This is a genomic window from Streptomyces sp. NPDC052236 (assembly GCF_044548015.1).
In the GTDB taxonomy this organism is placed as follows: domain Bacteria; phylum Actinomycetota; class Actinomycetes; order Streptomycetales; family Streptomycetaceae; genus Streptomyces.
The window spans coordinates 167,183-221,861 of the sequence record NZ_JBIUBL010000002.1; the positions used below are offsets into that span (position 1 = coordinate 167,183).

56 protein-coding genes and 1 pseudogene (2 of these 57 cut by a window edge) are annotated in these 54,679 nt (G+C 70.5%); 24 read left to right on the plus strand and 33 right to left on the minus strand.

The features are described 5' to 3' along the window. Together ACIHCQ_RS04685 and ACIHCQ_RS04690 are read left to right on the plus strand one after the other, a co-directional pair. On the plus strand, window positions 1-462 hold the 3' portion of the coding sequence (locus ACIHCQ_RS04685) for an adenosine deaminase (protein WP_399657941.1). 693 nt of this gene lie to the left of the window's left edge; 462 of the gene's 1,155 nt are visible here — the last part of the coding sequence; its start codon lies off the left edge, out of view; the stop codon is at window positions 460-462. Between the two features lie 132 nt (window positions 463-594). Beyond that, on the plus strand, window positions 595-891 hold the full coding sequence (locus ACIHCQ_RS04690) for a hypothetical protein (protein WP_399657943.1): 297 nt from the start codon (window positions 595-597) through the stop codon (window positions 889-891). A 115-nt stretch (window positions 892-1,006) separates the two neighbouring features. Here the strand turns inward: ACIHCQ_RS04690 and ACIHCQ_RS04695 are convergent, their stop codons facing one another. The 5 genes from ACIHCQ_RS04695 to afsQ1 form a co-directional block, all read right to left on the minus strand. Beyond that, window positions 1,007-1,207 (minus strand): PspC domain-containing protein, encoded by a 201-nt coding sequence (locus ACIHCQ_RS04695; RefSeq protein ID WP_399657946.1) that lies wholly within the window; start codon window positions 1,205-1,207, stop codon window positions 1,007-1,009. A gap of 93 nt (window positions 1,208-1,300) precedes the next feature. Further along, the gene (locus ACIHCQ_RS04700; protein WP_399657948.1) at window positions 1,301-1,876 is read right to left on the minus strand and encodes a VanZ family protein; all 576 of its coding nucleotides are present in this window, start codon (window positions 1,874-1,876) and stop codon (window positions 1,301-1,303) included. Between the two features lie 126 nt (window positions 1,877-2,002). Then, window positions 2,003-2,629: a hypothetical protein gene (locus ACIHCQ_RS04705; RefSeq protein ID WP_399657950.1), complete on the minus strand. Its 627-nt coding sequence runs from the start codon at window positions 2,627-2,629 to the stop codon at window positions 2,003-2,005. Then, window positions 2,626-4,215: an ATP-binding protein gene (locus ACIHCQ_RS04710; protein ID WP_399657952.1), complete on the minus strand. Its 1,590-nt coding sequence runs from the start codon at window positions 4,213-4,215 to the stop codon at window positions 2,626-2,628. Before ACIHCQ_RS04710 ends, ACIHCQ_RS04705 begins: the two co-directional genes overlap by 4 nt. A 40-nt stretch (window positions 4,216-4,255) precedes the next feature. Next, entirely contained in the window at window positions 4,256-4,933 is a 678-nt protein-coding gene (gene afsQ1, locus ACIHCQ_RS04715) for a two-component system response regulator AfsQ1 (RefSeq protein ID WP_175257369.1), read from the minus strand. A gap of 271 nt (window positions 4,934-5,204) precedes the next feature. Between afsQ1 and ACIHCQ_RS04720 the strand changes: the two genes are divergently transcribed. Continuing rightward, window positions 5,205-5,966, plus strand: coding sequence for a SigE family RNA polymerase sigma factor (locus ACIHCQ_RS04720; protein WP_399657955.1), 762 nt, complete (start codon window positions 5,205-5,207; stop codon window positions 5,964-5,966). A gap of 649 nt (window positions 5,967-6,615) precedes the next feature. On the opposite strand, the gene ACIHCQ_RS04725 is transcribed toward ACIHCQ_RS04720, so the two are convergent. Then, window positions 6,616-7,254, minus strand: coding sequence for a uridine kinase (locus ACIHCQ_RS04725; protein WP_399657957.1), 639 nt, complete (start codon window positions 7,252-7,254; stop codon window positions 6,616-6,618). Between the two features lie 131 nt (window positions 7,255-7,385). On the opposite strand from ACIHCQ_RS04725, the gene ACIHCQ_RS04730 reads away from it, so the two are divergent. Beyond that, window positions 7,386-7,793, plus strand: a complete 408-nt coding sequence (locus ACIHCQ_RS04730) for a hypothetical protein (RefSeq protein WP_399657959.1) — start codon at window positions 7,386-7,388, stop codon at window positions 7,791-7,793. A gap of 66 nt (window positions 7,794-7,859) precedes the next feature. Here the strand turns inward: ACIHCQ_RS04730 and ACIHCQ_RS04735 are convergent, their stop codons facing one another. The 3 genes from ACIHCQ_RS04735 to deoC are packed head-to-tail and all read right to left on the minus strand — an operon-like array spanning window position 7,860 to window position 11,212. Continuing rightward, a complete protein-coding gene (locus ACIHCQ_RS04735; protein WP_399657961.1) occupies window positions 7,860-8,780 on the minus strand; it encodes an aldehyde dehydrogenase family protein in 921 nt (306 codons plus the stop codon). After that, the gene (locus ACIHCQ_RS04740) at window positions 8,773-10,233 is read right to left on the minus strand and encodes an aldehyde dehydrogenase family protein (protein ID WP_399657963.1); all 1,461 of its coding nucleotides are present in this window, start codon (window positions 10,231-10,233) and stop codon (window positions 8,773-8,775) included. Before ACIHCQ_RS04740 ends, ACIHCQ_RS04735 begins: the two co-directional genes overlap by 8 nt. Window positions 10,234-10,240: 7 nt before the next feature. Further along, entirely contained in the window at window positions 10,241-11,212 is a 972-nt protein-coding gene (deoC, locus tag ACIHCQ_RS04745; RefSeq protein ID WP_399658646.1) for a deoxyribose-phosphate aldolase, read from the minus strand. 111 nt (window positions 11,213-11,323) lie between these two features. Between deoC and ACIHCQ_RS04750 the strand changes: the two genes are divergently transcribed. Next, a complete protein-coding gene (locus tag ACIHCQ_RS04750) occupies window positions 11,324-12,055 on the plus strand; it encodes a PH domain-containing protein (RefSeq protein ID WP_399657965.1) in 732 nt (243 codons plus the stop codon). 309 nt (window positions 12,056-12,364) lie between these two features. Next, window positions 12,365-12,529, plus strand: a complete 165-nt coding sequence (locus ACIHCQ_RS04755; RefSeq protein WP_399657967.1) for a hypothetical protein — start codon at window positions 12,365-12,367, stop codon at window positions 12,527-12,529. A gap of 286 nt (window positions 12,530-12,815) precedes the next feature. On the opposite strand, the gene ACIHCQ_RS04760 is transcribed toward ACIHCQ_RS04755, so the two are convergent. After that, the gene (locus ACIHCQ_RS04760) at window positions 12,816-12,941 is read right to left on the minus strand and encodes a hypothetical protein (RefSeq protein WP_399657969.1); all 126 of its coding nucleotides are present in this window, start codon (window positions 12,939-12,941) and stop codon (window positions 12,816-12,818) included. Between the two features lie 97 nt (window positions 12,942-13,038). Continuing rightward, window positions 13,039-14,397, minus strand: coding sequence for an alkaline phosphatase PhoX (locus ACIHCQ_RS04765; RefSeq protein WP_399657971.1), 1,359 nt, complete (start codon window positions 14,395-14,397; stop codon window positions 13,039-13,041). Between the two features lie 202 nt (window positions 14,398-14,599). Between ACIHCQ_RS04765 and ACIHCQ_RS04770 the strand changes: the two genes are divergently transcribed. Continuing rightward, window positions 14,600-14,878, plus strand: a complete 279-nt coding sequence (locus ACIHCQ_RS04770) for a hypothetical protein (RefSeq protein ID WP_399657973.1) — start codon at window positions 14,600-14,602, stop codon at window positions 14,876-14,878. A 19-nt stretch (window positions 14,879-14,897) separates the two neighbouring features. Here the strand turns inward: ACIHCQ_RS04770 and ACIHCQ_RS04775 are convergent, their stop codons facing one another. The 4 genes from ACIHCQ_RS04775 to ACIHCQ_RS04790 form a co-directional block, all read right to left on the minus strand. Continuing rightward, window positions 14,898-16,094: a hypothetical protein gene (locus ACIHCQ_RS04775; RefSeq protein ID WP_399657975.1), complete on the minus strand. Its 1,197-nt coding sequence runs from the start codon at window positions 16,092-16,094 to the stop codon at window positions 14,898-14,900. 100 nt (window positions 16,095-16,194) lie between these two features. Then, a complete protein-coding gene (locus tag ACIHCQ_RS04780; RefSeq protein WP_399657977.1) occupies window positions 16,195-17,868 on the minus strand; it encodes a phospho-sugar mutase in 1,674 nt (557 codons plus the stop codon). 380 nt (window positions 17,869-18,248) lie between these two features. Next, window positions 18,249-19,079 (minus strand): purine-nucleoside phosphorylase, encoded by an 831-nt coding sequence (locus ACIHCQ_RS04785; protein ID WP_399657979.1) that lies wholly within the window; start codon window positions 19,077-19,079, stop codon window positions 18,249-18,251. A gap of 112 nt (window positions 19,080-19,191) precedes the next feature. After that, a complete protein-coding gene (locus ACIHCQ_RS04790) occupies window positions 19,192-19,629 on the minus strand; it encodes a gamma-glutamylcyclotransferase (RefSeq protein ID WP_399657981.1) in 438 nt (145 codons plus the stop codon). Window positions 19,630-19,888: 259 nt separating this feature from the next. Here ACIHCQ_RS04790 and ACIHCQ_RS04795 point away from each other — a divergent pair, with 259 nt between their 5' ends. Together ACIHCQ_RS04795 and ACIHCQ_RS04800 are read left to right on the plus strand one after the other, a co-directional pair. Beyond that, window positions 19,889-21,328: an NAD(P)H-quinone dehydrogenase gene (locus ACIHCQ_RS04795; protein WP_399657983.1), complete on the plus strand. Its 1,440-nt coding sequence runs from the start codon at window positions 19,889-19,891 to the stop codon at window positions 21,326-21,328. A gap of 153 nt (window positions 21,329-21,481) precedes the next feature. Beyond that, window positions 21,482-22,486, plus strand: a complete 1,005-nt coding sequence (locus ACIHCQ_RS04800) for a DeoR/GlpR family DNA-binding transcription regulator (RefSeq protein ID WP_399657985.1) — start codon at window positions 21,482-21,484, stop codon at window positions 22,484-22,486. A gap of 89 nt (window positions 22,487-22,575) precedes the next feature. Here ACIHCQ_RS04800 and ACIHCQ_RS04805 read toward each other — a convergent pair whose 3' ends face one another. After that, on the minus strand, window positions 22,576-24,327 hold the full coding sequence (locus tag ACIHCQ_RS04805; RefSeq protein ID WP_399657986.1) for an acetyl/propionyl/methylcrotonyl-CoA carboxylase subunit alpha: 1,752 nt from the start codon (window positions 24,325-24,327) through the stop codon (window positions 22,576-22,578). Window positions 24,328-24,664: 337 nt separating this feature from the next. On the opposite strand from ACIHCQ_RS04805, the gene ACIHCQ_RS04810 reads away from it, so the two are divergent. Beyond that, complete coding sequence (locus ACIHCQ_RS04810; RefSeq protein ID WP_399657989.1) at window positions 24,665-25,126, plus strand: hypothetical protein; 462 nt, start codon at window positions 24,665-24,667, stop codon at window positions 25,124-25,126. A gap of 19 nt (window positions 25,127-25,145) precedes the next feature. Here ACIHCQ_RS04810 and ACIHCQ_RS04815 read toward each other — a convergent pair whose 3' ends face one another. From ACIHCQ_RS04815 to ACIHCQ_RS04830, 4 genes are all read right to left on the minus strand, one after another. Continuing rightward, window positions 25,146-25,766, minus strand: a complete 621-nt coding sequence (locus tag ACIHCQ_RS04815; protein ID WP_399657991.1) for a Maf family protein — start codon at window positions 25,764-25,766, stop codon at window positions 25,146-25,148. A 61-nt stretch (window positions 25,767-25,827) separates the two neighbouring features. Further along, window positions 25,828-25,956 (minus strand): morphogenic membrane protein MmpB, encoded by a 129-nt coding sequence (mmpB, locus tag ACIHCQ_RS04820; RefSeq protein ID WP_399657993.1) that lies wholly within the window; start codon window positions 25,954-25,956, stop codon window positions 25,828-25,830. A gap of 147 nt (window positions 25,957-26,103) precedes the next feature. Then, window positions 26,104-26,313, minus strand: coding sequence for an acyl-CoA carboxylase epsilon subunit (locus ACIHCQ_RS04825; RefSeq protein ID WP_399657995.1), 210 nt, complete (start codon window positions 26,311-26,313; stop codon window positions 26,104-26,106). 23 nt (window positions 26,314-26,336) lie between these two features. After that, window positions 26,337-27,917, minus strand: coding sequence for an acyl-CoA carboxylase subunit beta (locus ACIHCQ_RS04830; protein ID WP_399657997.1), 1,581 nt, complete (start codon window positions 27,915-27,917; stop codon window positions 26,337-26,339). A 113-nt stretch (window positions 27,918-28,030) separates the two neighbouring features. Between ACIHCQ_RS04830 and ACIHCQ_RS04835 the strand changes: the two genes are divergently transcribed. The 5 genes from ACIHCQ_RS04835 (at window position 28,031) to hutH (ending at window position 34,014) form a co-directional block, all read left to right on the plus strand. Further along, complete coding sequence (locus ACIHCQ_RS04835) at window positions 28,031-28,900, plus strand: biotin--[acetyl-CoA-carboxylase] ligase (RefSeq protein ID WP_399657999.1); 870 nt, start codon at window positions 28,031-28,033, stop codon at window positions 28,898-28,900. Between the two features lie 139 nt (window positions 28,901-29,039). Next, window positions 29,040-30,281 (plus strand): adenylate/guanylate cyclase domain-containing protein, encoded by a 1,242-nt coding sequence (locus ACIHCQ_RS04840; protein ID WP_399658001.1) that lies wholly within the window; start codon window positions 29,040-29,042, stop codon window positions 30,279-30,281. 79 nt (window positions 30,282-30,360) lie between these two features. Beyond that, window positions 30,361-31,149, plus strand: coding sequence for an enoyl-CoA hydratase/isomerase family protein (locus ACIHCQ_RS04845; RefSeq protein WP_399658003.1), 789 nt, complete (start codon window positions 30,361-30,363; stop codon window positions 31,147-31,149). A gap of 64 nt (window positions 31,150-31,213) precedes the next feature. After that, window positions 31,214-32,383, plus strand: coding sequence for a diguanylate cyclase domain-containing protein (locus tag ACIHCQ_RS04850; RefSeq protein WP_399658005.1), 1,170 nt, complete (start codon window positions 31,214-31,216; stop codon window positions 32,381-32,383). An 89-nt stretch (window positions 32,384-32,472) separates the two neighbouring features. Further along, a complete protein-coding gene (gene hutH / locus ACIHCQ_RS04855; RefSeq protein ID WP_399658647.1) occupies window positions 32,473-34,014 on the plus strand; it encodes a histidine ammonia-lyase in 1,542 nt (513 codons plus the stop codon). A gap of 37 nt (window positions 34,015-34,051) precedes the next feature. Here the strand turns inward: hutH and ACIHCQ_RS04860 are convergent, their stop codons facing one another. Beyond that, window positions 34,052-34,327 (minus strand): hypothetical protein, encoded by a 276-nt coding sequence (locus ACIHCQ_RS04860; RefSeq protein WP_399658007.1) that lies wholly within the window; start codon window positions 34,325-34,327, stop codon window positions 34,052-34,054. A 108-nt stretch (window positions 34,328-34,435) separates the two neighbouring features. On the opposite strand from ACIHCQ_RS04860, the gene ACIHCQ_RS04865 reads away from it, so the two are divergent. Further along, window positions 34,436-34,834 (plus strand): hypothetical protein, encoded by a 399-nt coding sequence (locus ACIHCQ_RS04865; RefSeq protein ID WP_399658009.1) that lies wholly within the window; start codon window positions 34,436-34,438, stop codon window positions 34,832-34,834. A 143-nt stretch (window positions 34,835-34,977) separates the two neighbouring features. Continuing rightward, complete coding sequence (locus ACIHCQ_RS04870) at window positions 34,978-36,255, plus strand: Ig-like domain-containing protein (RefSeq protein ID WP_399658011.1); 1,278 nt, start codon at window positions 34,978-34,980, stop codon at window positions 36,253-36,255. A gap of 58 nt (window positions 36,256-36,313) precedes the next feature. Here the strand turns inward: ACIHCQ_RS04870 and ACIHCQ_RS04875 are convergent, their stop codons facing one another. Beyond that, entirely contained in the window at window positions 36,314-37,213 is a 900-nt protein-coding gene (locus tag ACIHCQ_RS04875) for a helix-turn-helix domain-containing protein (protein WP_399658013.1), read from the minus strand. Window positions 37,214-37,340: 127 nt separating this feature from the next. Between ACIHCQ_RS04875 and ACIHCQ_RS04880 the strand changes: the two genes are divergently transcribed. Next, the gene (locus ACIHCQ_RS04880; RefSeq protein WP_399658015.1) at window positions 37,341-38,420 is read left to right on the plus strand and encodes an NAD(P)-dependent alcohol dehydrogenase; all 1,080 of its coding nucleotides are present in this window, start codon (window positions 37,341-37,343) and stop codon (window positions 38,418-38,420) included. 86 nt (window positions 38,421-38,506) lie between these two features. On the opposite strand, the gene ACIHCQ_RS04885 is transcribed toward ACIHCQ_RS04880, so the two are convergent. The 3 genes from ACIHCQ_RS04885 to abc-f form a co-directional block, all read right to left on the minus strand. After that, window positions 38,507-38,875 (minus strand): VOC family protein, encoded by a 369-nt coding sequence (locus tag ACIHCQ_RS04885; protein WP_399658017.1) that lies wholly within the window; start codon window positions 38,873-38,875, stop codon window positions 38,507-38,509. 69 nt (window positions 38,876-38,944) lie between these two features. Next, window positions 38,945-40,525 carry a hypothetical protein gene (locus tag ACIHCQ_RS04890; protein ID WP_399658648.1) on the minus strand — a complete coding sequence of 527 codons (1,581 nt, stop codon included), beginning with the start codon at window positions 40,523-40,525 and terminating at the stop codon, window positions 38,945-38,947. A gap of 61 nt (window positions 40,526-40,586) precedes the next feature. Further along, the gene (abc-f, locus tag ACIHCQ_RS04895) at window positions 40,587-42,230 is read right to left on the minus strand and encodes a ribosomal protection-like ABC-F family protein (RefSeq protein WP_399658019.1); all 1,644 of its coding nucleotides are present in this window, start codon (window positions 42,228-42,230) and stop codon (window positions 40,587-40,589) included. A 105-nt stretch (window positions 42,231-42,335) separates the two neighbouring features. Between abc-f and ACIHCQ_RS04900 the strand changes: the two genes are divergently transcribed. Together ACIHCQ_RS04900 and ACIHCQ_RS04905 are read left to right on the plus strand one after the other, a co-directional pair. Then, entirely contained in the window at window positions 42,336-42,485 is a 150-nt protein-coding gene (locus ACIHCQ_RS04900; protein ID WP_399658021.1) for a pyridoxamine 5'-phosphate oxidase family protein, read from the plus strand. A 124-nt stretch (window positions 42,486-42,609) separates the two neighbouring features. Further along, the gene (locus tag ACIHCQ_RS04905) at window positions 42,610-43,038 is read left to right on the plus strand and encodes a helix-turn-helix domain-containing protein (protein WP_399658023.1); all 429 of its coding nucleotides are present in this window, start codon (window positions 42,610-42,612) and stop codon (window positions 43,036-43,038) included. A 21-nt stretch (window positions 43,039-43,059) separates the two neighbouring features. On the opposite strand, the gene ACIHCQ_RS04910 is transcribed toward ACIHCQ_RS04905, so the two are convergent. The 5 genes from ACIHCQ_RS04910 to ACIHCQ_RS04930 form a co-directional block, all read right to left on the minus strand. Continuing rightward, a complete protein-coding gene (locus ACIHCQ_RS04910; RefSeq protein WP_399658650.1) occupies window positions 43,060-43,662 on the minus strand; it encodes a ClpP family protease in 603 nt (200 codons plus the stop codon). 1 nt (window position 43,663) lies between these two features. Then, window positions 43,664-44,305, minus strand: a complete 642-nt coding sequence (locus ACIHCQ_RS04915; RefSeq protein ID WP_399658025.1) for a ClpP family protease — start codon at window positions 44,303-44,305, stop codon at window positions 43,664-43,666. A gap of 74 nt (window positions 44,306-44,379) precedes the next feature. Continuing rightward, window positions 44,380-44,667, minus strand: a complete 288-nt coding sequence (locus ACIHCQ_RS04920; RefSeq protein ID WP_399658027.1) for a hypothetical protein — start codon at window positions 44,665-44,667, stop codon at window positions 44,380-44,382. Between the two features lie 9 nt (window positions 44,668-44,676). After that, entirely contained in the window at window positions 44,677-47,403 is a 2,727-nt protein-coding gene (locus ACIHCQ_RS04925) for an AAA family ATPase (RefSeq protein WP_399658029.1), read from the minus strand. A gap of 172 nt (window positions 47,404-47,575) precedes the next feature. Continuing rightward, window positions 47,576-48,502: an alpha/beta hydrolase gene (locus ACIHCQ_RS04930; RefSeq protein ID WP_399658031.1), complete on the minus strand. Its 927-nt coding sequence runs from the start codon at window positions 48,500-48,502 to the stop codon at window positions 47,576-47,578. A 287-nt stretch (window positions 48,503-48,789) separates the two neighbouring features. Between ACIHCQ_RS04930 and ACIHCQ_RS04935 the strand changes: the two genes are divergently transcribed. Beyond that, a complete protein-coding gene (locus ACIHCQ_RS04935; protein ID WP_399658033.1) occupies window positions 48,790-49,143 on the plus strand; it encodes a zinc ribbon domain-containing protein YjdM in 354 nt (117 codons plus the stop codon). Between the two features lie 23 nt (window positions 49,144-49,166). Here ACIHCQ_RS04935 and ACIHCQ_RS04940 read toward each other — a convergent pair whose 3' ends face one another. After that, window positions 49,167-49,814 carry a DUF1707 domain-containing protein gene (locus ACIHCQ_RS04940; RefSeq protein WP_399658035.1) on the minus strand — a complete coding sequence of 216 codons (648 nt, stop codon included), beginning with the start codon at window positions 49,812-49,814 and terminating at the stop codon, window positions 49,167-49,169. Window positions 49,815-50,039: 225 nt separating this feature from the next. Next, entirely contained in the window at window positions 50,040-50,981 is a 942-nt protein-coding gene (locus ACIHCQ_RS04945; protein WP_399658037.1) for a DUF397 domain-containing protein, read from the minus strand. Window positions 50,982-51,131: 150 nt separating this feature from the next. Between ACIHCQ_RS04945 and ACIHCQ_RS04950 the strand changes: the two genes are divergently transcribed. From ACIHCQ_RS04950 to ACIHCQ_RS04960, 3 genes and pseudogenes are all read left to right on the plus strand, one after another. Next, window positions 51,132-53,132 (plus strand): ATP-binding protein, encoded by a 2,001-nt coding sequence (locus ACIHCQ_RS04950; RefSeq protein ID WP_399658039.1) that lies wholly within the window; start codon window positions 51,132-51,134, stop codon window positions 53,130-53,132. A 261-nt stretch (window positions 53,133-53,393) separates the two neighbouring features. Then, window positions 53,394-53,795: pseudogene (locus ACIHCQ_RS04955) on the plus strand (XRE family transcriptional regulator); the annotation flags it as partial. A 5-nt stretch (window positions 53,796-53,800) separates the two neighbouring features. After that, on the plus strand, window positions 53,801-54,271 hold the full coding sequence (locus ACIHCQ_RS04960) for an NUDIX domain-containing protein (RefSeq protein ID WP_399658041.1): 471 nt from the start codon (window positions 53,801-53,803) through the stop codon (window positions 54,269-54,271). Window positions 54,272-54,450: 179 nt separating this feature from the next. Here ACIHCQ_RS04960 and ACIHCQ_RS04965 read toward each other — a convergent pair whose 3' ends face one another. After that, window positions 54,451-54,679, minus strand: partial view of a hypothetical protein gene (locus tag ACIHCQ_RS04965; protein ID WP_399658044.1) — the final stretch only. It continues 365 nt past the right edge of the window; only the last 229 of its 594 coding nucleotides appear in the window; its start codon lies off the right edge, out of view; its stop codon occupies window positions 54,451-54,453.

Genomic DNA, 54,679 nt, shown 5'->3' on the forward strand with positions numbered 1-54,679 from the left:
GACCGGCTCGGCCACGGCGTGCGCATCATCGACGACATCACCGTCGCCGAGGACGGCAGCGTGACGCTGGGACGGCTCGCCGCGTACGTACGGGACAAGCGCATCCCGCTGGAGCTCTGCCCGACGTCCAATCTGCAGACCGGCGCGGCCGCCTCGTACGCCGAGCACCCCATCGGGCTGCTGCGCAGACTCCACTTCAGGGCCACGGTCAACACCGACAACCGGCTGATGAGCGGTACGAGCATGAGCCGCGAGTTCGAGCTCCTGACCGAGACATTCGGATACACGCTCGACGATATCCAGTGGTTCACCGTCAATGCGATGAAGTCGGCGTTCATTCCTTTCGATGAACGTCTGGCGATGATCAATGACGTGATCAAGCCCGGATACGCCGAGCTGAAGTCCGAATGGCTTTTCCGGCAGACCGCCACGACCAGCGATCCTTCCGCCCGGCAGAGCTGAGCCGGGGCAGCGGGATACACCGGAGCGGCCGGGAACGTCAACTTCCGGCCGCTTCGCCGTGTTTGCGGCCCCCAGGTGGGCGTGGCTAGCTTGCAGAGCCGCTCATATCCCCGTCCCAAGGACTCAACACTGATGAAGCAGTCTGCTGCCAAGACGCTCGGTGTCACCGCTCTCGGCGCCGCTTTCGCCGCCGCCGCGGCGGGCACGGCCGCCGCCGCCCCCTCCGTGCTGCCCGCTCCCGCCTCCGCCACGCAGCTCGACGTCGTCAGCAGCGGTGTATCCACGCTGCCGGCGACCGTCGAGCAGGTCTCGTCCCAGGCCACGTCGCAGGTGCTGCCCGCGGGCGAAAGCAGCCCGGTGAACAAGCTGGTCGGCGGCCTCCCGCTCGGGAGCCTGCCGGTCGGCGCGGGCCTCCCCGGCCTCGGCTGAGGAAGGTCCCGTACGGGACCGTAGGGTCCCGTACGCACGGGACAGGAACGAGAAGTGGGGCGCACTCCCGGATCCGGGTGTGCGCCCCACCTTTTTGTGCCCTCGCTGAGAGCGGCTACCACCTTGTCGTGGCCGTCTTCTCCGCCGGCAGGAATATCCACAGCCCGAGGTAGAGCAGGAACTGCGGTCCGGGCAGCAGACATGAGAGAACGAAGATCACACGCATCGTGTTCGCCGAGGTGCCGAAGCGCCGTGCCAGCGCTGCGCACACCCCACCGATCATGCGTCCCTGCTGGGGGCGGACAAGTGCGGCCATGGTGGGCTCCTTCGCGAGAACCTTCCGGGGAGCGACTTCGGCGTGCTCCCGATGTCTCCATGATGGCTCCAGGAGGTGGGGCAAAGCATCGCTCTATGGGGCGATACCGACCCTGGAAATCGTCGGGGTCGCCCCCTGAGACGCCTCCTCCCGGAGCATGGCACCGTGCTGCCGCCGGGCCCCGCCCGAGCGCGCGGTCAGCTGCTGCCGCCTGCGGCGCAGCCGCGCCCGGCCCGCGGGCACGAACGCCAGATGGGCCAGGGCCACCCCGGCCGTGTTCAGCAGCAGCGAATCCACGTCGACGACCTGTCCGGGCACCCCGGTCTGCAGGAGTTCGATGGCCAGCGACAGCATGGCCCCGGCCGCGACCGTACGGGCCAGTGACGCCAGCGGGGAGACAGTGAGCCGGCCGCCCGCCATCGGCAGCAGTATCCCCAGCGGGGACAGCAGCAGCAGACCCTCGCCGATCCGGCGCGCCGCCTCCACCGGGCCGAGCGCGAGATCCGCCTTGATCCCGGCGAGGGGCTCCAGATTCGCGGCGGTCACCCACAGCACGTCGATCGGGCGCAGCGTCAGCCATCCGACGAGCAGCAGGTGAGCGAGGAGGAGAGTGATCCCCGCCGCGCGGAAGCGGATGACGGCACTGCCGTCCAGACCTTGACGCTGCACGCCCCACAAGACGCACGCCGCGAGGGGATCGGTTCCCTGGCGCTTGACAGCGGATGCCCGGATCCGGAGGCGCGCCCCCGATCCGGCCCACGAACCGGCGAACCCGGGATCGGCGCAGCCGCAGGCTCAGGGCGACGCAGAGGGCACAGGACCGAGCGTCGGCACGGTCTCCTCCGGCCGCTCCTTGGTCGCGGTGGAGCACTGGTACCGCCTGGGCGGGTACTCCCCGGGCCCGCCCAGCAGCACCGGACCGTCCGTCGTGGCGGCCCTGCTCTCCGCGAAGGTGCAGACGAGCTGCGCGAGCCCCGGGCCCGGCAGATCCTCCGGCTGGCTGCTCAGGCGCAGCGTGCCCGCCGGATCGCCCGCCCGCGCTCCGCTCAGGGACAGCGACTCGCGTACGTACGTGGTGAAGCCCGCCGCCTGCTCCTGCGCGGAGGGCGCCCGCTGGAGCTCCTCCAGGAGCGCCTGCGCGACCAGCACGTGGTCGCCGGCCCGGGCTTCCGGCACCTCGGCCGTACGGTCCACGGACGCCAGCTGCGAGGCGCAGACCAGGTAGACGCGGACGGGGATGCCCTGCAGCTGCGCCCGGGGGGTGATGTCGTCCCCCGACACCTCGCAGGCGGCCCGTGAGGGCGCGGGCCCGGCGTCGACCGGTATCCGGGTCGTCCTGATCCCGCAGCCGGCGAGCGCGACCACGCTGATGAGCACGGCGAGAGCGGCTGCCGTCCGCCGGATACGGCCCTTCGGCGTCACTGCGCGCCTTCCTTTTCCGGGCCGCGGCCGATGCCGCTGTCGCGGGTGCCGCGGTCCTGTTCCACGGCCTGCTCCGCGTTCTCGTCGTTCTCGTCCATATCGTCCGGCTCTGTGTCCCCGCCGCGCGGCAGCCGCAGTACGAACACCGCGCCGTCACCGTCCGCCGAGTTCGCCGCGGTGATGTCGCCGCCGTGGATATGGGCGTTCTCCATCGCGATGGACAGGCCGAGACCGCTGCCCTCGGAGCGCGGTCGCGAGGCGCTCGCCTTGTAGAAGCGGTCGAAGACATGCGGCAGCACGTCCTCGGGGATGCCGGGCCCGTGGTCCCGTACCTCGATCATCAGCTCGTGGTCGACCGGCCGCACCGACACCCGTACCGGCGAACCGCCGTGCTTGAGCGCGTTGCCGATCAGATTGGCGAGGATCACATCCAGCCGGCGCGGATCGAGATGCGCCATGATGCCGCGCTCGGCGTCCAGATCCACCGCGTCCAGCCAGGCGCGCGCGTCGATGCAGGCGGTGACCTGGTCGGCGACGTCCACCGTGTCCAGTACGAGCCGGGCCGTGCCCGCGTCGAAGCGGGTGACCTCCATCAGGTTCTCCACCAGATCGCCCAGCCGCCGCGTCTCGCTCACCACCAGGTTCACGGCGGGCGCGATCATCGGGTCGAGGTTGGCGACCTCGTCCTCCAGTACCTCGGTGACGGCGGTGAGCGCGGTCAGCGGCGTACGCAGCTCGTGGGACATGTCCGCGACGAAGCGACGGCTGGACTCATCCCGCGCGCTCATGTCCGCGACCTTCTTCTCCAGCGACTCCGCGGTCTTGTTGAACGTCCTCGCCAGCTCGGCGAGCTCGTCCGTGCCGGAGACCCGCAGCCGGGTGTCGAGCTTGCCCTCCCCGAGCCGCCGCGCCGCCTCGCCCAGCCGGTGCACCGGCTTGAGGACGGTCGTGGCGGCGGCCTGCGCGAGCAGCGCGGAGCCTATGAGCGCGAGCGCGGTGGCGATCGCCAGCGACCAGCCGAGCGAGTTGAGGTCCTGGCGCTCCTGGTCCAGCGACTTGAACAGATAGCCGGTCGGCCCGCCGTTGACGATCTTGCTGCCGCCGACGAGATACGGCTTTCCGCCGCGCACGGTGCGCTGCCAGTAGAGGTGGTACGGAACGGAGTTGCCCGCCCCGACGTCCTGACGCTCGTTCACCGCTTCCTGCAGACTCGTCGGCACATCGGCGAGCGTGAAGCTGTCCGCGTCCGATGTGGTGACGATCGGCTTGCCCGCGTCGCGCTCGCCGACGAGCAGTACGTCGTAACCGGCGCTGCCGCCCGCCATCTCCTCGGCGGTCTCCTGCAGTTCGCCCTGCGTGGGCCGCAACGGCAGGGCCGCCGCCCGGTTCTGCATCCCCTGCCGGAAGTCCCCGAGCGCCGCGTCCTGCGTACGGGTCAGCACGGCCTCACGGTTGAGCCAGTACGCGATGCCCGACGCGGAGACAGCGGCGGTCAGCGCGACGAGGGCGAAGACCACGACAAGGCGGAGCCTGAGGCTCGTCAGGCGAAGTCCGGCGACTATCGCGCGCTTTGCGGCACTGCTCACCTAGGGGTTCCGTCCGTGAGCGCTAGGGGACTCACTGTGGTCACTGTGGAACGTCCAGCCGGTAGCCGACGCCACGCACTGTACGGATCAGGGTCGGCGAGGACGGCACGTCCTCCACCTTCGCCCGCAGCCGCTGTACGCACGCGTCCACCAGACGCGAGTCGCCGAGGTAGTCGTGCTCCCACACCAGCCGGAGCAACTGCTGCCGCGACAGGGCCTGCCCGGGTCTGCGGCTCAGCTCCAGCAGCAGCCGCAGCTCGGTCGGCGTGAGCTGGAGATCCTCGCCGTTCTTGGTGACCGTCATCGCGGAACGGTCGATCACCAGCGAGCCGAAGGTCGCCGAGTCGGTGGACTCGCGCTCACCGCGCCGCAGCACCGCGCGGATCCGGGCGTCCAGCACCCGACCCTGTACGGGCTTGACGACATAGTCGTCCGCGCCCGATTCGAGACCCACGACCACATCGATGTCATCGCTGCGCGCGGTCAGCAGGATGATCGGCAGCTGGTCGGTGCGCCTGATCCGCCGGCACACCTCAAAACCGTCGATCCCAGGCAGCATTACATCCAGCACGATCAGATCCGGCCGCTGCTCGCGCAGCAGTTTCAGGCCGTCCTCTCCCGTCGCCGCGGTGGCCACTCGGTGGCCCTGGCGTGACAGCGAGAGTTCGAGGGCCGTGCGGATGGCGTCGTCGTCCTCGATCAGCAACAGGAAAGGCACGGACGTCATTCTGGCCCATGGGCGAGCCGGAGTTCGACCGTTGGAGCGCTCCCACACGACTCCTCCGCCAGTGAGACGCTTTTCGAGCTCTTTTGACTGCTCACCCGACTGCCCGCTCCGACCCCTTTTGTGGGCCCGTTTCCGGGGCTTCGGGAACCCCGGCAGGCCCCTGTGACAGGGCTGTGACAGTCGACGGACACCGTCATGAAACTGCCCGGGCAGTCTCGTGGCACACAGACCGAAACACACTCCACTCGACGGGGGGCGCGAGATGAACGCACTGCACAGCACCACCTCAAGCGCAGTTGTCACGCGTCTCCACGACGTGGTGAGGACCACCGAGAAGTCCGGCGCCGTGAACGGGCGGGGGTGCGTTCGCGGCGCCGGGCGTCAGCACAAGCCGTCGTCTTCGGACCAGGGGCGTACGCAGCCCTACATGACGGTGGTTGACGCGCCTGTGAGGGGCAGCGGGGCGGCGTACGGGGAGGCAACAGGGGGACGGAGCAGCCTGTCGGAGGCGGAGTTCACCGCCTACGTACAGGAGCGCCGCGCCTCCCTGTACGCAACCGCCTACCACCTGACCGGCGACCGGTTCGAGGCGGAGGACCTGCTGCAGAGCGCCCTCTTCTCGACGTACCGGGCCTGGGACAGGATCAGCGACAAGGCGGCGGTCGGGGGCTACCTGCGCCGCACGATGACCAATCTGCACATCAGCGCCTGGCGCCGGCGCAAGCTCAACGAGTACCCGACGGAGGAGCTGCCGGAGACGGCGAGCGACACCGACGCGATGCGGGGTACGGAGCTGCGCGCGGTGCTCTGGCAGGCGCTGGCCAGGCTTCCCGAACTCCAGCGGACGATGCTGGTCCTTCGTTACTACGAGGGCCACACCGACCCGGAGATCGCGGAGATCCTGGACATCAGTGTCGGCACGGTGAAGTCGAGCATCTGGCGGTCGCTCCGTCGGCTGCGTGAGGACGAGGTCCTCAGCTTCGGCCGTGACGAGGAGGAGTCCTTCGGCGAGCTGGTGGCCTGAGGGCAACGGGGGGAACGGGGGAACGGGGCCGCTGTTTCGGGGGAGACGGCGGTAATCGGGGGACCACGGGGGACGCCGGGGTGAACGGGGATACGGGGGAAACGGCGCGGGATCGGACAGGCCGGGGGGTCTTGTCCGGTCCCGCGCTTCTTTGTGCCTAAGCCGGCACCCGCTCTCGCAGAGGTGGTTGCTCACCATGGCGGTTCACAACTGCTCGGCATACATGCCGCTTTAGTGACTTTTAGTGCGTCCGGGTGAAACGTTCCGGTGATCGGTGCGTCCGTCCGGCGGGCGTGTGTAGCGTGTGCTGTGCGATCTGGGACGCCGGGTGTGGCGCCAGCGTGCGGGGCCCCCGCTCCACCAGTGAGATGGTTCGGGGCCTCCCCGCCGTCTCTGGCCACACCCACATGGCCAGGTCGTCAGGGAATCCGCTCACCTGGAACGGACCGCATACACGATATGCGTCGCCGCCCAGGACGAGAAAGCGGACGACCAGCCTGCCCAAGACCGTTCGGGGCAGCGCCGCCGAGAGGACACGCTCCTGCTCGGTGACAAGGAACGGTTCCTCAATGGCCGCTGAGGTCAGAGCTGGGGCTTCGCCCCGCAGCCCGCAGGGTGCTCGGGGACCGAGGCAAGGGGCGGCGGGGCGTTACGCCAAGGTCCGTGCCGGGGGCATTGCGTCGCAGTGGCCCGCCGCTGCGGACAGGCGGCCCAGCGCCTCCGCCTTGTCGCACGGGTGCGCGCCCAGCGCGGTCTGTCTGGCCACGATCCCGCGTTCCGCGCGCATCAGCCGCCAGCCCCTGCGCAGCAGGAAGCCCACCGACTTCCGGCCCTCCCGCAGGTCCCGCACCAGCCGACGCCGGAAGGTCGTTGACGGACGGCCGCGCAGGCACAGCGCGTCCGCCAGTACGCCGAGCTCCTGGCAGCGCCGCACCACGTCCGCGGCGAAGATGCCCTCCGCCACGAACAGCGGCGTATGACCGACCTCGAAAGCCTCCCGGTCGACTCGCGCGCTCGTGGCGATGTCGTACACGGGGACGGTCGTACGTCCCGTACGGCACAGCTCCACGATCGCCTCCACCGCCGCGTCCGCGTCCCAGGACAGCGGGGAGTCCCAGTCGATGTCCGTACTGGCCGTGACCAGCGGAAGTGTCGGGTCGTCGCCCTCTTTGTAGAAGTCGTCCAGGCGCAGCACCGGCAGACCGGTGCGGGCGGCGAGGGAGGACTTTCCGGAGCCGGAGGGGCCCGCGAGCAGCACGACGCGGGTCGGGAGGTGTTGGGAACTCACGGGAGACAAGTGTGCGGCATTGACTCGTGCAGGGAACCCCCGGGGTGGACGCGGGGTGGACTGTTGGTATCCAGATCACACTTCGATTACCCTGCGTGCTCTATTGATTACTTGTCCAGGTGGGGAAATTCATGGCTCGTCACGCAATTTCCAACAACCAGCGGCGCGGCCTGCTGCGCCTCGGTCTCACCGTCGTCGCGGCGGGCGCCGCACTCGGCGCGGGCGGCACGGCGGCGCAGGCGGCACCGGCATCAGCGGCGCCGGCGGCGCCGCTGATGCCGGTGGACAGTCTGGGGGACAACCTGAATGTGATGGCCGCGTTCGAGCACGCCCTGCCGGGTGCGCTGGGCCCCGTCAAGGACCTCCAGCTCGACCCCTTGGCGAATACCGGCGTCGACCCGCTGGACAACGTCGTGGGTACGCAGATCGCGGACTTCAAGCCGCTCAGCAGTGCGATTGCCACGGACCCGCTGACCAAGGGCGGGGCGCTGCGGGACCTTCCGCTGGCGGGTGAGCTGACCGGGCTGCTGCCCGGGTGAGCCCCCTGCCGCCGGACGGGGCGGCAGGGGGCTCGGCAGGGGGCGGTGCGGAGGCGTGGAGGAAGGTCAGTACGCCGAGCCGGACGCGCCGAGCGAGCCCGTCGGGTGCCAGACCGTCTTCGTCTCCAGGAAGGCCGTCAGCCGCCGCGTACCCGGGTCGGCCGAGAAATCCACAGGCTGTGGACGAAGGACGCGCTTGAGGTTGTCGGCCGCCGCGACCTCCAGCTCCTTGGCGAGTACGTCGTCGGCGCCGGTGAGGTCGATCGCGTTGACGTCCTGGTGCGCGGCGAGCGGAGTCGCGAGCTCGGCGGTCCGGCCCGAGAGGATGTTCACCACGCCACCGGGGAGGTCCGACGTGGCCAGCACCTCGCCCAGCGAGAGGGCGGGCAGCGGGGCCTTCTCGCTCGCGATGACGATCGCCGTGTTGCCCGTCGCGATCACCGGAGCGAGCACCGAGACCAGGCCCAGGAAGGACGACTCCTGGGGCGCGACGACGGTCACCACGCCCGTCGGCTCCGGCGTGGAGAGGTTGAGGAACGGGCCCGCGACCGGGTTCGCCCCGCCCACGATCTGGCCGATCTTGTCGGTCCAGCCCGCGTACCAGACCCAGCGGTCGATCGCCGCGTCCACGACGGCCGCGGCCTTCGACTTCGACAGGCCCTCCGCGTCCGCCACTTCCCGTACGAACTGGTCTTTGCGGCCCTCCAGCATCTCGGCGATGCGGTAGAGGACCTGGCCGCGGTTGTACGCGGTCGCGCCCGACCAGCCGCCGAACGCCTTGCGGGCGGCGACGACCGCGTCACGCGCGTCCTTGCGTGACGACAGCGGGGCGTTGGCCAGCCACTTTCCCTTGCCCGCCGCGTCAGCGGCTGATGTTGCCGTCGTCACTTCGTACACCCGGCCGCTCTCGGAGCGGGGGAACTTGCCCCCGACGTACAGCTTGTAGGTCTTGAAGACGCTCAGTCGCTCAGTGGTGCGCTCAGACATCGAGGTAAGCCTCCAGGCCGTGGCGACCGCCCTCGCGGCCGAAGCCCGACTCCTTGTAGCCGCCGAAGGGCGAGGTCGGGTCGAACTTGTTGAAGGTGTTGGCCCACACCACACCCGCGCGGAGCTTGTTGGCCACCGCCAGGATGCGGGAGCCCTTCTCCGTCCAGATGCCGGCGGAGAGGCCGTACTGGCTGTTGTTGGCCTTGGCGACCGCCTCGTCCGGCGTACGGAACGACAGCACGGACAGCACCGGGCCGAAGATCTCGTCGCGCGCGATGGTGTGCGCCTGGGTGACGTTCGTGAAGAGCGTCGGCGCGAACCAGTAGCCGGAGCTCGGCAGCTCGCACGGCGGCGACCAGCGCTCGGCGCCCTCCGCCTCGCCCGTGTCGGTCAGCTCCTTGATCCGGGCCAGTTGCTCGGCGGAGTTGATCGCGCCCAGGTCGGTGTTCTTGTCCAGCGGGTCGCCGATGCGGAGCGTGGACAGCCGCCGCTTCAGCGAGTCGAGCAGCTCTTCCTGGATCGACTCCTGGACCAGCAGGCGCGAGCCCGCGCAGCAGACCTGACCCTGGTTGAAGAAGATGCCGCCGACGATGCCCTCGACGGCCTGGTCGATGGGGGCGTCGTCGAAGACGATGTTCGCGCCCTTGCCGCCCAGCTCCAGGGTGACCTTCTTGCCGGTGCCCGCGATCTGGCGGGCGATGGCCTTGCCGACGGCGGTCGAGCCGGTGAAGGCGACCTTGTTGACGTCGGGGTGCGCGACGAGGGCGGCGCCCGCGTCCCCGTAACCCGGCAGGATGTTGACGACGCCGCGGGGCAGGCCCGCCTGGCGGCAGATGTCCGCGAAGAACAGGGCGGACAGCGGGGTCGTCTCGGCGGGCTTGAGGACCACCGTATTGCCCGTCGCGAGCGCCGGGGCGATCTTCCACGCCAGCATGAGGAGCGGGAAGTTCCAGGGGATGACCTGGCCCGCGACGCCGAGCGAGCGCGGGTTCGGGCCGTATCCGGCGTGGTCGAGCTTGTCGGCCCAGCCCGCGTAGTAGAAGAAGTGCGCGGCGACCAGCGGGAGGTCCGCGTCGCGGGTCTCCTTGATCGGCTTGCCGTTGTCGAGCGTCTCCAGGACGGCCAGTTCGCGCGAGCGCTCCTGGATGATCCGCGCGATACGGAACAGATACTTCGCGCGCTCCGAACCGGGCAGCGCCGACCACTTCTCGTACGCCTTGCGGGCCGCCTTCACGGCGCGGTCCACGTCCTCGGCGCCGGCCTGGGCGACCTCGGAGAGGACCTCCTCGGTGGACGGCGAGACGGTCTTGAAGACCTTGCCGCCCGCGGCGTCGGCGAACTCGCCGTCGATGAAGAGGCCGTACGAGGGGGCGATGTCGACGATCGACCGCGACTCGGGCGCGGGCGCGTAGGCGAAGGGGCTGCTGGTGCCGCTGGTTGGTGTGTGGGTCATGGCTTTCTCAGTCCACCGTCACGTAGTCGGGCCCGGAGTAGCGGCCGGTGGCCAGTTTCTGGCGCTGCATGAGCAGGTCGTTGAGCAGGCTGGACGCCCCGAAGCGGAACCAGTGGCTGTCCAGCCAGTCCGCGCCGGCCGTCTCGTTGACCAGCACCAGGAACTTGATCGCGTCCTTGCTGGTACGGATGCCGCCCGCGGGCTTCACTCCGACCTGTATCCCAGTCTGCGCCCGGAAATCGCGCACGGCCTCCAGCATGAGGAGGGTGTTGGCGGGGGTGGCGTTGACCGCCACCTTGCCGGTCGAGGTCTTGATGAAGTCCGCGCCCGCGATCATGCCGAGCCAGGAGGCGCGGCGGATGTTGTCGTACGTGGAGAGCTCGCCGGTCTCGAAGATGACCTTCAGGCGGGCGGCCCCCGCGGCCTCCTTCACGGCGCGGATCTCCTCGTACACCTTGAGGTAACGGCCGGAGAGGAAGGCACCGCGGTCGATCACCATGTCGATCTCGTCGGCTCCGGCGGCGACGGCGTCGCGGGTGTCCGCGAGCTTCACGCCGAGCGCGGCACGGCCGGCCGGGAAGGCGGTGGCGACGGAGGCGACCTTGACGCCGGAGCCCTGGAGGGCCTCCTTGGCGGTGGCGGCCATGTCGGGGTAGACGCAGAGCGCGGCGGTGGAGGGGGCCGTACGGTCGGTCGGATCGGGGCGCACGGCCTTGGCGGCGAGGGACCGGACCTTGCCCGGGGTGTCCGCGCCTTCCAGTGTCGTCAGGTCGATCATGGAGATGGCCAGATCGATGGCGTACGCCTTGGCAGTGGTCTTGATCGAACGCGTACCGAGCCCGGCGGCGCGGGCCTCCAGGCCGACGGGGTCGACGCCCGGGAGTCCGTGGAGGTAGCGGCGCAGCGTGCTGTCGGACGCGGCTACGTCGGCGAAGGCGGGTGAGGCTTTGGCGGGGATGGTGGGAGTGGTGGTCGGCATGGTCACCAGATGAGCATATCTACGCGCGTAGCAGCCTGTACAGGGGGCTACGCGTACGCCTGTGGGGACGGGCGGGGCGGGAGGCCGGAGCCGTACGGCAGAATCGGACACATGACGAGCCCCAACCCGAGCCCGGAGCCTGAGCGTCCGGAGACCGGCCCGGAACCTGAGCCTTCTGGCGCTCAGGCTTCTGGATCTCAGCCTTCTGCGCCTACCACCGAGCCTGCCACCGAGCCTGCCTACGCCGACCGGATTTTCCGGTCGCCCGCGGGCATGGTCGGCGGCGGACTGCTGCTCGCGCTGGCCGTCTGGATCGCCGGGGACGCGATCGTCCGGGGCGAGGGCCGTACGCCGTGGCTCGCCCTGGCCGGGGCGCTGCTGGCGGTGCCGCTGGTGGTCGCGTTCTCGCTGCGGCCCGCTGTCTTCGCCAACGACGACCGGCTGCGGATCAGGAACCCGTTCCGGACGATCACGCTGCCGTGGGGGTCCGTGGCGGATCTGCGGGCCGGGTACTCCTGCGAGGTCTTCACGCAGACGGGCGCGAAGTACCAGCTCTGGGCCGTCCCGGTCTCACTGCGCCAGCGCAAGAAGGCCTCGCGCCGCCAGATTCAGAAGGCGAGCGACGACCCGCACGGCAGGACCTCGGTGTCGGCCGACGTCTCGGACGCGCGGGCGCGCACGGCTTCGGCGGACCGGACGATCGCGGACCTTCGGGAACTGGCGGAGACCAAGGCGTCGAGCCCGGGGGCGCAGGGGGAGCCGGAGATCCGGTGGGCATACGAGATCGTGGCACCGGCCGCGGCGGGGGCGGCGCTGCTCGTCGTACTGCTGGCGATCGGCTGAGATTCGCCCGGCGGGGCGTCGGGGGTCTTCTCGATCGCGGTCCGGGGAGGCCGCAAGCGAGCTGGTGGCCAAGCGGCGGTCGCCGTCCAGCGCGGCGGCATCGGCAAGAGTGGTCTGGTAGCAAGAGCGGTCCGGTAGTACGAGAGGGCCCGCGGATCATCCAGCGTCTTCGCTCGGCCACGCACCGCTCCGACAACCGCAGCGCCGCAGCCCCGAATTTCGCCCGAGGCCAATGGACCGCACGGCCGGCCCCCGGAGGCCAGTCGCCGACAATTCCGGGGCGCCGGCCTCTGCCGCGAGCCTGTACGCGTGGGCGTAGTAGCGCTGAGCCAACCCTTGATCGCCCTCGTCCTGAGCCATCCATCCGGCAAGGTGCACAAGCTGCGAGGCCGCGCCGAACAGAACCCGGCCGGTCTGGTCCGTACATCCGTACAGGTGCCGTCCAACCAGCGGCCGACGTCCTCGGTCGGATAACGCTCGGCCAGATACCGGGCATGAACCGCCGCCGAGCTCAGCCGCCGCGTCGCCGAGGACCTGTGTCATCTGCTGGACAGCGGCGACCTCGCGGGGGCCGACCCGTACGCCACCGGACCACTGCTGGACGCGGCCGGGCAGGGCCTCGCGGGTGTCCCACCAGTGGGCCGCGGAGATCTCGGCGTTCGCCTCGAAGCGACGGGGGTTCGCGGTCCGGCCGGTGAACAGGGCTCCGTGCTCGGTGCGCCCGGCAGGTCCCAGGGTTGCCGGGATCGATCGAAGACCATCAGGGCCACAAGGGCAGCGGCGAGCCATCGGTGCCAGGGAGCGCGTCCTCCGTGCCGCCGGTGAAGGAGACAAGAGCATTGCCGAAGCCGTCGACAGGCAGTGGCTGATGTGCGGGGCCGGTCATGTGGTGAGAATTCCCGGCCCTCGGGACCATCAGCCGAGTCGGCCGAGGGCTGCCGGACCCATTTCTGGCTTCGGTCCGGCAGCCCTGCGTGGACGGATCAGAGCGCGCCCTGGTGCCAGGGGCCGGTGATCGCGAATGTGATGCCGGGGGTCTGGACGTTCACGAACAGCCAGTTGCCGTTCTTCGGTTCGAACACCGAGCCCGCCCACTCGGAACCCCTGTGGTCGGCGGCCGGGACGTTCTTGCCCGCTGTCCCGCCGCGCAGATCGGCGTTGTTGGCGGCGAAGCGGAAGATCTCGCCGTCCGTGGTCAGCCCATGGACGTACTCGGTGCCGCTGCCGTCCTCGCAGAGCACCAGGCCGCCGCGGGGGCTGACGCACATGTTGTCCGGCGCGTTGAGCACATCGGCGCCCGGGGAGGCGAAGAGCACCTGGAACTCGTCGGTGGCCGGGTCGAGTTCGAAGACTTGGCCCTGGCGGGCCGGGCCGCCGTCGGTCGTGATCACGTAGATGCGGTCGTTGCCGTACCAGGCGCCCTCAAGGCGGCTGAACACTGCGGCGCCGTTCGCCTGCGCCTGGAGCCGCACCGTGTCCGCCGCCGGGTCGACCTCGTCGACCGGCACCCAGGAAACGGTGCCGTACGCCTTCTCCCCGTCGCGGCGGGTGTCGTACGTCGTGGCGCCTATGCGCATCGCTTCGAGCCGGCCGCCCTTGGACAGGTCGCCCGGCACCGCCGGAACGAACCGGTACAGCGACGCGTCACCCCGGTCCTCGGTCTCGTAGACGTAGCCGGTCGCCGGGTCGATGGCGATGGCCTCGTGGTTGAACCGGCCCATGGCCCTGTAGGGCTCAGGGTTGCCCTTGCCCTCCGACGCCACCTCGAAGACGTAGCCGTGGCGCTTGCCGGCAGTCGTGGAGAAGGTCTCCTCGCAGGTGAGCCAGGTGTTCCACGGGGTGGGCCCACCGGCGCAGTTGCGGATCGTGCCGCCGAGGCTGCCGTAGGACTCCAGCCACTGGCCGGCGTCCGGGTCGAAGACCATGGTGATGGTGCCGCCGCCGGCCTCGGGATTGTAGGCGGGAGCGGTGAAGGCGGGTCCGGCGCCGAGCTCGTGGTTCCGTACGAGGTGGACCCGGTCCCCGTAGCGGAAGGCCGCCATGCCGTCATGCGCGCCCGGTGTGCGTACCCCGTCGTCCATGAGGTCGTTCGTCCAGCCGTAGGTGATGTACTCGAACCCGCGCGGCAACTGCAGCAACTCCAGGCCGGTCGCCTGGTCCTTGACCGGGCTCAGCGGGCCGTACCCGGGATCGAACGCGCGCTTGACCGGCGCGGCTGCCGCCGTCCTCGCGGCGAGAGCCTGGAAGGGGACGGACGCGGCCGCGGCCACGGCAGCCCCGCGCAGGAGGGTGCGTCGTTCAAAACCGGCACCAGTCGCTCTTCCAGCGGACTTGCCTGTCATGGGAATCCTCTCGGTGCAGCGGACTGGGGGCGGCGGGAGTCACCCTAGGAGCGAACTCCTGGTCCATTGCCCAACGGAAGGTGAGCGTTGGAAGAACCCTTTTCAGCCACCGAGCGGGGAACCGGCCAGGGCCAGTCCGCACTGTCAGTGGCAGGTGGTGGGATGGCCAGGACCTGTAGAAGATCAACACCGGGAGCCCGCCGTGCAGCCTGCATACCCGTCCCTGACTCATGCCCTGGCCGGGACTCTGGTCGACCTCGCCTGGTTCGTCGAAGGTGCTGACGACGAACAGATGGATCCGGACGATGCGGTCAAGGCGCTTGAGGGTGTCGCTGCCGGGCTGGACCACCTGTCGGGTGGTCAGCGGAGTGAGTTGCTGGATCTGCTCGGGACGATGGCCCGGGCCGAGAGCGATCCAGCGCGGCGGGAGTTTCTGGAGGGATTCCCCAGCAGCTTCGGGCTCGTGGAGGATTCGGACTGACCGACCCTCTTACGCAGGGTCAGGGCGGGCCCTTCCACGCCAGCAGCATGTACGCCCCCAGCCACGCCGACGACACCGTGGCCGCCCCCAGCACCACAACCACCGTCGCCGCCCGCCGCGCCCTCGCCAGTGCCAGCGCGGGCGGCAGCAGCAGCGGAAAGCCCGGCAGCAGAAAGCGGGCGCGCGGGAAGAAGACGCCGCCGCTGCCCAGGACCACCAGCAGCAGTACGCCCGTGAAGACCAGCAGCGCCGGCGGCTGACGGTCCGCGACGCAGAGCAGGAACAGCACCACCGACACGACCAGCATCAGCGACACCGCCACCAGGAAGAGCTGAGGAGTCGTCAGATACATCAGGAACCGGCGCAGCGAGCGCAGTGTCGTCCGCCCGCCGTCCCACTCGTTCCGCCACAGCCTCTGTACGGCGAAGTAGCCGTCCACGCGCCCCAGCCGCAGCCCCACCCACGCGACGAACCCCAGCCACCCCAGCGGCGCGATCACCGCCCCCGCCAGCGCGCGCCGCTCCCCCCGGCAGGCCGCGCGCAGCGCCGTCACCGTCACCGCCGCCGCGACCGCGATGCCCGTGGGCCGGGTCAGCCCCGCCAGCACGGCCAGCCAGCCCGCCCACACCCATCGCCCCGTGAGCACCGCGTACAGCCCCCACGCCGCGAATGCCGTGAACACCGACTCCGTGTAGCCCATCCACTGCACGATCGCGACCGGCAGTACGCCCCACAGCACCGTGAGCACCGTGCCCACCCGCCGCCCGTACAGCCGGTCGCCCACCGCGAACACCCCCCACGCCGCGACGAACGAGAAACCCACCGCGACGAGCAGCCCGGCCGTGGCCAGGGAGCCCGGGGTGACAGCGGCGACCGCCTTCACCAGAGCCGGGTAGAGCGGGAAGAACGCCAGGTTGTTGGCGTCCGGCCGGGTGCTCAGCGCGTCGGCGTACCCATGGCCGGCGATCTCCAGGTACCAGCGCGAGTCCCAGGACGTCGCCAGCGTCGGCCAGACGCCCTGGCGAGCCGCATGCGCCCATCTGGCCAGGACCAGCAGGCCGCACAGCCGCACCGCGAGATAGCCGAGCAGCGCGGGCGCGGCGCGGCGCAGGGCGCGCAGCAGCCGGGTCCTTACGTCCGTCGCGCCGCCACGTCCCGCCTCCGAGTGGCGGCGGGACGCGGGGACGGTGGGACGAACAGTCGTGGCGCGGGACACAGCGTCACCTTGTCCCGGACGGTCCGCCGGAGCGCGTTCCGCTGCCTCGACTCCGTACGGGAATCACCCGTAGGGACGTACGCAAACGGCGTAACGAACCTCAGATTCCGGCCGCCACCGACAGGTCCCTCTTGATGCCGGCGAGGAGTTCCCCGGCCCGCACCCGCGCCGGGGTCAGTTCCGAGGCGTCCGCCACCGGAACGACGACCTCCAGATAGCACTTGAGCTTGGGCTCGGTACCGCTCGGGCGGACGATGACCCGCGCCTGGAACGCGCCGTCGAGGTGGTACCGCAGCCCGTCCGTCGGCGGCAGCCTGTCCGTGCCGCGGTTCAGGTCCTCGGCGCTGATCACCCGCAGCCCGGCGAGGACCGTCGGCGGCCGCTCGCGCAGCCTGCGCATCGCGTCGGCGATGACGCTCAGGTCCTCGACCCGGACCGACAGCTGATCGGTGCCGTGCAGTCCGTGCGCGACGGCGAGGTCGTCGAGGAGGTCGGAGAGCGTACGTCCCTGAGCCTTCAGTTCCGAGGCCAGCTCGGCGATCAGCAGCGCGGCGGTGATGCCGTCCTTGTCGCGTACGCCGTCGGGGTCGACGCAGTAGCCGAGCGCCTCCTCGTAGCCGTACCGCAGTCCCTCCACGCGCGCGATCCACTTGAAACCGGTCAGCGTCTCCTCGTACGGCAGCCCGGCCGCGTCCGCGATCCGCCCCAGCAGGGACGAGGACACGATCGACTCGGCGAACGTGCCGCGCGCGCCTTTGTGGACCAGGTGGGCGGCGAGCAGCGCGCCGACCTCGTCGCCGCGGAGCATGCGCCAGCCGCCCGGCATGTCGTCGTCGGGCACGGCGACCGCGCACCGGTCCGCGTCCGGGTCGTTGGCGATGACGAGGTCCGGCTGCACCCGGCGGGCAGTCTCGAAGGCGAGATCCATCGCCCCCGGTTCCTCCGGATTGGGGAACGCGACGGTCGGGAAAGCCGGGTCGGGCTCGGCCTGCTCCTGTACGAGCGTGGGCGCGGGGAAGCCCGCGCGGGCGAAGGCCGCGGTCAGCACGTCCTTGCCGACGCCGTGCAGGGGGGTGTAGACGGTACGGGCGGTGCGCGGCGACGCGGCAGTGAGCACGGCGTCCGTACGCGCCAGATAGGCGGCCAGGACGTCGTCGCCGAGGATCTCCCAGCCGGTCTCGGCACGCGGCACTTCCTGGAGGCCGCGGACGGCGGCGATCTCGGCGGCGATCTCCGCGTCGGCGGGCGGCACGATCTGGGAGCCGTCGCCGAGGTAGACCTTGTAGCCGTTGTCGCGCGGGGGGTTGTGGCTGGCGGTGACCTCGACACCGGCGACGGCGCCCAGGTGCCTGATGGCGAAGGCCAGTACGGGGGTGGGCAGCGGCCGGGGGAGCACGGCGGCGCGGAATCCGGCGCCGACCATGACGGCGGCGGTGTCGCGCGCGAAGTCGGCGGACTTGTAGCGGGCGTCGTAGCCGATGACGACGAGGCCGTCGCCGTGGCCCTGGTCCTGGCCTTGGCCCTGGCCCTTCGCCCGGAGATACGCGGCGAGCCCGGCGGCCGCGCGGATGACGACGGCGCGGTTCATCCGCATGGGCCCGGCCCCGAGCTCCCCGCGGAGCCCGGCCGTACCGAACTGCAGCGTCCCGCTGAACCGCTCGGCGAGCGCGTCGAGGTCCTGGGCGTCGATGAGCTTGGCGAGCTCCTCACGAGTCTCGTTGTCCGGGTCCTCGGCCAGCCACGCGCTGGCTCGCGCGATGAGGTCCTGCTGCACGGTTGGTCCGCCTCTCGTGTGACGTGGTCGGTGTTGTGTGTGACCCGGTGGGGCCGGGGGCTGTCCTGTACCCGCGATCCGCGGCGGCGAAGCGGCCCACCGAGCCATGACCGTGGCCAGAAGTCCGACCTCGCCGGAAGAACCAGCCCCGCCGGCGTTTGAGGCGCTAGGGGTCCCCCCACGCCGTCAGGGCGTAGGGGGAGGGTGAGGGGGCAGCGCCCCCGACAAGGGCCTGAGATCTGGGGCACGGCCCGGGTCCTGGTCGGGGCTCTGCCCCGAGCCCCGCTCCTCAATCGCCGGAGAGGCTGGAAATGAAGCCCGAGGGCATGGATAGGCCGGAGTGGCTGGAACTGAACGCCCCGGGGTGAGGGGGCCGCCCCTCAGATCCGGTTCAGCACCCTCGTCAGCAGCTCGCCCATCCGCGCCGCCGAGTCCCGCCCCGCCTGCAGCACCTCTTCGTGGTTCAGCGGCTCGCCCGACAGCCCCGCCGCCAGGTTCGTCACCAGCGAGATGCCCAGCACCTCCGCGCCCGCCTCCCGTGCCGCGATCGCCTCCAGCACCGTCGACATGCCGACCAGGTCGCCGCCGAGCACGCGGACCATGTTGATCTCCGCGGGCGTTTCGTAGTGCGGGCCGGGGAACTGCACGTACACGCCCTCCTCCAGCGACGCGTCGATCTCCTTGCACAGCGCCCGCAGCCGCGGCGAGTACAGGTCCGTCAGGTCCACGAAATTCGCCCCGGCGATCGGCGACGTCGCCGTCAGGTTGATGTGGTCGCTGATCAGAACCGGCTGGCCGGGGCGCATGCCCTCGCGCAGGCCGCCGCAGCCGTTCGTCAGGACGATCGTCTTGCAGCCCGCCGCCACGGCCGTGCGCACCCCGTGCGCCACCGCCGCCACCCCGCGGCCCTCGTAGTAGTGCGTCCGGCCGAGGAAGACCAGCACCCTCTTGCCGCCGATCTTGTACGAGCGGATCGTGCCGCCGTGGCCCTCGACCATCGGCGGCGGGAAACCGGGCAGCTCGGTGACCGGGAATCCGGCCTCGGGCGCGCCGAGCGCGTCGACAGCCGGCGCCCAGCCGGAGCCCATCACCAGTGCTACGTCGTGCGTCTCGGCGCCGGTGAGCTCGCGCAGGCGCGCGGCGGCGGCGTCGGCTACGGCGTGGGGGTCGGCGGCAGCGCCGTTGAGGTCCGGATTCACAGATGCGTTCACATTGACGAGCGTAACCGGTCCGGCCCTACGCGCGTAGATTACGCCTCGGCGATCTCCGGATCGTTGCCTTGTCGTTTCCGGGAAGGGAACGGCCGGGAAACACACGCACGCGTCAGCAGGGACGCTTGCGCAGCTCCATCACATAGTCGTGCGGCGCGCCCGCCGACTCCGCCGCGTCCGCGAGCTCGCCCAGATACCGCGCCGAAGGAAGCCCGCCCTCGTACCCGTTCAGTACGTACAGCCAGGCCGGCTCCTCGCCGTCCAGCGTGTCCACCCGGACCCGCATCCGCCGGTATATGTCGAGTCCGACGCCCTCCCAGCGGTCCATGGAGTCCTCGTCCATCGGCGCGATGTCGTACAACGCGACGAATACCTGCGAACGCGGCGCCTCCACGATCGTGGCCAGCGCGCCTTCCCAGCCCATGTGCTCGCCGCCGAAAGTCAGCCGGTGGCCGTTCAGCCAGCCGGTCCCGCGCAGCGGTGAGTGCGGTGCGCGGCGGGACATCAGCCGCGCGTCGAGGTTGCCGGCGTACGCGGCGTAGAGCGACATGTGATCGAGGGTACGGGAGGGGACGCGGAGGCGGCCCATACGGCGGAGTCGTACACGGATACGCCAGGCGCACAGCACCGCGCACGGCACCACATACGGCAGGTGTACGGCGGGCCACACGCCCTACCGAGCCCCGCGGGCGAAGCAATCCGCGCCGTGCGGGACAATGGAGTACGTACTGCATCCCCCGGGGCACCCCCCGGACCCCCGGTCGGGCGGGCAGGCGCGCCGGGATTGACCATACGAGGCGGACTTTTTCGTGACCCGGATCGTGATCATCGGCGGCGGACCCGGCGGTTATGAGGCGGCCCTCGTGGGCGCCCAGCTCGGCGCGGAGGTGACCGTCGTCGACTGTGACGGTCTCGGCGGGGCATCCGTGCTCACCGACTGCGTACCGTCCAAGACCCTGATCGCCACGGCCGAGGTGATGACCACCTTCGACTCTTCGTACGAAGAGCTGGGCATCATCGTGGCCGACGACACCCCGCACGTCGAACAGGCGGCCCGCGTCGTCGGCGTCGACCTCGGCAAGGTCAACCGACGGGTGAAGCGGCTCGCCCTCGCCCAGTCCCACGACATCACCGCCTCCGTCACCCGGGCCGGCGCGCGCGTGCTGCGCGGCCGTGGCCGGCTGTCGGGCCAGCAGGCGATGGACGGCTCCCGCCAGGTGATCGTGCGCGCCGCGGACGGCACGGAGGAGACGCTGACCGCCGACGCCGTGCTGATCGCGACCGGCGGCCACCCGCGCGAGATCCCGGACGCCCTGCCCGACGGTCAGCGCATCCTGAACTGGACGCAGGTGTACGACCTGGACGAGCTGCCCCAGGAGCTCATCGTGGTCGGCTCCGGTGTCACCGGCGCCGAGTTCGCCGGCGCCTACCAGGCGCTCGGCTCCCGGGTCACGCTCGTCTCCTCCCGCGACCGCGTGCTGCCCGGCGAGGACCCGGACGCCGCCGCCGTCCTGGAGGACGTCTTCCGTCGCCGCGGCATGAACGTCATGGCCCGCTCCCGCGCCGAGTCCGCCAAGCGTGCCGGTGACCGGGTGGAGGTGACGCTGTCCGACGGCCGGGTCATCTCCGGCACGCACTGCCTGATGGCGGTCGGCGCGATCCCGAACACCGCGGGCATGGGCCTGGAGGAGGCCGGGGTACGGCTGAAGGACTCGGGCCACATCAAGACCGACAGGGTCTCCCGTACGAACGTGCCCGGTGTGTACGCGGCCGGGGACGTCACCGGCATCTTCGCGCTCGCCTCCGTCGCGGCCATGCAGGGCCGTATCGCGATGTACCACTTCCTCGGCGACGCGGTGCAGCCGCTGAACCTGAAGACCGTCTCGTCGAATGTCTTCACCGACCCGGAGATCGCGACGGTCGGCTACAGCCAGGCGGACGTGGACGCGGGCCGGATCGACGCCCGCTCCGTCAAGCTGCCGCTGCTGCGCAATCCGCGCGCCAAGATGCAGGGGATCCGGGACGGCTTCGTCAAGATCTTCTGCCGTCCGGGCACGGGCATCGTGGTCGGCGGCTGTGTCGTCGCGCCGCGCGCCAGTGAGCTGATCCATCCGATCTCGATCGCGGTCGACAACAACCTGACGGTAGAACAGATCGCAAACGCCTTCACGGTGTACCCGTCTCTGTCGGGCTCGATCGCCGAGGTGGCACGGCAGTTGCATACCCGCAAGGCGGCGGGCGAGGCGTAAATCCGACAAACACCCACAAGCGCTGCGCACTTGGTGCACGGACCGATCAACTTCGGGGGTTTCATACCACTCAGCAGCCCCTGGCGTGCCCAACTTCCTTAATTCGGCGAATAGTGCTGAAACCAATCGGGCGGTGGGGTTACTGTCAGTTTCGTGTTCGCTGCAGAACGTCGCCAATTGATCCTTGAAATGGTGCGCGCCAACGGGGCTGTGTCGCTCCGTGAGCTCGCCCGTGTCGTCCAGACCTCCGAAGTGACCGTACGGCGGGATGTGCGGGCGCTGGAGGCAGAAGGACTCCTCGACCGCCGGCACGGCGGTGCGGTGCTGCCGGGCGGTTTTACGCGGGAGTCCGGCTTTCCGCAGAAATCCCTGTCCGCGACCGCCGAGAAGACCGCCATCGCCGATCTCGCCGCGAGCCTCGTCGAAGAGGGCGAGGCCATCGTGGTCGGAGCGGGGACGACGACGCAGGAGCTGGCCCGCCGGCTCGCGCGCGTCCCCGGACTGACCGTCGTCACCAACTCCCTGCTCGTGGCCCAGGCGCTGGCGCATGCCAACCGGGTCGAAGTCGTCATGACCGGCGGGACGCTGCGCGGCTCCAACTACGCGCTCGTGGGCAGCGGGGCCGAGCAGTCCCTGCAGGGGCTGCGGGTCTCCCGCGCCTTCCTCTCCGGGAGCGGGCTGACCGCGGAGCGTGGCCTGTCGACCTCCAACATGCTGTCGGCGAGCGTCGACAGGGCACTGGTTCAAGCCGCGTCGGAGGTGGTCGTCCTCGCGGACCACACCAAGCTCGGCACCGACACGATGTTCCAGACCGTGCCCACGGATGTGATCATGCGGCTCGTCACGGACGAGCCGCCCGCGCACGACGACCGCGCCGCCACCGAACTGCAGGCCCTGGCCGACCAGGGAGTACAGATCGCCGTGGCCGGTACGGCAACGGGCGCGGGGACGGGGACGGGAACGGGGGCGGGCGGCGCGGCGGGTGAGGGTGTCCCGCCGGGGCGGCAGCCCCGCCGTGACGTACCGCTGCCGGGCCAGCGCCGTACGCGCGGCGGGCCGGGGCCACAGCTGCGGAGCGCGGCCGGCGGGGCGCTGTCGGGAGACCAGGGCCCGGGGACCGAGCGGGCGGCGCGAGTGGCGGACCTCCGCCGCCGCTGACCGGCCGTATTCACCGTATTCATACGTGTGGGGCCTTCCCGGTCACTTGCGACCGGGAAGGCCCCACACACAGATCAGCTGGGATCAGATCAGTCCTTGATCTCGCAGATCGCCGCGCCCGAGGTGAGCGACGCGCCGACCTCCGCCGCCAGGCCCTTGATGGTGCCCGAGCGGTGCGCGTTCAGCGGCTGTTCCATCTTCATCGCTTCGAGTACGACGACGAGGTCGCCCTCCTTGACCTGCTGGCCCTCCTCGACCGCCACCTTCACGATCGTGCCCTGCATCGGCGAGGCGAGGGTGTCGCCGGAAGCCGTCGACGCGGACTTCTTGGCGGCGCGCCGCTTGGGCTTGGCGCCCGCGGCCAGGCCGGTGCGGGCCAGCGTCATGCCCAGCGACGACGGCAGCGAGACCTCCAGGCGCTTGCCGCCGACCTCGACGACAATGGTCTCGCGACCGGACTCGTCCTCGTCGCCGTCCGCCGCCACGATGTAGGGCTTGATTTCGTTGACGAACTCGGTCTCGATCCACCGGGTGTGGATCGTGAACGGGTTCGAGGTGAACGCCGGGTCGGCGACGACCGCGCGGTGGAACGGGATGGCGGTGGCCATGCCCTCCACATTGAACTCCGCCAGCGCCCGCGCCGCGCGCTGCAACGCCTGCTGCCGGGTCGCGCCGGTGACGATCAGCTTGGCGAGGAGCGAGTCCCAGGCCGGGCCGATGACGCTGCCGGTCTCGACACCCGCGTCGAGGCGGACCCCGGGGCCGGTCGGCGGCGCGAAGACGGTGACCGTGCCGGGGGCGGGGAGGAAGCCGCGGCCCGGGTCCTCGCCGTTGATCCGGAACTCGATGGAGTGCCCGCGCACGGCCGGGTCGCCGTAGCCGAGCTCCTCGCCGTCGGCGATCCGGAACATCTCACGGACCAGGTCGATGCCGGTGACCTCTTCGGTGACCGGGTGCTCGACCTGCAGACGCGTGTTGACCTCCAGGAAGGAGATCGTGCCGTCGACGCCGACGAGGAACTCGACGGTGCCCGCGCCCACGTATCCGGCCTCCTTGAGGATGGCCTTGGAGGAGCGGTACAGCTCGGCGTTCTGCTCGTCCGTCAGGAACGGGGCCGGGGCCTCCTCCACCAGCTTCTGGTGGCGGCGCTGGAGCGAGCAGTCACGCGTGGACACGACGACGACATTGCCGTGGGTGTCGGCCAGGCACTGGGTCTCGACGTGGCGCGGCTTGTCCAGATACCGCTCGACGAAGCACTCGCCGCGCCCGAAGGCGGCGACGGCCTCACGTACCGCCGAGTCGTACAGCTCCGGCACCTCTTCGAGCGTGCGGGCGACCTTCAGACCCCGCCCGCCACCGCCGAACGCGGCCTTGATCGCGATCGGCAGGCCATGCTCCTCGGCGAAGACCACGACCTCGTCCGCGCCCGACACGGGGTTGGGCGTCCCGGCCACCAGCGGGGCGCCGGCGCGCTGGGCGATATGCCGGGCGGCGACCTTGTCCCCCAGGGATCGGATCGCCTGCGGCGGTGGTCCGATCCAGGTCAGACCGGCGTCCATGACGGCCTGGGCGAATTCGGCGTTCTCGGAAAGAAAACCGTAACCGGGGTGGACGGCGTCCGCCCCGGAATCCTTTGCCGCCTGGAGCACCTTGGCCATGTCCAGATAACTGGCGGCCGGGGTGTCACCGCCCAGGGCGAACGCCTCGTCGGCCGCGCGGACATGCAGAGCGTCCCGGTCCGGATCGGCGTAGACGGCTACGCTCGCGATCCCGGCGTCCCGGCAGGCACGGGCAACGCGGACAGCGATTTCGCCTCGGTTGGCGATGAGCACCTTGCGCACGATGGCTCCCTCCTTGAAACAAGCTGAGTTTAGGGACTGCCGACACGGTCCTTCGACCCGTCCCCAATGGTGAGCTTGCCCACACGGAGCGTGATTCGAGGCTCGCGCAAGTCGCGAAATCCCTTGTCGCACCACGGTACGACGGGTACCTCCCTCGCACAGTAGCCCGGTTGCCCGGCCCAGGTCTCTGTTCAAGGGGTTATCGGCAGGGGTGGTTTCTTTGTCGAGTCCCTACGAATGGCCGAATGATTCTTTGCCGGAGGACGGCCGGTCGGCTGCCGGACATCGGGCGTGCCGGGACTCTTGTCCCTGCGTTTACCCGTGAGTAGCGTTCGAGATGTCGTACGTAACCGAGGAGTGGGAGCAAACTGTGGCGCGGAGACCGGTAGCTGTCGTGGCCGCGCTTGTTCTGCTCGTGGAAGCCGTGGGCATCGTGATCCTCAACGGCATTCTCGCCACCTTCGTCGGCAAGCAGAACATGTCGCTGGCGCACCTGGACCCGGACGCGATGGTCACCGGCACCTGGGCGATGGGCGGCGTCATGGGGCTCTACCTCGCGGCGTGCGGCGTGGCGCTGCTCCTGATGGGCGTACGGGACCGGGGGCCGGGCCGCGTCGCCAGGATCATGCTCATCAGCTGCGCGGTCGTCCACGGGGTGCTGGGGGCGCTGACGGTGGGGCTGGTGGGGTGGAGCGCGTTCGCGTTCATGATGGTGGTGCTGGGGCTGATTGTGCTGACGCTGCTGGCGTACGGGACGGAGCGGGGTGCCGCCGAGAGCGGGGCTCCGGTCACCGCCTGACCGCCTGACCGCCTGACCGCTAGGCCCAGAGGTCTGTGATCGAGTGGCCCAGCTCGGCCAGCAGCCTGCGCAGCAGCGGCAGGGACAGCCCGATGACGTTCCCGTGGTCGCCCTCGATGGAGTCGATGAACGGAGCCGAGCGGCCGTCCAGCGTGAACGCGCCCGCCACATGCAGCGGTTCGCCGCTCGCGACATACGCGGCGATCTCGGCGTCCGTCGGGTCGCCGAAGTGCACCGTGGTTGACGCGGTCGCCGATGCGCTGCGGCCCGTCGCCGTGTCCGTCACGCAGTGGCCGGTCCGCAGGATGCCCGTACGGCCGCGCATCGCCTTCCAGCGGCTGGTGGCCTCCTCGGCGTCGGCGGGCTTGCCGAGGGCCTCACCGTCGAGTTCGAGCACCGAGTCGCAGCCGATGACGAGCGCTCCGGCGGCCTCGGGGCGGCCGGCCACGGCGGCGGCCTTCGCCTCGGCGAGGAGCAGCGCGAGTGCGGCGGGGCTCGGGGCGCTCAGCGCGTCCTCGTCGACGCCGCTGACGATCACCTCGGGGGCGAGTCCGGCCTGGCGCAGGAGGGCGAGGCGGGCGGGGGAGGCGGAGGCGAGGACGAGGCGGGGGCGGGGGCGCGGAGCGGTCATGGCGGTCATGGGGGTCATGGTAGGTGGACGCCGCCGGCCTCGGTCGCCTCGGTCCCCGGTCGCCTCGGTCTCAGTGCAGGCCGACCACGAACATCGCCAGCACCATGGCCAGCGCCAGCACGAGGCCTACGCGGCGCATCATGGCCTGTACGTCGCGCAGCTCTTTGGGGGGTTCGTTCTCCGGGTCGGACCACAGCATGCGATCGATCCTGGGGGCGGGGGTGGGGGCGGCGCGTGAGTACGGGTACTCAACTTGGCCCCGGGCCCTGGTCGGGGGCGCTGCGAGCCCGGGCCCTTGTCGGGGCTCCGCCCCGAACCCCGCGCCTCAAACGCCGGCGGGGCTGGGTTACACCGGCCAGTACGTGCGGGCCCACGACCTTGGGCCCGGGTTGGGCCTCCGGGTTCGGGCGATGCGCGCAGGGTCCGACCACTGTTCCGGGATCAGTGGGGGCGTTCCCTCCGCGGCGGAGGCCGTTGCCGCGGCGCGCGCCTGGACCACCGCCAGGGCGGCGGCCAGCTCCTCCGGAGTCGGGTTTCCTCGTATGACTTTGATCATCGTCAGGGTCCCTTCCTGGAGGCCTAGAGGGGGATGTTGCCGTGCTTCTTGGGAGGCAGGCTTTCCCGCTTCGTACGCAGCTGACGCAGGCCCCGCACAATGTGCGCCCGCGTCTCCGACGGCATGATCACCGCGTCGACATAGCCGCGCTCCGCCGCCACGTACGGGTTGAGGAGGGCGTCCTCGTACTCCTGGATCAGCTCCGCGCGCGCCGCCTCCTGGTCCTCGGCCGCCGCGATCGTCCTGCGGTGCAGGATGTTCACCGCGCCCTGCGCGCCCATCACCGCGATCTGCGCGGTCGGCCACGCCAGGTTCAGGTCCGCGCCCAGGTGCTTGGAGCCCATCACGTCGTACGCGCCGCCGAAGGCCTTCCGCGTGATCACCGTGATCAGCGGGACCGTCGCCTCCGCGTACGCGTAGATCAGCTTCGCGCCGCGCCGGATGATGCCGCCGTACTCCTGGTCCACGCCGGGCAGGAAGCCCGGCACGTCCACGAAGGTGATCACCGGGACGTTGAACGCGTCGCAGGTGCGCACGAAGCGCGCCGCCTTCTCGGAGGCGTTGATGTCCAGGCAGCCCGCGAACTGCATCGGCTGGTTGGCGACTATGCCGACCGGGAAGCCCTCGACCCGCCCGAAGCCGGTGATGATGTTCGGCGCGAACATCGCCTGCGTCTCCAGGAACTCGCCCTCGTCCAGCACATGCTCGATCGCGGTGTGCATGTCGTAGGGCTGGTTCGCCGAGTCCGGGATGAGGTGGCTGAGCTCGCGGTCCTCGTCGGTCGTCGTCAGGTCCGCCTCCTCCGGGAAGGTGGGCGGCTCGGAGAGGTTGTTCGACGGCAGATACGACAGCAGCGACTTGACGTACTCGATGGCGTCCTTCTCGTCGCCCGCCATATGGTGCGCGACGCCCGAGGTGGTGTTGTGCGTACGGGCTCCGCCCAGCTCCTCGAAGCCGACGTCCTCGCCCGTCACCGTCTTGATGACATCGGGTCCGGTGATGAACATGTGCGAGGTCTGGTCGACCATCACCGTGAAGTCCGTGATCGCGGGGGAGTAGACCGCGCCGCCCGCGCACGGGCCGACGATCAGCGAGATCTGCGGGATGACGCCCGAGGCGTGCACATTCCGCCGGAAGATCTCGGCGAACAGGCCGAGAGCGACCACACCCTCCTGGATGCGCGCGCCGCCGCCGTCGTTGATGCCGATGACCGGGCAGCCCGTCTTCAGCGCGAAGTCCATGACCTTGACGATCTTCTCGCCGTACACCTCGCCGAGCGAGCCGCCGAAGATCGTGAAGTCCTGGGAGTAGACGCAGACCGGGCGGCCGTCGACGGTGCCGTAGCCCGTGACCACGCCATCGCCGTACGGGCGGTTCTTCTCGATGCCGAAATTTGTCGACCGGTGCCTGGCGAACTCGTCGAGCTCTACGAACGAGTCCTCGTCCAGCAGCAGATCCACCCGTTCCCGGGCGGTCAGCTTGCCCTTGGCGTGCTGTTTCTCCACCGCGCGCGCCGAGCCCGCGTGCGTCGCTTCGTCAACGCGGCGCTGCAGATCCGCGAGCTTCCCCGCGGTCGTGTGGAGGTCAATCTCGGACTGCGACATCGGGATGCGGCTCCCTGTCCTGGTCAACGTCAACCGACTGGCTACTGACACGTAGCGTATCGGCGCGCATGGCACTCGGCAGTGCGGCGTTTGACACACCTAACCTGGCTTGCATGACGCCTGAGAACGCATCTGAGAGCGGAAACGGAAGCCGCTGGTCCAATCTGGACCGGCCACCGCTGAACGTGCCCGCGCTGCGCCGTGCGCTGCTTGTGCCCGGCGGGCTGTGGACCTCGCTCGACATCGTGCCGGAGACCGGCTCCACCAACTCCGACCTCGTGGCGCGGGCCGCCGACCTGGAGGAGGGCGCGGTGCTCGTCGCCGAGGAGCAGACCGCGGGCCGCGGGCGGCTGGACCGGAGCTGGACCGCGCCCGCGCGCTCCGGGCTGTTCTTCTCCGTACTGCTGCGGCCCGGCGCCGACGTGCCCGAGGAGCGCTGGACCTGGCTGCCGCTGCTCGCCGGAGTCGCGGCGGCGACCGGCCTCGCCCGGGCCGCCGGCGTCGACATGTTCCTCAAATGGCCCAATGACCTGCTGGTGAAGGTCGAGGGTGAGGAGCGCAAGACCGGCGGGATCCTCGCGGAGCGGGCGAGTGGGGGCGCGGTCGTCATCGGCATCGGTCTCAATGTCACGCTGCGCGCCGACGAGCTCCCCGTCCCGGCCGCGGGTTCCCTCGCGCTGGCGAACGCGGTCTCCACCGACCGGGATCCGCTGCTGCGGGCCGTGCTGCGCTCGCTGGAGCAGTGGTACGGGGACTGGCGCGCGGCGGGCGGTGACCCAGGCCTCTCGGGGCTCCAGGCGGCGTACGCGGCGGGCTGCGCGACGCTGGGCCGTACCGTACGGGCGCAGCTCCCCGGCGACCGCTCCGTCACCGGGGAAGCGGTCGCGCTGGACGGCGCCGGGCGCCTGGTGGTGGCCACCGGGAACGGCGAGCGGCAGGCGATCAGCGCGGGCGACATCGTGCACCTGCGCGGATCGGACTGAGATCGGACGGAGGCATGGGTGAACCTTGGCGGCGGCGCGGACGTGAGCTGGGGCACACCTGCCGTATCGTTGAGGCGATCGAGCGACAGATCGGCAGGATCGGCAGGGCAGTGCGCAGGGAATGGGCAGGAGGCGGCCGGTGACCGTCGGTGACACGAATTCCGGCGCGGGCGCGCGGCCCCCGTCGGACTCTTCGTCCGGCGCGTCCGCCGCCCCGCCCAACGGAGAGACGTCCAACGGAGAAACTCCCAAGGGACACAAGTATTCGTACGCCGCGTCCTCCGCGCATCCGACGCCGCACCATGCCGTCAACCACACGGCGGAGCCGAGCGACGACCCTCTGGCCATCCGTCTTGAGCAGCTCATTCTCGGGGCCGACCGGCGCTACACCGCCTTCCAGGCCGCCCGTACCGCCGGAGTGTCGATGGAGCTCGCCTCCCGCTTCTGGCGGGCCATGGGCTTCGCCGACATAGGGCAGGCGAAGGCGCTGACCGAGGCGGACGTCCTGGCCCTGCGGCGGCTCGCGGGTCTCGTCGAGGCGGGCCTGCTGAGCGAGCCGATGGCCATCCAGGTGGCCCGGTCGACCGGGCAGACCACGGCCCGGCTGGCGGAGTGGCAGATCGATTCGTTCCTGGAGGGCCTCACCGAGCCGCCCGAGCCCGGGATGACCCGTACCGAAGTCACCTATCCCCTGGTCGAGCTGCTCCTGCCCGAGCTGGAGGAGTTCCTGGTGTACGTCTGGCGGCGGCAGCTCGCCGCGGCCACCGGGCGGGTGGTCCAGGCCGCCGACGACGAGGAGATGGTCGACCGGCGGCTCGCGGTCGGCTTCGCGGACCTGGTGGGCTTCACCCGGCTGACTCGGCGGCTCGAGGAAGAGGAGCTGGGCGAGCTGGTCGAGACGTTCGAGACCACCTCGGCGGACCTGGTGGCCGCGCACGGCGGCCGCCTGATCAAGACCCTCGGCGACGAGGTCCTGTACGCGGCGGACGACGCGGGCACGGCGGCGGAGATCGCGCTGCGCCTCATCGAAACGATGACCCACGACGAGACGATGCCGGCGTTGCGCGTCGGCATGGCTTTCGGGACGGTCACGACGCGGATGGGCGATGTGTTCGGTACGACGGTGAATCTGGCCAGCCGGCTCACCTCGATAGCGCTGAAGGACGCGGTGCTGGTCGACGGGGCGTTCGCGGAGGAGCTCGTACGGACCGGGGACGCGCCCGCCTCCGAGACCGAGGCGGCGGAGGCCGCCGCGGCCGCGGAGAAGGAGGGCGAGGAGCCCCCGTCGTACCGCTTCGCGCTTCAGCCGATGTGGCAGCGGCCGGTGCGCGGTCTTGGCTTGGTGGAGCCGTGGCTGCTGTCGCGCCGGACGAGTTCCTGACAGGTCGGGAGCTGGGCCGCGCGCCTATGATCCGGTAGATCTTCGTGCTCTGTGTCCAGTGTCTATGGGGGTGGCCGTCATGTCCGAGCAGCGGTTCGGGGAATTCGTCGTCGTACGCAGGCACGCGCATGTCGCGGAACTCGTGCTCGACCGGCCCAAGGCCATGAACGCCGTCTCCACCGCGATGGCCCGCTCCCTCGCCGCCGCCTGCGACGCTCTCGCCGCCGACCCGGATGTACGCGTCGCCGTGCTGACCTCCACCCACGAGCGCGCCTTCTGCGTCGGCGCCGATCTCAAGGAGCGCAACTCCCTCTCCGACGCCGAACTGGTACGGCAGCGGCCGACCGCCCGGGCCGCGTACACCGGAGTCCTTGAACTGCCGATGCCCACCGTCGCCGCGGTGCACGGCTTCGCGCTCGGCGGCGGGTTCGAGCTCGCGCTCGCCTGCGATCTGATCGTCGCCGACGCCACCGCCGTGGTCGGGCTGCCCGAGGTGTCCGTCGGTGTGATTCCCGGCGGCGGCGGTACGCAGCTCCTGCCGCGCCGGGTCGGTGCCGCGCGCGCCGCCGAGCTGGTCTTCACGGCGCGGCGGGTGGCGGCGGCCGAGGCGCGGGAGCTGGGTCTTGTCGACCTGCTGGCGGACGACGCCCGGACCGGTGCGCTGGAGCTGGCGGCCAGGATCGCGGAGAACTCCCCGGTCGGGCTGCGCGCGGCCAAGCGGGCGCTGCGGCTGGGGCAGGGGCTGGATCTGCGGGCCGGTCTGGAGGTGGAGGACGCGGCCTGGCGGTCCGTGGCCTTCTCCGGGGACCGGGCGGAGGGTGTGGCGGCGTTCAACGAGAAGCGGAAGCCGCAGTGGCCCGGCGAGTGAGTCGCGAGTGGGTCGGTCCGCGACTCGGCCGATCGCATCGGGTCAAAACTCCTAAACTGGACTGATGGGTGAGGATCGGCGGCTGCGGGCCGTGGTGGCACTGGCGCAGGCGATGGCTGCCGCCCGTACCCCGCGCGAATCCTGGCGGGCAGCGGCGGCCGGGGCGTGCGAGGCGCTGGCGGGTTCCTTCGCCGCGCTCTCGGTGTGGGAGCGCGAGCTCGGGCGGCTCAAAGTGCTCGTGAACGCGGGGGAGTGTGCCCCCGGGGAAGAGGAATTCCCCGAGTCCGAGACGTACCCCGTCCATCGCTTCCCCGAGATCGCCGAGTTTCTGCACGAGCGGTGGGCGGGCGGCGGTGAGCCGGACGCCTGGGTGGAGACCGCGGAGGGGCCGGCGGACGCCGCCCGGCACGGCTACTGCCACGAGCGGGTCGCCGCCCTGCGCCGCCGCGGGCGCGGCTGCTGTGTCGTCGCGCCGATCGTGCTGCACGGGCGGGCCTGGGGCGAGCTGTACGTGGCCAGGCCGCAGGGCGTGCCTGTCTTCGGCCGGGACGACGCGGACTTCGCGACTGTTCTCGCCTCCGTCGTGGCGTCCGGGATCGCCCAGACCGAGCGGCTCGAAGAGGTCCGCAGGCTCGCCTTCACCGACCCGCTGACCGGGCTCGCCAACCGCCGCGCGGTCGACGTGAGGCTTGACGAGGCGATCGAGCTCCACCGGGCGGACGGCTCGGTCGTCAGCCTGGTGGTGTGCGACCTCAATGGGCTCAAGCGCGTCAACGACACCCACGGCCACGCGGTCGGCGACCGGCTGCTGGAGCGCTTCGGCTCGGTTCTCTCGCTGTGCGGCGCGATAGTGCCCGGGGCGCTGGTGGCGCGCCTCGGCGGGGACGAGTTCTGTCTCCTGTCGGTCGGCCCTTCCTCGGACGAGGTGGTCCGGGCGGCCGACGAGCTGTGCGTACGGGCAGGGGAGCTGGAACTCGGCGAGGGCGTGGCCTGCGGGGTCGCCTCGACCGGCGATCCGATCGGCGAGGTCCGCTCGGCCCGTCGGCTGTTCCGGCTGGCGGACGCGGCCCAGTACCGGGCGAAGGCGGCGCGCTCGCAGAAGCCGGTGGTGGCGGGGCGCGACGGCACGGTGATCCAGCTGGCCGACACCCCGCCGACCAAGCCGCAGGACCGGCGGCGGTTCCGGGACGCCAGTCCGGAGGACGCCGCCGCTGAACCGTGGAGTGAGCCCTGAGACCCGTGGTGTGACGTTGCGGTAAGGGGTCAACTGGGAGACCGCTAGTGACAGGTCATAATTCAGTCCGTACGCTTCTGAATATGAATATGCATACAGTCGTGGTGGGGACGTCCGGTACCACCGCCGATGACGTCATCGCCGTGGCCCGCGAGGACGCCCGCATCGAGCTCTCCGGCGAGGCCGTCGCCGCCCTCGCCGCCGCTCGCGAAATCGTGGATGCCCTGGCCGCCAAGCCCGAGCCCGTCTACGGCGTCTCCACCGGCTTCGGCGCGCTCGCCACCCGGCACATCAGCCCCGAGCTCCGCGCCCAGTTGCAGCGCAACATCGTCCGCTCGCACGCGGCGGGCATGGGCCCGCGCGTCGAGCGCGAGGTTGTCCGCGCGCTGATGTTCCTCCGCCTGAAGACCGTTGCCTCCGGCCACACCGGCGTACGCCCCGAGGTCGCCCAGACCATGGCGGACGTACTGAACGCGGGCATCACACCCGTCGTCCACGAGTACGGATCCCTCGGCTGCTCCGGCGACCTCGCCCCGCTCTCGCACTGCGCGCTGACGCTGATGGGGGAGGGTGACGCCGAGGGCCCCGACGGCGAGGTCAGGCCCGCGGGCGAACTGCTCGCCGCGCACGGCATCGCTCCCGTAGAGCTGCGCGAGAAGGAGGGCCTCGCCCTCCTCAACGGCACCGACGGCATGCTCGGCATGCTGGTCATGGCCCTCGCCGACCTCCAGCGCCTCTACACCTCCGCCGATATCACCGCCGCCCTCACCCTCGAAGCGCTGCTCGGCACGGACAAGGTCCTCGCCGCCGAGCTGCACGCCCTGCGCCCGCACCCCGGCCAGGCCGTCGCCGCCGCCAATATGAGCGCGGTACTCAAGGGCTCCGGGCTCACGGGCCACTACCAGCACGACGCCGCGCCGCGCGTCCAGGACGCGTACTCCGTACGCTGCGCCCCGCAGGTCGCCGGCGCGGGCCGGGACACTCTCGCCCACGCCCGCCTGGTGGCCGGCCGCGAGCTCGCCGCGGCCGTCGACAACCCGGTGATCCTGCGCGACGGGCGAGTGGAATCCAACGGCAACTTCCACGGCGCGCCCGTCGCGTACGTCCTGGACTTCCTCGCCATCGCCGCCGCCGACCTCGGATCCATCACCGAGCGCCGCACCGACCGGCTGCTCGACAAGAACCGCTCGCACGGCCTGCCGCCGTTCCTCGCGGGGGACGCGGGCGTCGACTCGGGCCTGATGATCGCTCAGTACACGCAGGCGGCCCTGGTCAGCGAGATGAAGCGGCTCGCCGTCCCGGCATCGGCCGACTCGATCCCGTCCTCCGCGATGCAGGAGGACCATGTCTCCATGGGCTGGTCGGCCGCGCGCAAGCTGCGTACCGCCGTCGACGCCCTGAACCGGATCATCGCGGTCGAGTTGTACGCCGCGACCCGCGCCATCGAGCTCAGGGACGGGCTGACCCCCGCGCCCGCCTCACGGGCCGCCATCACGGCGCTGCGCGCGGCGGGAGTCCAGGGCCCAGGTCCGGACCGTTTCCTCGCGCCGGACCTGGCGGCCGCGGACGCGTTCGTACGGGACGGGAAGCTCATCGAGGCAGTGGAGCGGGTGACTGGACCGCTCGCCTGAGCCGCCTGAGCCGCGGGTGTCGTCGGTGTTGTCGGTGTCAGAGGGGGAGCAGGGGCCCGCGCTTGCGCACCGAGTACGCCACGAATCCCGCGCCGACGCCCAGGAACCCCGTACCGCCGATCAGATACGGGGTGGTCTCCACGCTCCCGGTGTCGGCCAGCCTGAGCTCTCCCGAGGTCGCGCCGATGCCGTTCTGCTGTCTCGGCGCGGCCTCCTGCTCGGACGTGGCATTCGCGGAGGGAACAAACCACAGCGCGCACAGCAGAGTCCCTGCGGCAGTGGCGGTCAGCAGCGGTCGACGTGCGATGGACACAGACTCGAGCCTCCTTGAGGCAACCTCGAATGGGCCTGGTGCGCTGATGTTAATGAAAGCAGCGGGTCGTGGGATAGCCGCGGCGGCAAGAGCTTTACGCTCCGTTGTATGACCGCTTCTGAAGTTTCACGGTATGTGCGTCTACGGGTGGAATTGGTGCTGGAGATCGTGGACTCCGGCGAGCTGACCAGTGAAGCGCTCGACCGCATCGCGGCCGACGAGACCATGCCGGACGAGGAGCGCGCCCACGCCCAGTCTGCGGTACGCGAGGAGGGAGCGGAGGCCATCGCCTATCTCATCGACCCCTTCGACCTGGTCAGTGAGATGCCGGGGGTGGAGCTCGCGCAGGCGTCCTGGAGCACCGAGCAGGTCGACCACGGCCCCGAGGGCATCGAGTTCGACCCCGATGCGGAGGAGTGGGACCAGGACGAGGAAGATGGCGAGGGCGACGCGTACAGCGAACAGGACGCGAAGGCCGACTCGGAGCCGGGGCCGCCGCGACAGTGAATCGGAACCCGGCCGGAGTTTTCCGGAGTTTCTGGGAGTGGTGTTGCCCACATCTTGGGCGGGTGTGGAACCGGATGGCCGGGAATCGGTGTTTTCAAGAATGTCCAGAGCAGTTGGCGCAGTGGGCAGGGGATTCAGCGACGATGGAGAAACGTGTGATCACGGACAGCAAGCGGCGCAGGGGCCTTATGGTCACGTCCGCGATGCTCGGCGGCGTGCTGGTGTTGTCGGGCTGCAGTAGCAGCGACGGGGACAAGGGCGGGGACAAGGGCGCAGCCGAGGGCTCGAAGGGGTCGCAGGCCCAGGTCGACGAGGCAGCGGCGAAGGAGACCTCGAAGGCCCGAATAGTCATTCTGCCGAAGAACGGTACGACCAACGCGGGCATCAACGACGACGCCAAGGTCACCGTCACCGATGGCACCCTGACCACGGTCACGATGACCACCGCGGGTGGCGAGGCCGTCAAGGGCACGATGGCCGCCGACAGCAAGAGCTGGAAGCCCGACGCGCAGCTCGAGCGCTCCACGGCGTACAAGATCGCCGCCACCGCGAAGGACACCGCGGGCCTGGAGGCCCACGAGAACTCGTCCTTCACCACGGTCTCGCCCGCCAACAGCTTCATCGGCAACTTCACGCCGGAAGACGGTTCCACCGTCGGCGTCGGCATGCCGGTGTCGATCAACTTCAACAAGGCGATCACGGACAAGAAGGCCGTCCAGTCCGGGATCACTGTGAAGTCGAGCAGCGGCCAGGAGGTCGTCGGCCACTGGTTCAACGGGCAGCGTCTTGACTTCCGCCCCGACCAGTACTGGCAGGAGGGCTCGACCGTCACCCTGACCCTGAACCTCGACGGGGTCGAGGGCGCCGAAGGCGTCTTCGGCGTCCAGAAGAAGACGGTCACTTTCAAGATCGGCCGCAACCAGGTCTCCACCGTCGACGCCAGCGCCAAGACGATGACGGTCACCCAGGACGGCAAGACGGTCAGGACCATCCCGATCTCCGCGGGCTCCGCGGAGAACCCGACGTACAACGGGCAGATGGTGATCTCCGAGAAGTTCACGGAGACCCGGATGAACGGCGCGACGGTCGGCTTCACGGATGACGACGGCAAGGGCGAGTACGACATCAAGGACGTCCCGCACGCCATGCGGCTGTCCACGTCGGGCACGTTCATCCACGGCAACTACTGGGGCGCCGACTCGATCTTCGGGAGCGCGAACACCAGCCACGGCTGTGTGGGCCTCAACGACGTCAAGGGCGCGGGCGACCCGAAGCAGCAGGCCGCCTGGCTGTTCAACAACTCGATCGTCGGCGATGTCGTGATCGTCAAGAACTCCAAGGACAAGACCATCCAGCCGGACAACGGCCTCAACGGCTGGAACCTGAGCTGGGCGCAGTGGAAGGCGAACTCCGCGGTCTGAACAACAGACGAAGGCGGCGGCACCCTGTGAAGGGTGCCGCCGCCTTCGTCTGTGGAAGCTAGGCCGCGTCGGCGTCCGCCGCCGTGTCCGCTCCGTCCCCTCCCTCTGCTCCCTCTGCTCCGTCCGTGCCCCAGCCCGCCAGCAGCCGCAGCGAATCAGCCGACGGGGTCCCCGGCTCCGCCTGGTAGGTGACCATCGTCAGCTCGTGTTCGCCGGACAGCTGCAAGGCCTCGCAGGACAACGTCAACTCGCCCACGAGCGGATGGCGCAGCCGCTTGGTCCCGTGGCCCTTGTCCTGGACGGTGTGCGCGGCCCAGAGCATGCGGAACTCCTCGCTCTTGACCGACAGCTCGCCGATCAGCGCGGTCAGCTGCGGATCGTCGGCCGCGCACCCCGCGTAGATCCGCAGCGCGCTCACCACATCCGTTGCCTTGGACTCCCAGTCGACGTACAGGTCGGGGGAGTTGGGGTCGAGGAAGACGAGCCGCGCCATGTTCCGCTCCTGCGGCGGCAGCGCGGCGAAGTCGCCGAGCAGCGCGCGGGCCAGCCGGTTCCAGCCCAGGATGTCCAGGCTCGGCCCCAGTACGTACGCCGGCACCACCCCCTCCATCGCGTCCAGCAGATGCCGCACCCCCGGGCGCAACTGCTTCGGCCGTCGTACGCACCGCTCCTTCTTCAGCTTCGGCTTGGCGAGGTGGGTGAGATGGCCGCGCTCGGTTTCGGACAGCCGCAGCGCCCGTGCGATCGCGTCCAGGACTTCGGTGGAGACATTGCGGCCGTTGCCCTGCTCAAGGCGTGTGTAGTACGCGACGGAGACCCCGGCGAGCTGCGCGAGCTCTTCGCGGCGCAGCCCGGGGACGCGGCGGTAGCGGCCCAGCTGCGGCAGACCCACGTCCTGCGGTCGCAGCCGGGCGCGGCGGGAGCGGAGGAATTCGCTGAGTTCGGCGCGCTGGTCCATGGCAGCCAGTATCGCGGTTCACCGTCGCGGGAGACAGAAGATCCTGTCCCTGCCAGTAGTACGCACACTGGGCGTAGGCACAGCAGAGGGCTGGGTGGACGGCCGATCACGAGGCAGGCTGTCCACCATGACCACCACCGTTTCCCCGGACACCGCACCATCCACGATCACCGCCTACCCGGCGTACGCCGCGCCCGCCGCCAACGCTGCGCTGGAGCGGACCACCGTCCCGCGCCGCGCTGTGCGCGAGCACGATGTCCTCATTGAGATCAAGTTCGCGGGCATCTGCCACTCCGACATCCACCAGGCCCGCGACGGCTGGGGCGAGGGCATCTTCCCGATGGTGCCGGGCCACGAGATAGCGGGCATCGTCGCCGAAGTCGGCCCCGGGGTGACGAAGTTCGCGGTCGGCGACCGGGTGGGCGTCGGCTGTCTGGTCGACTCCTGCCGTGAGTGCGACAACTGCGAGGCGGGCCTGGAGCAGTACTGCTCGGGCGGCTCCGTCGCCACGTACAACGGGCTCGACAAGGAGGGCGAGCCGACCTACGGCGGCTACTCCACCCACATCGTCGTCGACGAGGCGTTCACGCTGCGCATCCCCGACGGGCTTTCGCTGGATGTGGCTGCCCCGCTGCTGTGCGCGGGCATCACGCTCTACTCGCCGCTCGCCCACTGGCAGGCGGGCCCCGGCAAGAAGGTCGCCATCGTCGGCCTGGGCGGCCTCGGCCACATGGGCGTCAAGATCGCGCACGCGCTGGGCGCCGAGGTGACCGTGCTCAGCCAGACGCTGCGCAAGCAGGAGGACGGGCTGAAGCTGGGCGCCGACCACTACTACGCGACCAGCGACGAAGCGACCTTCGAGAAGCTCGCGTCGACCTTCGATCTGATCCTCTCGACGGTGTCCGCGCCGCTCCCGCTGGACCAGTACCTGAGCCTGCTGAAGACGGACGGCGCGCTGGTGAACGTGGGCGCTCCCGAGGAGCCCGTCTCGCTCAACCTGTTCTCCGTCATCGGGGGCCGGAAGAGCCTCGCGGGCTCGGGGATCGGCGGCATCCAGGAGACGCAGGAGATGCTCGATTTCTGCGCCGAACACGGCTTGGGCGCGGAGATCGAACTGATCCGCGCGGACGAGATCAACGAGGCGTACGAGCGGGTGCTCGCGAGCGACGTCCGCTACCGCTTCGTGATCGACACCGCGACGATCTAGGACGATCCAGGAGCCAGGCGGGGCTTGCGCCCCGCGCTCGGGGCGTGCGGGGGCCGCCGGATGGTGTGAGGGGCCCGGCCGGGCCCTCACTCCGGCACATGGCACACCGCCTCCACGTTGTTGCCGTCCAGGTCCCTGACGAACGCGCCGTAGTAGTCCGGGTGGTACTCCGGCCACACCCGGGGCTCGTGCAGCACCTCCCCCCCCGCCTCGACGGCCGCCGCGTGGAACGCCCGCACCCCAGCGCGGGTGGCCGCCGTGAAGGCGATGTGCACCTCGCGCGCCCGGCCCTCTGTCGTCACCGGGCCGATCCAGAACGTCGGCTGCGCCGTGCCGAATCCGATCACCTCACCGAAGTCGAGCAGCCGCTTTCCGCCGAGCGGAGCGAGCACCCTGTCGTAGAAGGCGGCACTCGCCGCCGGGTCCTCCACCTGTACAGAAATGTGATCAATCATGCGTCCAGCGTGACAGACGCCACTGACAATCGGCCCTCAGCAGGACCTCGGCGGGGCCTCAGCAGGCCTTCAGCAGGGAGAACGGCGCGTCAGCCGGTACGCCGAGTCCAGCCGGTATTCGCCCGCCCGCTCCACCGTCAGCCGCGTCCACTCACCCTCCTGCCGCAGGCAGGCCCCCTTCGCCCGCAGCCACGGCGAGTACGCGATCCGCACCGTCACCGACCCGGCCGCGGGCATCCGTACGACCAGCTCCGCGTCGTCGCCGCGTACGACCGTGGCCGGGGCGCCGGCCAGCGCGACCGCGTCCCGGACCCGGTAGACCGTCCATCCGTCGTCCTGCCAGACCCGCTCCAGCCAGTCCGGGCCGCTCCTGACGATCGCCGCCTCACCCTCGGCGGGCCCGTCCGGCTGCCCGTGGTGCAGCACCACCAGGCCGACCGCCCAGCGGTCCAGCCACTGCCGGTACGTCGCCGGGGTCAGCGAACCGTCGTAGAAGAGCCGCCCGCGCTCGACGTCGAGCTGCCGGTTCCAGCCCCGCGCCATATTGATGTGCGGGGCGAGGAGGGTCGCCTCGCGGTGGTTGCGGGCGGGGACGACCTCGACACGCGTACGGTCCGCGCCGAGGCGCTCCAGCTCCCGTACGAGACCGTCGGTGTGCGAGGCCCACGCGGGCACTGTGTTGGAGACGACCAGGTCGTCCTCGGTCTTGTCGATCAGCCAGTGCGTGTTCATGGCGAGCGCGCCCGCGAGTACGGCGGCGGGCAGGACCCTGTTCAGCCTGTTCAGCCTGCCCAGCCCGTGCGCCATGATCGCCGCCAGCAGCACCGGCGGCCCCACCAGACCCACCAGGCGCTCGACGTTCGTACCGATGGGCGAGGCGATGAGATACGTCAGGACGACGCCGACGCCGTACACACCGGCCCCGTACCGCACCACCCGCCAGGCGCGCGGCGCCGCGATCGCCACGGCGGCGGATGCGGCCAGTGGCATCCACAGTTTGCCCGTCGCCATGGGCTGCTCGCCCTGGAAGGGGAAGAGCAGCGTCACCACGGCGATGACGCAGAACGGCGGCAGCGCGAGCGCGGCTCCCTTGCGCCACTGCCGGTCCAGGAGATACGCCGCCCCCGCCACCGCCAGGAAGAGCCCGGCGACCGGGCTCGCCATGGTCGCGAGCGCCGCGCACCCGGCCGCGGCGGCCGTCCCGCGCCGCAGGCACACCACCACGGCGAGCAGCCCGATCGCGACGCCCAGCGCGAAGGTCGTACGACCGGAGGCGACGTTGCACCAGAGCGCCAGCGCCCCCAGCAGCGCGGGCCACACCGGCCGCCGCACTCCGCTGCGTACGAACAGGAGGCCCAGCACCCAGGTCCCGGCCAGACCGGCGGCGACGGACACCGTGCGCACGCCGAGGACGGCCATCAGCGGGGGAGTCAGCAGGCTGTAGTTCGCGGTGTGCGTGCCGCCGTACCAGGAGAGGTTGTACGCCGAGGTGGGGTGGCGCTCCGCGAACCCGGCCCAGGCGAGCTGCGCGGCCAGATCGCCGCCGCCGGTCGCGAGCCAGATGGCCCACACGACGTACAGGGGCAGGGCGACGGCGGTCGCGATGAGCGGGACGCGCCACCACCACGCTGGTGACGCGTCCCGCACCATGACGCCCGCTGCCTGCTCAGTCTTTTCGCTGATCCCCACGCGGCAAACCCTAATGGGGGCCCTACGCGTCCATGCGGGGCGCTCTCAACTCCAACCGCTCGCCCGGGAACCCGCTGCGGAAGCGCCGGTCGTGCGAGACCGCGACCACGGCGCCCTCGTACTGGGCGAGGGCCTCCTCCAGCTCCTCCACCAGGCTCAGCGCCACATGGTTGGTCGGTTCGTCGAGTACGAGAAGGTCGGCGGGGGCGCTCATCAGCCGGGCCAGTTCCAGCCGCCGCTGCTGGCCGATCGAGAGGGCCGCGACGGGGACGTTCAGGTCCTCCTCGCGAAACAGGCCGAGGGCCAGCAGCTCCGCCGCATACTCCTCCGGCAGTCCGCGACGGCCCGCGGCGAAGGCGGTCAGCAGCGGCCTGCGCGAGGGCGCGGCGGGCAGCTCCTGCGGGAGATAGCCGATCGTGGCCTGGCCGGCGCGGCGGACCGTACCCCTGTCCGGGCACAGAACTCCGGCGAGTACGCGCAACAGGGTGGTTTTGCCCGCGCCGTTGGGGCCGGTGACGAGGAGCCGCCCGCCGGGTTTCAGGCGCAGCCGCCCGTCCAGGCGCAGCCGGTCGCCGACGGCGATGTCCGTCAGCTCGGCGAGCGGCCCCGTCCCGCTGTCTTCGGGGCGGCCGGTCGTCGTCGGTCGCGCCGTGAAGCGCAGCGGCTCGGGCGGCGCCTGGACGGGCTCCCGCCGCAGCCCTTCCAGCCGCTGCCGGGCCGCCCTGACCTGCCCGGACAGCTTGGCCTCATGTGAGCGGCGGTGCTTGCCGAACCCCTGCTGAGGGTCCTTCCCGGTGGACGCGAGCCGCTGCCCGGCGGCGGCCACGAGCTCTTCCGTACGGGCGAGGTCGGCCAGCCACTCCTGGCGGTCCTGCTCCCAGCGGCGGCGGGCGGCGGCCTTCGCGGTGCGGTAGCCCGCCCAGCCGTCGCCGTACCGTGTGACCGCGCGGGTGTCCCGGTCGACGTCGAGGATCGTGGTGGCGACGCATTCGAGGAAGGCCCGGTCGTGGGTGACGGCGACGACGCTGCCACGGTGCGACCGCAGCCGCTCCTCCAGCCACTCGGTGGCCTGCTGGTCGAGGTGGTTGGTGGGCTCGTCGAGCAGCAGCAGTTCGGGGGAGGCGGCCAGCACACAGGCGAGCGCGAGCCGTGACTGCTCCCCGCCGGAGAGGGTGGCGAGGGGCCGCTCGCGGGTGAGGTGGGCGAGGCCGAGCCCATGGAGGGCGGCGTCGACGCGGGCGTCGGCCTCGTAGCCGCCGCGCTCCTCGTAGGCGGTGAGCAGATTCCCGTACGCGGTGAGGGCGCTGTCGGTGGCGTTGACCAGAGTTTCCTCAGCCTGGCGTATCCGCCGCTCCAGGTCACGCAGGTCCGCGAGCGCGGCGTCGACGGTGTCCTGGACGGTGTGTTCGGGGCCGACGCGGAACGTCTGGGCGAGGGTCTGGGCGAGGTGGCCGGTACCGCCGGGGGCCTGAACGGTGATCTCACCGGAGTCCGGCGGCTCGTCCCCGGCGAGCAGCCGCAGCAGAGTGGACTTGCCGGAACCGTTCTCCCCGATGACGCCGGCGCGCTCGCCGGGGCGGACGGTCAGCGACACCTGATCGAGGACGGCTCGGTCTCCGTACGCCTTGGAGACGTCTTTCATGGTCAATTGGGCGCGAACGCGCATGATCTTTCCCTGGCAAGAGCTGGGTTCTTCCGGACAGGCGGAGAAGCACGCCCCGGATCAGAGAAAGAAGTAGTGCGAATGTGAACCCATGGGATCCAGTGAACCATGGCCTCCCGCCGGACCGGGAATGGTTTTTTCCCCGGTGTGGTGTTGCTGCTGGACGGCAAGAACTTCGCCACAGTGGCCACACTCGGCCCGGGCGGAGCGCCCCAGTCGTCGGTGGTGTGGATCAAGCGCGACGGCGACTCGCCGTGACGGCGAAGCGTAGGTGTTCACCGACGCCGACGCGGTGTGTCAACACCGCGCCGCCTCACGTGATTTCGCGGGTGGCAGAACGCCGCGCCCTCCCAGTGGCGCGGAACGCTCATACCCTGAAGCGGTGAGCAGCCACGCGTCGAACCAAGCCCGCGTCATTCCACTGCGCCCGGCTACAGCGGCCCCGGCAGCCCCTGCGGCTCCCGCGGTCAGAGAGCCTCTCTGGCGGGACGTCGTCGGTGACGTACTGCGCCGCGAGCGCCTCGCCCAGGAACGTACGCTCAAGGACGTGGCCGACACGGCGCGGATCTCGACGCCGTATCTCTCCGAGCTGGAGCGCGGCCGCAAGGAGGCCTCGTCCGAGGTCCTCGCGGCTGCCGCCCGCGCCCTTGGCCTCGGGCTCGCCGATCTGCTCGCGCTGGGGCAGGACGAGCTGGCCCGCCTCGCGCGGGCGAGGGTGGCCAGGACCCGTACCACTTCGCAGCACGACCTCAGCTCGCAGGCGTCGGCGCGGACGGCCTCGCGGCAGGGCGAAGTGCGCCTCGCCGCCTGAGGGACGAGCGCGCCGAGCGCGTCAGGCGGCTACCCGCCGCCGGCTGACAACCTCGTCCGCGAGTCCGTACGCCACCGCCTCCTCCGCGGTGAAGACCTTGTCGCGGTCCATGTCCGCCCGCAGGGTCGCGACATCGTGCTTCGTATGCCGGGACAGGACCTCCTCCACCTGGGAGCGGATCCGGAGCATCTCCTTGGCCTGGAGGCTGAGGTCCGAGACCGTCCCCTGCCGGCCGCCGCTCGCGGGCTGGCCCATCAGCACCCGGGCGTGCTCCAGGATGAACCGCCGCCCGGGGTCTCCCCCGGCCAGGAGCACGGCCGCGGTCGAGGCCGCCTGTCCGACGCAGAACGTCGAGATGGGCGCGCCGATGTAGGTCATCGTGTCGTAGATCGCCATGAGCGAAGTGAACGAGCCGCCCGGCGAGTTGATGTAGATCGCGACCTCGCTTTCGGGGCTCGCGGACTCCAGATGGAGCAACTGCGCGATGACGACGTTTGCCACGCCGTCATCGATCTCGGTGCCGAGGAAGATGATCCGCTCGGCCAGCAGCCTGCTGAAGACGTCGTACGACCGCTCCCCTGAAGGCGTGCGCTCGACGACGTTCGGGATCGTGTACTGGCCCATGTCAGACACCCAGCCCTATCCGTCGCCGCGCGGCGGCCGGGCGGACGTCCGCGAGCGACTCCACGACGCTGTCGACCATGCCGTACTCCTTCGCCTGCTCGGCCGTGAACCACCGGTCGCGGTCGCCGTCGCGGGAGATCGTCTCCTCGGTCTGACCGGTGTGCTCGGCGGTGATCCGCTCGATGGCCTTCTTCGTGAATTCGAGGTTCTCGGCCTGGATAGCGATGTCGGCGGCGGTTCCGCCGATGCCCGCCGACGGCTGGTGCATCATGATGCGCGCGTTCGGCAGCGCGTAGCGCTTCCCGGCCGTGCCGACGCTGAGGAGGAACTGCCCCATGCTGGCGGCGAACCCCATGGCGAGGGTGGATACGTCGTTCGGGATCAGCCGCATCGTGTCGTAGATCGCCAGCCCCGCCGTCACCGACCCGCCCGGGCTGTTGATGTAGAGGCTGATGTCGGTCTGCGGGTCCTCGGCGGAGAGGAGGAGCAGCTGCGCGCAGACGCGGTTCGCGGAGACCTCGTCGACCTGGGTGCCGAGGAAGACGATCCGCTGGGTGAGCAGCTGCGCGGCGAGGTGGTCGTCGAACCGGGTCGGTGGCGTGTCGTCCTCGGCGGCTCGTGGGGTCAGGGTGAGTGGTGCCATCGGTCCTCCACGGGGTGACGGCGCGACTGCTGTCGCGGCGGTCTCCCCACTGTCGGGCCGCTTGTGGCACCACGTCAGGAATGTAGGCCCGCAGCAGATTCGCTGACGGCAGAGCATCGCGCCGGCTCTCGGTCGGTTCGTACGGCGGGCAGCGCGGCGTTGGTGACCAGGGCCAGGTCAAGCGTGTGGTGGCGACCCGGGATCCACTGACCGCCGATCAGCGGAAGGCAGGCGATATTGGGCGTGGGCCCGCAGGTCCAGTCAAGCTCGCCCGCCACGGTCGACAGCCGCGTACGGGCGAAGGTGTCCGCCACGGCTCGTCGGTCGGTGGGTTCCCGCAGCTGCCGGCCGAGGGGACCCACGGGAATTCGCTAATCGCGGTCCAGTAAACGGGCCAGTTCGACGCGTGAACGCACCCCCAGGAGAGCGAAGACGTTCCGCAGATGGTGGTCGACGGTGCGCGGGCTCAACGAGAGCCGGATCGCCACCTCCCGATTGGTCGCGCCCTGCGCCACGCACCGGGCTATGCGCTCCTGCTGCGGAGTCAGCAGGCCCAGCGGGCCGGTGTCGGTGTTCCCCGACACCGCCTCACCGGCGGCGCGCAGTTCCCCCGAGGCGCGCTCCGCCCACACCCGGGCGCCACAGCGTTCGAAGGCCACCAGGGCGTCACGCAGCGGCCCGCGCGCTTCCCGGGTCCTGCGCTGTCGGCGCAGCCACTGCCCGTACAGCAACTGCGTGCGGGCGCCCTCGAAGTCGCCGCCCGCGCGCGCGTGGTGGGCGAGCGCCTCCTGGTACCGGGCGTCGGCTTCCTGGGGAGGAGCCAGCAGCGCCCGGCAACGGGCCAGTTGGGCGGGGGCCTGGGGGTCGGCGGTTCCGGCGGTCCACACCGCGAACTCCTCGACCACCGTCGCCGCCTCCGGTGCGCGGCCCGCGAGCACCGCGGCCTCCACGAAGCACGGCGCCAGCAGCATCCGGGCCGCGAAGTGACCACGCAGGGGTCCGGGACCGACCAGCGGGAAGAGCCGCGCGGCGGCCTCGGCGGATCTTCCCTCGGCCAGGTCCGCGCGGGCGACCGCCCAGGTGGCGAGGGTCGCGGCCTGGGCGAGGCCGTGCGGCCCCGCGTCCTTCGCGGTGGCCTCGGCATGCTCGGCGCAGGCGGCCGCGCCGCCCTCCACGGAGGCGGCGAGCGCGAGCACGGCGTGCAGGTGGGCCGCCTTGTTGCGCTGGCCCAGCCGGTGGGCGGCGAGCAGCCCCTCCGTCGCGTGGACGCGGGCGCGCGCGTGCCGGCCCGCACGCAGTTCGCCGTACGCGAGGTGCTCCAGCGCCTGCGGCAGCAGCGACTCCGGTCCGTGGACGCGGACGGCGGCAAGCGCTCTGGCTCCCGCCCGGCAGGCCGCGTCGATCTCACCGAGGACGAGCGCGGCGAGCGCCGTACGCAGCAGCGCGGCCGGATCGCCGGTAGCGGCGGCCGCGGAGTCGAGGCAGCCACGCAACAGGACGCGGCCGCCCTCGCGCCGCCGCCGCCCTTCGCCGAACACCGCGTACATGCCCGCCCGGTATCGCTCCAGCGCCGGGTCGGGCTGCGGCGCCGGTATCCGGCTCCACGCGTCGAGGCAAGCGGGCGCGTCCCCCATTGCCCAGGCGGCCTCGGCCGCGCCGATCAGGGCTTCCACGGTCCGCTCGGCGTCGCGCGGAGCGAGCAGCGCCGCCGCGGTGAGCAGCGCCTCCCGGGCGTCGGCCACCGGCCCGTCGCGCAGGGCGAGCAACCCGCGTACGTAGTGGGCGCGGCCGGGCGCCGGTACGACACGCACCTGGGCCAGCAGGTCGCGGGCCCGCCCGGGGTCCCCGCCGAGCCAGGCGTGCTCCGCCGCGGCGGCCAGCCGGTCGCCGCGAAGCGCCTCGTCGGGAGAGAGCGCGGCGGACCGGGCGAGAGCCACGGCTCGCTCCGCGTGCGGCCGGGGTGCGACGGCCGCCCGTGCCAGCGCCTCCGCGAGCGCCGGGTCGTAGCGGTCCGCCGCACAGGCCCGCTGGACCAGCCGTGGCAGTGTCCGGTGCGGGCCGTCGAGCAGTGTGGCCAGCAGGACGTGTACGGCACGGCGGCGGGCGAGCGGGGTGCGGCGCAGGAGGGCGGTTCGCAGCAGCGGATGGGTGAAGCGGATCCGTACGCCGTCGTCGTGGACCGCGCCCGCCCGCTCGGCCGGTCCCAGGTCGCCGGGATCGAGCCCGGCCACCTGCCCGGCGCGCATCAGCAGCGCTCCGTCCGCGCCGGCTTCGTGGGGCTCGTGCTCCTGCGCGGCGGCGGCGAACAACAGCAGCAGGCGGGTGTCCTCGGGGAGCGAGTCGAGGAGGGCGGCGTACGCCTCCAGTACGCGCTCGGCGCCCGGCAGCGGGCGGGGCAGCGGGGCGCGACCGGCCAACTGGTCCCGGGTGAGCCGACCGGCCGCCGCAGTGAGGATCAGCGGATTCCCGGCAGCCGCGCGCCGCAGCTCCTCCCGTACGGCGGGATCGGTCCGGCCGTCCGTCAGCCGGTCGATGAGAGCGGTGGCGGCGTGGTCGTCGAGCGGGCCGGGATGGAGGCGGGCAAGGCCTCCGAACGCATCCTGTTCGCCGTGGCGTTGGGCTTCGCTGATCAGTACGGCGACCCCGAGGCCGGGTTCGAGCCGACGGGCGGCGAAGCCGAGCGCCGCCCGCGAGTCGCGGTCCCACACGTGGGCGTCGTCGACGCAGACCAGCAGCGGGCGACGGGCCCCGAGGGTGCGCAGCAGGTCGAGGAGCGCGGTGGGCGCCAGGCCGGCGCGCAGGGCGTCGGTGGCCACCACGGGCAGCGGTACGGGGGCCGAGCAGAGCAGCGCGTGCAGACCGCTGTAGGGCAGCAGTTGTTCGGCGGGCGTGGCGGCGGCGTACAGCACGGGCCCGTCGCCGTAGCTGTCCATGGTGTGCCGCAAGAGGGCGGTGCGGCCGAGACCGGGTGGTGCGGTGAGTACGAGCGTGCTGCCGCTACCGTCTCTCAGGCGGGCCAACAGGGTGTCCAGAGCCGCGAGTTCACCGCTTCGGCCGTACAGCCGGAGGGGACTGCGCACGGTCGTCGATGAGGTCATGGCCTGTTACGTTACTTCCGCGTAACCAGGCCTGGAAGCCTCGCGTCCGCCCGTACCGCGGGCGCCGGGAACATATTGGACCGGCTCCCAACCAGGCGCGCCTGCGGCTGTGCGGGGACACAGCCGCAGGCGCCCGGGTGGCTTCGTACGGCCACGCGCCTGACGTCGATCGTCAGGAGGTGTGCGGGCAGTTGCCCCGGTACTCCTCGATGGTCGCGCTCGGACTCGGCAGCGGGCAGAGGAACTGCTCGTAGCGGGTGTCGTTGTCGATGAACCGCTTCAGCCAGGAGACGCTGTACTTCGCGATGGTCGTGTTCGACGTGTTCGGCGTGGAGTGAGTGGCGCCGTTGAGCTCCAGATACGCCTTGTCGAGGGTGCTGGGCAGCGAGTTGTAGAACGGCTCCGAGTGCGAGGAGACGGAAGCGACGGTGTCCCCGTCAGCGCCCACCACCAGGGTGGGTGTCCGCAGTTCGGGCCACGTCTTGTCGGTGTTCCAACCGGTCAGGGGGATCGCCGCCTGTAGCGACGGACGGCTCTTGGCGGCCTCCAGACTGCCGCCTCCACCCATCGAGTGGCCCATGACACCGAGCCGTGTGCTGTCGATCCGGGCGCGGACCGAACTGCTCCCGGTCAGATAGTCGAGCGCGGCGAGGAGCTGCCGCCCCCGGCTCGCGGGCTGGTCGAACCCGGAGTTGGTGTCGATGGTGAAGACGACGAAGCCCTGGGAGGCAAGGCGCGGACCGAGCCAGGAGACGCTGGACTGGGAGGCGGTGAAACCGGGCGAGATGGCGATGGCCCCGAAGGTGCCGTCCGCGGTGGACGTCGGGTAGTAGATGGTGCCGCCGCCGAAGCCCGAGACGCTCGACGAGGAGACTGAGGTCTGCGACACGGCGTAGGAGCCGCGGGAGGCCTCGATGCTGGAGACGGTCGGGGCGGGACCGCGCTCGTACGGGTTGTCGGCGGCCTGGGCGGCGGTGCCCGGCGTCAGAGTGGTGAACAGGGCGGTGGCCACGAGGGCTGAGGCCGGCGCCAATCGGGTCGTACGCGAGCGGCTCGTCGAGGCGGAACGGCGGCGTGGGGAGGTGGCGAGGTGTCGCACGAGGGGGGTCCTCTCGGCCGTGGGGAGCCACGCCGGGAGGGGATCAAGGACCGCGGTCCTGGGCCTTCGGGATGCACCGGGTGGCTACCACCTGTTGGTTGGCGGTAGCCACACGGTCGTGGTGCACCCGGTGAACACACATCGGCTAGTTCACCGGTCCTCTGAGCGTGGACCGCCGACCGAACGTGAAAACGGCGCGTGACCCGGACGACGACGCGCTTGGACGGCCGAGCCGGAACGGAAACCGTTCAGCTCGGCCGTCCAATGGCTTCGAATACACTTTCCCGGTGACCGAAACCCTGCCCCCCTGTCCCCAGTGCTCCAGCCCGTACACCTACGAGATGGGTTCACTCCTGGTCTGCCCCGAGTGCGCGCACGAGTGGGCTCCCACGTCCGCCGCACCCGCGAGCACCGCCGAAGAGGGAGTGATCAGGGACGCGGTCGGCAACGTGCTGGCCGACGGCGACACGGTCACCGTGATCAAAAGCCTCAAGGTCAAGGGCAGCCCGGCCGGCATCAAGGCAGGGACCAAGGTGCGCAATATCCGTCTCGTGGACGGCGTGGACGGTCACGACATCGACTGCAAGGTCGACGGCTTCGGTGCCATGCAGCTCAAGTCCAGCGTGGTCAAAAAAGCCTGACCCGGTACGTTCGTCCTGATCGGTCAGCGAGCGAGCGCCGTCATCGGCCGCGGGCGCCGCAGCAGCCACTGCCAGAAACTGCGGCGGGGTGGCTTGGGCGGCCGTACCGTGACGCTGCCGCTGTGCACTTTCCCCGTCACATGGACGCGCAGCCGGGCTGGCGACGAGGGGTCGAGCTGGGCTCGATTGCGCACGCTGCCGCTGCTCACCGTCACATCATCGACGTCCACGTAAACGTCCGGCGGAACCACCAGAGTCACCGACCCGCTGCGCACCGACACGCTGATCTCCAACGTGGGCAACGTGATGACCGCGCTGGTGAAATCAAGTTTGACGGAGCCGCTCTTGGACTCGATCTCCATGCGCTGCGGTACTACCCAAGCGCCATCTCGCTGCGCGCTCGCGCTGTCGACCTGGATCCGCGACAGGTCCTTCGGAGCAACGGGCGCGACACCGACCGCCAACGCAGGTCCGGCCGCCGGTAGATCCGTGAGCAGCGCCTCAAGCTCCCCGTATGTACGGGCCGTCAGCGCCACATCAAGCCGTTCGTCCAGCTCCTCCGCGGTCAGCCGACCGTCTCCGGCGGCGACGCGTAGCAGCTCCACGACCTGGTCGCGATCCTCGTGGGACGCGCGCAGTTCGCCGCGATCGGGCACCAGTTCACCGGACATGCTTTCACTGTAGTGGTTCCGGTGTTCGTTGCGGTGGCGTCCTTAAACCTGGCGGGGTCATCGGCGACGCCTTGACGAAGATGAAGGTAAGGGCGGCGCCGCCAAGCCTGGGAAGGCCGTTCGAGCCAAGCCCGCCGCCGCGGAGCCCGAGTCTCTTCTGACTAGCTGCCCAGCGACATGTGTGTCCCCGCCCGATTTTCAGAGCACGTGCTTGCGGCACACTGTTCAGCTTTCGCTGAGTCCTCTGCGTACGCCGGCCACGAACGCGCCCCACGACGCGCCCGAGATCATCAGGGCTGGTCCGGAAGCCCGTTTAGAGTCGCGGACCCAGACAGCTCCCGCGGCCAGGTCGGCCACCTCGACGCAGTCCCCTTCTCCGCCGCTGTAACTGGACTTACGCCAGCCGCCCGCAGTAGCCGCGTCACGGGACTTGCGAGGGCTCAGAGCCGCTGATCGCAGTGCGTTGAACGCCTCAGCGTACGCCTTCACCTCATCCGTGCTGTCGAGGTAGACGGACGTGAGCAGGCCCTCTTCGCAGACGATGTGGCTCTCCTCCGGAAGCGGGAATGTGACGACGACGAACGGACCGTTGCCCCCATGGTGTTCGCCGACATCGCACGGCAGTACCTGGATGTTGACGTTGGGCAGCTCGGCGACGTCCAGTAGGTGCCGCAGCTGCTCACACATCGTGCGCTCGCCGCCGACAGAGCTGCGTAGTGCTCCCCCGCCGATGATCGCCCAGAAGCGCACGCCTCTGCCGTCCGTCAAAAGCTGCTGTCGGTTGGCGCGGACCTCTACCCGCCGAGTCAGTTCGGTCTCGGTCGTGACCGTGGGGTGAGCGCTGATGATGGCGCGGGCGTAGTCGGGCGTCTGGAGCAAGCCCGGGATGAGCAAGGGCTGGTAGCTCCGGATCTCTGTGGCCTCGGCTTCCAAGGCGATGAAGTCGGTGTACGAGGGGCGCAGCCCATCTGCGTGCCGCTCCCACCATCCGGACTGTCGCCCTTGGCGGGCCATCGCGATGAACGACTCGATGCGCGCCTCATCGGTGACCCCGTACAGGTTCAGCAACGGAGGTCCGGCGTGCGCACGCGCGCTGACCGCGACCCGGTCGGCAAGACGAGCTGGGCGGAGCTCGACACGACGACGCCACCCCCACTCAGACTCCATCAGTCGGGCCTTGCCCACCCGTCGGCCTGACTGCTTGGCAGAAACGGTGATCACCCGTACGGGGTGCCACCCAGGTCATCGCACGCTGCGTGTCAGTACCGGCCGCTACCCTGGCCGGGCCTGCGCGCCGTACAGATAAAGGGGTTTCGCATGGTGAGGGTCACGCTGACGGTCGGCCAGGACCACGTCGCACAGCTCGCGCGCCTCGGCGACCCAGTGGGCGCGGTCGAGGAACTGATCTGGAATGGCCTGGACGCGGATGCCGAGCACGTCGTGGTCGAGCTGGGAACGAACGACCTCGGGGGCGTGGAAACCGTCACGGTCACAGACGACGGCACAGGCATGGTGGCCGATGCCTGTGCCGAGTACTTCCAGCCCATCGGCAAGTCGTGGAAGAGTTCTGCCGGCGTCAGCGTGGTGAAGAAGCGCGTGCTGCACGGCAAGAACGGCCGAGGCCGTATCCGGGCCTTCGCCCTCGGCAATGAGGTGCGGTGGACCAGTGTGGCTGAGGGGTCGGGCGGCAGACAGCGAGTTGCCATCGAGGCGGATCGCGGCGCCATGCACGAGTACGACATCAGCGAGGCGGAGGCGGTGACGGCCCCCACCGGAACGGTTTTCGAGGCGTTTGGCGGCTCCGAACTCCAGCGGCTTACCGATCGCAGGACACTGACCACGCTCACAGCAGCCTTTGCCGTGCATCTGGAGGCCTATCCCGACATCTCTGTGATCTACGACGGGGAGCGGCTGGATCCGGCTGCGATGCAGGCCAATGTGGCGGAGTACCCGATCGGTGCCGCCTCAGAGGGTACGCCCGAGGCACCTCGGCTGAAGATCATTGAGTGGCGGCGTCCCGTGAACCGGGAGCTGATTCTGTGCGATGTACGAGGGATGCCCCTGGCCCGGCTGAAACCGGAGATCCAGGCACCCGGCTTTGACTTCACCGCGTACGTCTCCTGGTCGGGTTTCGAGCGTTCACCGGACGACCTGATGTTCGCGGACTGGACACCGGACACCGAAGAAGCGGAAGTGGTGGCCGCGGCCCGGGAGCGGCTGCGCATGCACTTCCGTATGCGCGCGGAGCAGCGACGTCAGGACATCGTCAAGGCCTGGCGCGACGAAGGGGTCTATCCGTACAACAGCGAGCCGGCGGACGGTCGCGAACGTGCCGAGCGCGAGACGTTTGACACCGTGGCGACCACCGTCGTCAAGCATCTGCCGAAGGCGAAGAGCGCGCGCCGTGCCATCCTCGGCCTGCTGCGCTCGGCGGTGGCACATGAGCCGACGCACACGGTGCGGCTCCTTGAAGAGCTGTTCTCCCTCACCAAGCAGGAACAGGTGGACTTGGCGCGGCTGCTCGACCGGACGCGGCTCTCCTCTCTCATTCAGGCATCCACGGCGGTCACCGATCGCTTCGACTTCCTGGCCGCACTGGAACTGCTGGTCTTCGAACCGGAGCTGAAGGGACGCGTGCGGGAGCGAACGGAACTTCACCGCATCCTGGAGAACGAATCCTGGGTCTTCGGCGAGGAGTACGGGCTGTTCGTCAGTGACCGCAGCCTGACCGAGGTGCTGCGTCGGCACTGCGCGCTGCTCGGGCGGGACGCGCCCGGCGGCGGGCCAGTGCTCCGCGAGGACGGGCGGCAGGGGGTCGTTGACCTGATGCTCTCCCGGGCGGGATTGCTGCGGAAGGGCGAGCGCCATCACTTGGTAGTCGAGCTCAAGCGCCCGAAACTCACCCTCGGCATGGGGGAGTTCGAGCAGCTGAGCAGCTACGCGCAGGCTGTGATGAGCGACGACCGGTTCCGGGATACGCGGGTGACGTGGGACTTCTGGCTGGTGGGCAATGACATGTCCGCAAGCCTGCGCTCGATGGCCAGCCAGAGCGACCGCGCACCCGGCTGCGCGCTGGACCAGGGGACGTGGCGGCTGTGGGTACGGACATGGGGCGAGATCATCCAGGACTGCGAGGAACGGCTGCGGTTCTACCGGGAGGAGCTGGAGTACCAGTCGGGGCGTCAGCACGCCGTCGACTACCTCATTCGTAAGCACCCAGACGCGGTATCGGACTTGGTGGCCGACGGGGCGTTGGTACCTGCCGCCCGGTCGGCCAACGACGCCGAACCCGCGGGCGCGGACGGTCTGGCGGTATAGCGGTACGTGATGAGTCATACGGCACTGCGGGCGACTCGGGCCTGCGTCCTTTCCGTCCGTCAGACCCCCAAGGGGTGGCTGGAGAGCCACCCGGAGTGAAGCTCGCGAAGTCGGTCGCGCTCTTCGGATGTGGTCAGGATGACGTCCGCGCCGCTGTCGCCGGGATGGTGGATGTGCCGGAGTTCCGTATCGGTGTGACTGGCGGACGTCGTGAGCACACGCCGCGTGGTTCGTGGGAGGGGACTCGTCCGTTGCTCGGTCGAGGCGTACCCGCGCCTCAATGACCTTCTGCGCGAGCGCGCCGCCGACGGCTGCTCCGTGCGGATCGCCCTGGGCGACGCCGAGAGCGAGTACGTTCGGCAGCGCGGCGAAGAGGAGCGGTTCGGCCACGGCATCGAGTCGAGATGCCGACTGGCTCTGATGCACTACCGGCCATTGGCCGACGTATCGGGCATCGAAATCCGCACCCACCGGACGACGCTGTACAACTCCATCTACCGGGCAGACGATCAGTTGTTGGCCAACACCCACCTCTGGGGAGTGAACGCCTACGGAGCACCCGTCTGGCACCTGCGTCGCAACGGCACAGGAGGGATCTTCGACACCTACGCCCAGAGCTTCGACGCGGCATGGGAGACAGCGACCCCCGTACCGGAGAAGTGACCCCCTTGGCGCGTACCGGGTACTACGACGACCCGGATGCCCCCGAACCGAACAGCTTGGTTGTCGCCGCATCAGCCGTAGTGACCGACGACCAGGGGCGCATTCTGCTCCAGCGCCGATGCGACAACGATCTATGGGCGCTGCCCGGCGGCGGCATGGAGATGACGGACTCCCTCCCGGGCACGGCGGTGCGCGAGGTCAAGGAGGAAACGGGACTCGACGTGAAGATCATGGGGCTGGTCGGCACCTACACCGATCCCCGCCACGTGATCGCCTACACGGACGGCGAAGTGCGCCGGCAGTTCAATGTGTGCTTCACCGCGCGCGTGACCGGTGGGGAACTCGCGATCTCGGACGAATCCACCGAGCTGCGGTTCATTGCCCCGGGCGACCTCGCAGATCTGCCCATGCACTACACACAGCGGTTCCGCATCCAGCACTTCCTGGAGCAACGAGATCGGCCCTACCTGGGGTGATGCCTCTGGTGCAGTCCTCCGCGGGCGCGATACCCGTAGGGCAGGACTGTCCCCAGTTCATCTCTGACGGGCACTTGGCTTGACCCTCGTGCCGCCGATGCCGCAGTAGCCCGCCGGGTTCTTGTCGAGGTACTGCTGGTGTCAGCTCGGTGGGGTGCCTCGCAGTACCTGCTCCTCTTTCACAAACCAGCCGGATGGCTTGAGAGCCAGCCGCCGTGGAGGTCGCGGAGTCGGTCGCGCTCTTCAGGTGTGGTCAGGATGACGTCCGCGCCGCCGTCGTAGGGATGGTGGACGCGCCGGAGTTCCGTATCGGCGAAGAACACTTCGACAAGCACTTCGTCCGCGACGGCGCGCAGCAGTTCATCGGCGCAGCCGCGTTCCCACGGGCGCCGGTCGGCGTACAGACGT

What these genes read in the sequence shown, in the direction of transcription:
- deoC (WP_399658646.1), bottom strand. Translation starts at nt 11,212, where the DNA reads ATGCCGACCACCACTCCCACCATCCCCGCCAAAGCCTCACCCGCCTTC.
- ACIHCQ_RS04900 (WP_399658021.1), top strand. Translation starts at nt 42,336, where the DNA reads ATGGCCTCCCGCCGGACCGGGAATGGTTTTTTCCCCGGTGTGGTGTTG.
- hutH (WP_399658647.1), top strand. Translation starts at nt 32,473, where the DNA reads ATGCATACAGTCGTGGTGGGGACGTCCGGTACCACCGCCGATGACGTC.
- ACIHCQ_RS04825 (WP_399657995.1), bottom strand. Translation starts at nt 26,313, where the DNA reads ATGATCAAAGTCATACGAGGAAACCCGACTCCGGAGGAGCTGGCCGCC.
- ACIHCQ_RS04790 (WP_399657981.1), bottom strand. Translation starts at nt 19,629, where the DNA reads ATGTCGCTCTACGCCGCGTACGCCGGCAACCTCGACGCGCGGCTGATG.
- ACIHCQ_RS04890 (WP_399658648.1), bottom strand. Translation starts at nt 40,525, where the DNA reads ATGGTGCGGGACGCGTCACCAGCGTGGTGGTGGCGCGTCCCGCTCATC.
- ACIHCQ_RS04850 (WP_399658005.1), top strand. Translation starts at nt 31,214, where the DNA reads ATGGGTGAGGATCGGCGGCTGCGGGCCGTGGTGGCACTGGCGCAGGCG.
- ACIHCQ_RS04915 (WP_399658025.1), bottom strand. Translation starts at nt 44,305, where the DNA reads ATGGCACCACTCACCCTGACCCCACGAGCCGCCGAGGACGACACGCCA.
- ACIHCQ_RS04810 (WP_399657989.1), top strand. Translation starts at nt 24,665, where the DNA reads ATGTCGTACGTAACCGAGGAGTGGGAGCAAACTGTGGCGCGGAGACCG.
- mmpB (WP_399657993.1), bottom strand. Translation starts at nt 25,956, where the DNA reads ATGCTGTGGTCCGACCCGGAGAACGAACCCCCCAAAGAGCTGCGCGAC.
- ACIHCQ_RS04925 (WP_399658029.1), bottom strand. Translation starts at nt 47,403, where the DNA reads ATGACCTCATCGACGACCGTGCGCAGTCCCCTCCGGCTGTACGGCCGA.
- ACIHCQ_RS04730 (WP_399657959.1), top strand. Translation starts at nt 7,386, where the DNA reads ATGGCTCGTCACGCAATTTCCAACAACCAGCGGCGCGGCCTGCTGCGC.
- ACIHCQ_RS04720 (WP_399657955.1), top strand. Translation starts at nt 5,205, where the DNA reads ATGAACGCACTGCACAGCACCACCTCAAGCGCAGTTGTCACGCGTCTC.
- ACIHCQ_RS04865 (WP_399658009.1), top strand. Translation starts at nt 34,436, where the DNA reads ATGACCGCTTCTGAAGTTTCACGGTATGTGCGTCTACGGGTGGAATTG.
- ACIHCQ_RS04750 (WP_399657965.1), top strand. Translation starts at nt 11,324, where the DNA reads ATGACGAGCCCCAACCCGAGCCCGGAGCCTGAGCGTCCGGAGACCGGC.
- ACIHCQ_RS04910 (WP_399658650.1), bottom strand. Translation starts at nt 43,662, where the DNA reads ATGGGCCAGTACACGATCCCGAACGTCGTCGAGCGCACGCCTTCAGGG.
- ACIHCQ_RS04760 (WP_399657969.1), bottom strand. Translation starts at nt 12,941, where the DNA reads ATGACCGGCCCCGCACATCAGCCACTGCCTGTCGACGGCTTCGGCAAT.
- ACIHCQ_RS04765 (WP_399657971.1), bottom strand. Translation starts at nt 14,397, where the DNA reads ATGACAGGCAAGTCCGCTGGAAGAGCGACTGGTGCCGGTTTTGAACGA.
- ACIHCQ_RS04690 (WP_399657943.1), top strand. Translation starts at nt 595, where the DNA reads ATGAAGCAGTCTGCTGCCAAGACGCTCGGTGTCACCGCTCTCGGCGCC.
- abc-f (WP_399658019.1), bottom strand. Translation starts at nt 42,230, where the DNA reads ATGCGCGTTCGCGCCCAATTGACCATGAAAGACGTCTCCAAGGCGTAC.
- ACIHCQ_RS04695 (WP_399657946.1), bottom strand. Translation starts at nt 1,207, where the DNA reads ATGGCCGCACTTGTCCGCCCCCAGCAGGGACGCATGATCGGTGGGGTG.
- ACIHCQ_RS04830 (WP_399657997.1), bottom strand. Translation starts at nt 27,917, where the DNA reads ATGTCGCAGTCCGAGATTGACCTCCACACGACCGCGGGGAAGCTCGCG.
- ACIHCQ_RS04950 (WP_399658039.1), top strand. Translation starts at nt 51,132, where the DNA reads ATGGTGAGGGTCACGCTGACGGTCGGCCAGGACCACGTCGCACAGCTC.
- ACIHCQ_RS04815 (WP_399657991.1), bottom strand. Translation starts at nt 25,766, where the DNA reads ATGACCGCCATGACCGCTCCGCGCCCCCGCCCCCGCCTCGTCCTCGCC.
- ACIHCQ_RS04940 (WP_399658035.1), bottom strand. Translation starts at nt 49,814, where the DNA reads ATGTCCGGTGAACTGGTGCCCGATCGCGGCGAACTGCGCGCGTCCCAC.
- ACIHCQ_RS04835 (WP_399657999.1), top strand. Translation starts at nt 28,031, where the DNA reads ATGACGCCTGAGAACGCATCTGAGAGCGGAAACGGAAGCCGCTGGTCC.
- ACIHCQ_RS04845 (WP_399658003.1), top strand. Translation starts at nt 30,361, where the DNA reads ATGTCCGAGCAGCGGTTCGGGGAATTCGTCGTCGTACGCAGGCACGCG.
- ACIHCQ_RS04945 (WP_399658037.1), bottom strand. Translation starts at nt 50,981, where the DNA reads ATGGAGTCTGAGTGGGGGTGGCGTCGTCGTGTCGAGCTCCGCCCAGCT.
- ACIHCQ_RS04740 (WP_399657963.1), bottom strand. Translation starts at nt 10,233, where the DNA reads ATGACCCACACACCAACCAGCGGCACCAGCAGCCCCTTCGCCTACGCG.
- ACIHCQ_RS04870 (WP_399658011.1), top strand. Translation starts at nt 34,978, where the DNA reads ATGGAGAAACGTGTGATCACGGACAGCAAGCGGCGCAGGGGCCTTATG.
- ACIHCQ_RS04885 (WP_399658017.1), bottom strand. Translation starts at nt 38,875, where the DNA reads ATGATTGATCACATTTCTGTACAGGTGGAGGACCCGGCGGCGAGTGCC.
- ACIHCQ_RS04880 (WP_399658015.1), top strand. Translation starts at nt 37,341, where the DNA reads ATGACCACCACCGTTTCCCCGGACACCGCACCATCCACGATCACCGCC.
- ACIHCQ_RS04875 (WP_399658013.1), bottom strand. Translation starts at nt 37,213, where the DNA reads ATGGACCAGCGCGCCGAACTCAGCGAATTCCTCCGCTCCCGCCGCGCC.
- ACIHCQ_RS04735 (WP_399657961.1), bottom strand. Translation starts at nt 8,780, where the DNA reads ATGTCTGAGCGCACCACTGAGCGACTGAGCGTCTTCAAGACCTACAAG.